This window comes from Roseofilum sp., assembly GCF_982964205.1.
The window spans coordinates 1-57,671 of the sequence record NZ_CEZBFX010000018.1 but is presented as its reverse complement, the minus strand read 5'-3'; the positions used below and the strand labels follow the sequence as shown (position 1 = coordinate 57,671).

Annotated in this window: 49 protein-coding genes, 1 pseudogene and 1 riboswitch (1 of these 51 running past the window's edge); of the genes and pseudogenes, 13 read left to right on the top strand and 37 right to left on the bottom strand. The window is 44.1% G+C overall.

What is annotated here, in order from left to right; translation table 11 throughout:
* Positions 1-678: the 3' portion of an RNA ligase (ATP) gene (locus AC3A14_RS07555; protein ID WP_318734659.1), read on the top strand. The gene continues 363 nt to the left of window position 1, outside the view; the window shows 678 of its 1,041 coding nt (coding positions 364-1,041); the start codon falls outside the window, past its left edge; its stop codon occupies positions 676-678.
* A gap of 194 nt (positions 679-872) precedes the next feature.
* Here the strand turns inward: AC3A14_RS07555 and AC3A14_RS07550 are convergent, their stop codons facing one another.
* The 16 genes and pseudogenes from AC3A14_RS07550 to AC3A14_RS07475 all read right to left on the bottom strand — a co-directional run bounded on the left by AC3A14_RS07550 (position 873) and on the right by AC3A14_RS07475 (position 13,406).
* Positions 873-1,970 (bottom strand): ankyrin repeat domain-containing protein, encoded by a 1,098-nt coding sequence (locus AC3A14_RS07550; RefSeq protein ID WP_318731235.1) that lies wholly within the window; start codon positions 1,968-1,970, stop codon positions 873-875.
* 90 nt (positions 1,971-2,060) lie between these two features.
* Positions 2,061-2,396, bottom strand: coding sequence for a XisI protein (locus AC3A14_RS07545; protein ID WP_318731234.1), 336 nt, complete (start codon positions 2,394-2,396; stop codon positions 2,061-2,063).
* The gene (locus AC3A14_RS07540) at positions 2,384-2,800 is read right to left on the bottom strand and encodes an element excision factor XisH family protein (RefSeq protein ID WP_413038559.1); all 417 of its coding nucleotides are present in this window, start codon (positions 2,798-2,800) and stop codon (positions 2,384-2,386) included. The genes AC3A14_RS07545 and AC3A14_RS07540 overlap by 13 nt, the downstream gene beginning before the upstream one ends.
* Before the next feature lie 546 nt (positions 2,801-3,346).
* Positions 3,347-4,714 (bottom strand): two-component system sensor histidine kinase RppB, encoded by a 1,368-nt coding sequence (rppB, locus tag AC3A14_RS07535; protein ID WP_318731233.1) that lies wholly within the window; start codon positions 4,712-4,714, stop codon positions 3,347-3,349.
* 136 nt (positions 4,715-4,850) lie between these two features.
* The gene (locus AC3A14_RS07530) at positions 4,851-5,951 is read right to left on the bottom strand and encodes a fatty acid desaturase (protein WP_318731232.1); all 1,101 of its coding nucleotides are present in this window, start codon (positions 5,949-5,951) and stop codon (positions 4,851-4,853) included.
* Positions 5,952-6,019: 68 nt separating this feature from the next.
* Complete coding sequence (locus tag AC3A14_RS07525; RefSeq protein WP_318731231.1) at positions 6,020-6,484, bottom strand: hypothetical protein; 465 nt, start codon at positions 6,482-6,484, stop codon at positions 6,020-6,022.
* Positions 6,468-6,638 (bottom strand): hypothetical protein, encoded by a 171-nt coding sequence (locus AC3A14_RS07520; protein WP_318731230.1) that lies wholly within the window; start codon positions 6,636-6,638, stop codon positions 6,468-6,470. The genes AC3A14_RS07525 and AC3A14_RS07520 overlap by 17 nt, the downstream gene beginning before the upstream one ends.
* A 254-nt stretch (positions 6,639-6,892) precedes the next feature.
* A riboswitch (cobalamin riboswitch) is annotated at positions 6,893-7,037 on the bottom strand.
* 100 nt (positions 7,038-7,137) lie between these two features.
* Positions 7,138-8,409, bottom strand: coding sequence for an FAD/NAD(P)-binding protein (locus AC3A14_RS07515; protein ID WP_318719809.1), 1,272 nt, complete (start codon positions 8,407-8,409; stop codon positions 7,138-7,140).
* A 264-nt stretch (positions 8,410-8,673) separates the two neighbouring features.
* Positions 8,674-9,540, bottom strand: coding sequence for a nucleotidyltransferase domain-containing protein (locus AC3A14_RS07510; RefSeq protein ID WP_318719808.1), 867 nt, complete (start codon positions 9,538-9,540; stop codon positions 8,674-8,676).
* A 22-nt stretch (positions 9,541-9,562) separates the two neighbouring features.
* Positions 9,563-10,219, bottom strand: a complete 657-nt coding sequence (locus AC3A14_RS07505) for a Cap15 family cyclic dinucleotide receptor domain-containing protein (RefSeq protein WP_318719807.1) — start codon at positions 10,217-10,219, stop codon at positions 9,563-9,565.
* Between the two features lie 374 nt (positions 10,220-10,593).
* Positions 10,594-10,974, bottom strand: a pseudogene (locus AC3A14_RS07500) (PIN domain-containing protein).
* Between the two features lie 7 nt (positions 10,975-10,981).
* Complete coding sequence (locus AC3A14_RS07495; RefSeq protein ID WP_413039045.1) at positions 10,982-11,242, bottom strand: hypothetical protein; 261 nt, start codon at positions 11,240-11,242, stop codon at positions 10,982-10,984.
* Positions 11,243-11,309: 67 nt separating this feature from the next.
* Positions 11,310-12,515: a serine hydrolase domain-containing protein gene (locus tag AC3A14_RS07490; protein ID WP_318731228.1), complete on the bottom strand. Its 1,206-nt coding sequence runs from the start codon at positions 12,513-12,515 to the stop codon at positions 11,310-11,312.
* The gene (locus AC3A14_RS07485) at positions 12,496-12,642 is read right to left on the bottom strand and encodes a hypothetical protein (RefSeq protein ID WP_318731227.1); all 147 of its coding nucleotides are present in this window, start codon (positions 12,640-12,642) and stop codon (positions 12,496-12,498) included. Before AC3A14_RS07485 ends, AC3A14_RS07490 begins: the two co-directional genes overlap by 20 nt.
* A gap of 120 nt (positions 12,643-12,762) precedes the next feature.
* Positions 12,763-13,134 (bottom strand): hypothetical protein, encoded by a 372-nt coding sequence (locus AC3A14_RS07480; protein ID WP_318731226.1) that lies wholly within the window; start codon positions 13,132-13,134, stop codon positions 12,763-12,765.
* Positions 13,131-13,406, bottom strand: a complete 276-nt coding sequence (locus AC3A14_RS07475) for a hypothetical protein (protein WP_318719802.1) — start codon at positions 13,404-13,406, stop codon at positions 13,131-13,133. The genes AC3A14_RS07480 and AC3A14_RS07475 overlap by 4 nt, the downstream gene beginning before the upstream one ends.
* Before the next feature lie 370 nt (positions 13,407-13,776).
* Between AC3A14_RS07475 and AC3A14_RS07470 the strand changes: the two genes are divergently transcribed.
* Complete coding sequence (locus AC3A14_RS07470) at positions 13,777-14,451, top strand: hypothetical protein (protein ID WP_318731224.1); 675 nt, start codon at positions 13,777-13,779, stop codon at positions 14,449-14,451.
* A 9-nt stretch (positions 14,452-14,460) separates the two neighbouring features.
* Here AC3A14_RS07470 and AC3A14_RS07465 read toward each other — a convergent pair whose 3' ends face one another.
* The 4 genes from AC3A14_RS07465 to AC3A14_RS07450 all read right to left on the bottom strand — a co-directional run bounded on the left by AC3A14_RS07465 (position 14,461) and on the right by AC3A14_RS07450 (position 16,353).
* Positions 14,461-14,643 (bottom strand): type II toxin-antitoxin system RelE/ParE family toxin, encoded by a 183-nt coding sequence (locus tag AC3A14_RS07465; protein ID WP_318719800.1) that lies wholly within the window; start codon positions 14,641-14,643, stop codon positions 14,461-14,463.
* On the bottom strand, positions 14,634-14,816 hold the full coding sequence (locus AC3A14_RS07460) for a hypothetical protein (RefSeq protein WP_318719798.1): 183 nt from the start codon (positions 14,814-14,816) through the stop codon (positions 14,634-14,636). Before AC3A14_RS07460 ends, AC3A14_RS07465 begins: the two co-directional genes overlap by 10 nt.
* Before the next feature lie 124 nt (positions 14,817-14,940).
* Positions 14,941-15,555, bottom strand: a complete 615-nt coding sequence (locus AC3A14_RS07455) for a Uma2 family endonuclease (RefSeq protein WP_318719797.1) — start codon at positions 15,553-15,555, stop codon at positions 14,941-14,943.
* Positions 15,556-15,720: 165 nt separating this feature from the next.
* Positions 15,721-16,353, bottom strand: a complete 633-nt coding sequence (locus AC3A14_RS07450) for a LysE family translocator (protein ID WP_318719795.1) — start codon at positions 16,351-16,353, stop codon at positions 15,721-15,723.
* A 151-nt stretch (positions 16,354-16,504) separates the two neighbouring features.
* Here AC3A14_RS07450 and AC3A14_RS07445 point away from each other — a divergent pair, with 151 nt between their 5' ends.
* A complete protein-coding gene (locus AC3A14_RS07445; protein WP_318719794.1) occupies positions 16,505-16,966 on the top strand; it encodes an Lrp/AsnC family transcriptional regulator in 462 nt (153 codons plus the stop codon).
* Position 16,967: 1 nt separating this feature from the next.
* Here the strand turns inward: AC3A14_RS07445 and AC3A14_RS07440 are convergent, their stop codons facing one another.
* A complete protein-coding gene (locus AC3A14_RS07440) occupies positions 16,968-18,866 on the bottom strand; it encodes a response regulator (protein WP_318731223.1) in 1,899 nt (632 codons plus the stop codon).
* Between the two features lie 25 nt (positions 18,867-18,891).
* Positions 18,892-20,865 carry a response regulator gene (locus AC3A14_RS07435; protein ID WP_318731222.1) on the bottom strand — a complete coding sequence of 658 codons (1,974 nt, stop codon included), beginning with the start codon at positions 20,863-20,865 and terminating at the stop codon, positions 18,892-18,894.
* Positions 20,866-21,101: 236 nt separating this feature from the next.
* Here AC3A14_RS07435 and AC3A14_RS07430 point away from each other — a divergent pair, with 236 nt between their 5' ends.
* A complete protein-coding gene (locus AC3A14_RS07430; protein ID WP_318731221.1) occupies positions 21,102-26,315 on the top strand; it encodes a response regulator in 5,214 nt (1,737 codons plus the stop codon).
* A gap of 20 nt (positions 26,316-26,335) precedes the next feature.
* On the opposite strand, the gene AC3A14_RS07425 is transcribed toward AC3A14_RS07430, so the two are convergent.
* The 5 genes from AC3A14_RS07425 to AC3A14_RS07405 all read right to left on the bottom strand — a co-directional run bounded on the left by AC3A14_RS07425 (position 26,336) and on the right by AC3A14_RS07405 (position 32,432).
* A complete protein-coding gene (locus AC3A14_RS07425) occupies positions 26,336-27,514 on the bottom strand; it encodes an FtsW/RodA/SpoVE family cell cycle protein (protein WP_318731220.1) in 1,179 nt (392 codons plus the stop codon).
* A gap of 256 nt (positions 27,515-27,770) precedes the next feature.
* The gene (locus tag AC3A14_RS07420) at positions 27,771-27,974 is read right to left on the bottom strand and encodes a rod-capping linker protein CpcD domain-containing protein (protein WP_271936083.1); all 204 of its coding nucleotides are present in this window, start codon (positions 27,972-27,974) and stop codon (positions 27,771-27,773) included.
* A gap of 243 nt (positions 27,975-28,217) precedes the next feature.
* Positions 28,218-28,703: an allophycocyanin subunit beta gene (gene apcB / locus AC3A14_RS07415; protein ID WP_271936085.1), complete on the bottom strand. Its 486-nt coding sequence runs from the start codon at positions 28,701-28,703 to the stop codon at positions 28,218-28,220.
* Positions 28,704-28,788: 85 nt separating this feature from the next.
* Entirely contained in the window at positions 28,789-29,274 is a 486-nt protein-coding gene (gene apcA, locus AC3A14_RS07410) for an allophycocyanin subunit alpha (RefSeq protein ID WP_271936087.1), read from the bottom strand.
* A gap of 485 nt (positions 29,275-29,759) precedes the next feature.
* Positions 29,760-32,432 (bottom strand): phycobilisome rod-core linker polypeptide, encoded by a 2,673-nt coding sequence (locus AC3A14_RS07405; protein ID WP_318731219.1) that lies wholly within the window; start codon positions 32,430-32,432, stop codon positions 29,760-29,762.
* A gap of 380 nt (positions 32,433-32,812) precedes the next feature.
* Between AC3A14_RS07405 and AC3A14_RS07400 the strand changes: the two genes are divergently transcribed.
* From AC3A14_RS07400 to AC3A14_RS07360, 9 genes are all read left to right on the top strand, one after another.
* Positions 32,813-34,021 (top strand): class I SAM-dependent methyltransferase, encoded by a 1,209-nt coding sequence (locus tag AC3A14_RS07400; RefSeq protein ID WP_318731218.1) that lies wholly within the window; start codon positions 32,813-32,815, stop codon positions 34,019-34,021.
* A gap of 250 nt (positions 34,022-34,271) precedes the next feature.
* Positions 34,272-34,706: an ATP synthase subunit I gene (locus tag AC3A14_RS07395; RefSeq protein ID WP_318719786.1), complete on the top strand. Its 435-nt coding sequence runs from the start codon at positions 34,272-34,274 to the stop codon at positions 34,704-34,706.
* Positions 34,707-34,804: 98 nt separating this feature from the next.
* A complete protein-coding gene (gene atpB, locus AC3A14_RS07390) occupies positions 34,805-35,560 on the top strand; it encodes a F0F1 ATP synthase subunit A (protein WP_318719785.1) in 756 nt (251 codons plus the stop codon).
* A 128-nt stretch (positions 35,561-35,688) separates the two neighbouring features.
* Positions 35,689-35,934, top strand: coding sequence for an ATP synthase F0 subunit C (gene atpE / locus AC3A14_RS07385; RefSeq protein ID WP_271936094.1), 246 nt, complete (start codon positions 35,689-35,691; stop codon positions 35,932-35,934).
* Between the two features lie 201 nt (positions 35,935-36,135).
* The gene (locus tag AC3A14_RS07380) at positions 36,136-36,615 is read left to right on the top strand and encodes a F0F1 ATP synthase subunit B' (protein WP_318719784.1); all 480 of its coding nucleotides are present in this window, start codon (positions 36,136-36,138) and stop codon (positions 36,613-36,615) included.
* Positions 36,616-36,735: 120 nt separating this feature from the next.
* Entirely contained in the window at positions 36,736-37,263 is a 528-nt protein-coding gene (locus AC3A14_RS07375) for a F0F1 ATP synthase subunit B (RefSeq protein WP_318719783.1), read from the top strand.
* Entirely contained in the window at positions 37,263-37,811 is a 549-nt protein-coding gene (gene atpH, locus AC3A14_RS07370; protein ID WP_318719782.1) for an ATP synthase F1 subunit delta, read from the top strand. The genes AC3A14_RS07375 and atpH overlap by 1 nt, the downstream gene beginning before the upstream one ends.
* 84 nt (positions 37,812-37,895) lie before the next feature.
* Positions 37,896-39,413, top strand: coding sequence for a F0F1 ATP synthase subunit alpha (atpA, locus tag AC3A14_RS07365; protein WP_271936098.1), 1,518 nt, complete (start codon positions 37,896-37,898; stop codon positions 39,411-39,413).
* Positions 39,414-39,477: 64 nt separating this feature from the next.
* Positions 39,478-40,428, top strand: coding sequence for a F0F1 ATP synthase subunit gamma (locus AC3A14_RS07360; RefSeq protein ID WP_318731216.1), 951 nt, complete (start codon positions 39,478-39,480; stop codon positions 40,426-40,428).
* 80 nt (positions 40,429-40,508) lie between these two features.
* On the opposite strand, the gene AC3A14_RS07355 is transcribed toward AC3A14_RS07360, so the two are convergent.
* The 10 genes from AC3A14_RS07355 to AC3A14_RS07310 all read right to left on the bottom strand — a co-directional run.
* A complete protein-coding gene (locus AC3A14_RS07355; RefSeq protein WP_318731215.1) occupies positions 40,509-40,682 on the bottom strand; it encodes a hypothetical protein in 174 nt (57 codons plus the stop codon).
* 35 nt (positions 40,683-40,717) lie between these two features.
* A complete protein-coding gene (locus AC3A14_RS07350) occupies positions 40,718-41,563 on the bottom strand; it encodes a methyltransferase domain-containing protein (protein ID WP_318731214.1) in 846 nt (281 codons plus the stop codon).
* Positions 41,564-41,580: 17 nt separating this feature from the next.
* On the bottom strand, positions 41,581-42,531 hold the full coding sequence (locus AC3A14_RS07345; RefSeq protein ID WP_318731213.1) for a lysylphosphatidylglycerol synthase transmembrane domain-containing protein: 951 nt from the start codon (positions 42,529-42,531) through the stop codon (positions 41,581-41,583).
* A 29-nt stretch (positions 42,532-42,560) separates the two neighbouring features.
* A complete protein-coding gene (locus tag AC3A14_RS07340; RefSeq protein ID WP_318731212.1) occupies positions 42,561-45,851 on the bottom strand; it encodes a glycosyltransferase family 39 protein in 3,291 nt (1,096 codons plus the stop codon).
* Positions 45,848-47,296 carry a tetratricopeptide repeat protein gene (locus AC3A14_RS07335; protein WP_318731211.1) on the bottom strand — a complete coding sequence of 483 codons (1,449 nt, stop codon included), beginning with the start codon at positions 47,294-47,296 and terminating at the stop codon, positions 45,848-45,850. Before AC3A14_RS07335 ends, AC3A14_RS07340 begins: the two co-directional genes overlap by 4 nt.
* Positions 47,297-47,354: 58 nt before the next feature.
* Positions 47,355-48,041, bottom strand: coding sequence for a class I SAM-dependent methyltransferase (locus tag AC3A14_RS07330; protein ID WP_318731210.1), 687 nt, complete (start codon positions 48,039-48,041; stop codon positions 47,355-47,357).
* A 35-nt stretch (positions 48,042-48,076) separates the two neighbouring features.
* A complete protein-coding gene (locus AC3A14_RS07325) occupies positions 48,077-49,600 on the bottom strand; it encodes an HlyD family secretion protein (protein WP_318731209.1) in 1,524 nt (507 codons plus the stop codon).
* Between the two features lie 2 nt (positions 49,601-49,602).
* Complete coding sequence (locus tag AC3A14_RS07320) at positions 49,603-50,847, bottom strand: glycosyltransferase family 4 protein (RefSeq protein WP_318731208.1); 1,245 nt, start codon at positions 50,845-50,847, stop codon at positions 49,603-49,605.
* Positions 50,847-51,602, bottom strand: coding sequence for a glycosyltransferase family 2 protein (locus AC3A14_RS07315; protein WP_318731207.1), 756 nt, complete (start codon positions 51,600-51,602; stop codon positions 50,847-50,849). Before AC3A14_RS07315 ends, AC3A14_RS07320 begins: the two co-directional genes overlap by 1 nt.
* A 268-nt stretch (positions 51,603-51,870) precedes the next feature.
* Positions 51,871-57,671, bottom strand: a 5,801-nt coding sequence (locus AC3A14_RS07310) for a S8 family serine peptidase (protein WP_487778911.1), incomplete at its 5' end; no start/stop codon positions are given.

Below are 57,671 nucleotides of genomic sequence, written 5' to 3'. Positions count from 1 at the left end.
TACGAGCCTCCAGTTCCAGCCTCTCTATCGGGGTTGGTGAAGGGAGCATTCCCTAGCGTTATTCCGAAAACTGACCAAGAACGGATTCAAAACTTGTGGGAATCTTATGCCGCTACTCTCCAGGATGTTGCCTTTGAGGAAACCGTTAAGCTGGATGGCTCTTCCATGACGGTGTACGTCCGAGAGGGTGAGGTTGGAGTTTGCTCGCGTAACCTAGACCTCAAGTGCGATCGCCCCGACAAGCCCCGCAATATTCTCTGGCAAGTCGCTCTGAAGCTAAATTTGCTCGAATTGCTGCCTCCACTACATCGCAACCTAGCCATTCAAGGCGAGTTGATCGGCCCTAACATTCAGAAAAATAACGAGAAGCTGACAGAACCAGCTTGGTTTGTCTTTGATGTTTGGGACATCGATCGCCAGCAATATTTCCCGGCATCAGAGCGGCTCTCTTTTATCCAACAGCTCGGCTTGCAGCATGTGCCCGTCGTCTCTGAATCGATTCAAGTCTTCCGCAACTTTTCTTCCCTTGAGGAGTTGCTCTCTCATGCCGATGGCCCATCTTTAAATGCCAGTAGACGAGAGGGCTTGGTATACAAATCCCTAGAGCCAGTTGATGGAGAGATGTTTTCTTTCAAGGCGATCTCCAATCGATGGTTACTCAAGAATGAATCAGGTTAAGAACAATGGTGAATAAACTCCCTTGACCGAGTTGACTGGTAACCGTAAGATAGCTTTGATGATGATGGACAATTGCCCAGGTAACGGCTAATACCATTTCTCTATGAAAGCGCAAAGCGCTGTATGGTGTTCCGCCAGGACTTCCAGAATAGCTTGGCGATACTTGTCTAATCTTTCCATTCCTCCTAACCAACTTAATAAGGAGGAGGTATACATGGAGTTGCTGTGATATCGCATAGAAATGCGGACAAGTAATGCATAGACAGATGGACTAGGAGTACTATTACGCCACCAACTAATAAGGCTAAGGAAGGGTTTGCTGATAAAATATCGTCGCCAAATTCCTTAGCTCCATTAGCAATAAGTAGTTCAATAATTTCTTCCCTATCCCCCAGTTCTCTGGCTAAAGTTAGCGGACGTTTGCTCGAATGCTCTGTATTATCGTTGCCATAAAAAGTATAATAACGAATGCTACCTAAGTATACACCGCGATCGATTAACACCTTCACTGCTTCTGGGTAATTTCCTTGAATAGCCTCATTGATGGGAGTCTTACGAGGCCAACCGAGTGCATTTATCTCAGCTCCATTATCTAATAGTAGTTCTATCATCTCTACATGACCGTATCTACAGGCTCGATGTAACGGCGTGTCTTCTTTTTCTGGCTCGGCATCAAGCTTGGCTCCTTTTTCTATCAACAATTGAGCGACAGCGAGCGCATTATACTTGGCAGCATGGTGGAGAGGAGTATCGCCTGATTTATTGCGAATATGAATGTCGGCTCCTTTTTCAAGCAAAAATTCGGCGACTGGCATCGAATCTCGGCAGATTGCCAGATGCAATAAGCTCGCTCCTCCGAAGAAAGGTTCATTTCGCTTGATGTTGAGAGAATTAATATCGTCCTCGTCAGCGAGCAAACGTTTTAAGTTTTCTAGATCTCCCAACGCTGCCGCTAAATAGATATCGAGTTCTACTCCATTCTTTAAAAGGAACTCTACAATGCGATCGCGCTTGTGGTAAATCGCTGCAAAAATTGGCGAATAGGCTGGATAACCATCCGATGCTTTTGGATTAACCTCGGCTCCATACTCTACCAGAAGACGAACAACCTCAAAATGACCCTCTCGTGCTGCTAAATATAAAGGGGTTATCCCGCCAACTGCAATGTTGGGACTTCCTATGTATTGCAGATAAATGTTCAGCGACGGAATATTGCCTTCTTCGGCTAAAAAGTGGATTGTCTGATAGCTTTGGGGTTCCAAGCAAGATTTCCGTAAGGAGTTCCAGTCCAAATTCAACTTCCTCCAATCTGTTAATAACTCGTTTGCTGATATTGCGATCGTTGATTCTTTTCTTGGTATTCCCTAATCTATTCCCCAATCCTAATCGATCGCAAACTCGGTAAACTTGCGAGCATTGGGGTCGTGAAAACCCAGGACGATCGCTTTTTTGGGTACGCCTAACTCAATCAGTTGATTCGCCACGCCAATTTCCGTACCATCATGCTGAATCCAAATTTTATCACCTTTGATATCGATATGAATTAAGGAACTAAATATTCTGCGATCGCCATTCCAGCCAATACTTGTCAGTTGATAATGGTCGTTTTGCGTATCGCTAATAATAAATTGTTCTAGGTCACCATAAGACGATTTATATTTATGATGTTCTGCTATGACTTTCAGAACAGCTTGGCGGTACTCATCTAATCTTCCCATCGTACAATAACCTCTTTTTCGGAATCAAACACGAGAATTTTCACCTGGTATTCAGTAACACTCAATTGCGCCAGTTCTCCAGAGAAAAAACTACAATATATTTTAGCGGGAACGGCTAAAAACAGAACTCGATTTGGCTCTTCCTGTTTTAAGGCAACTCGATAGTTGAGAAATTGACCTAGAGCGCGATGAAATTCTGAAGTTGGAGAAGAAGATAAGAAACTCTTGATTTCAACAGCAATTTTGACATTATCTTTTTCAGCAGCAACCAGTTGCTCTGCACCCAAATCGATTTCCAGCCTACCAGAAGATAACTCTAACACTAGTGGATCGTCGGTGATTGTCCAACCTTCTTTTTGCAAGGCTACTTTAACTGTATTATGATAAACATCTTTAGCAGACATGATGCGATCGAATTCAGTGTTGAGCTTCACTGAATTATATCAAAATTTTCTATTCCTTAACCTATACTGGACGGCATTGAGTATGAAGTAACCTCAACCCAATGGCTATAGCATTTTAACTCACATTTTGCACGACAAAATGTAGTACAAATCCTCGAGTAAGGGTAGTGAGTATTTAAGCTGACCCAAAAAAGCGGTAACAAAGGCTCCTCCAGTTTTTTTCCAGGGCAAATATTCCCTATAATTCAGAACTTGCTTGTACTGTTGAGCCATAAGGCTTTTAGAGAAATGATATTCTTCTGCTTGTAATGCATATTTGAGAATTAGTTTAGTTAAAAATATACGTGCAAAGGATTCAAATTTGTGGTAGATAAAGTCTCTATTTTCACCGTCGCGACAATTTTCTACACTATGGGGTTCTTCTTTTAGATTGAGAATAATATGATGCTGTTCATACTTATCAATTGGCTATGATCGTAGCATTTAAAAGCCTATTGGTAAAGTGAATTTTAAGAATGACTAACTCACCAGGACATTGATAGTTACTCAAGAATGAATCAGGGTAAGAGCAATAGTGAATAGACTCCCTTGACCGAGTTGACTGGTAACCGTAAGATCGCCTTGATGATAGTGGGCGATCGCCCGGGCAATGGCTAATCCTAAACCTGTGCCTCCTGTGGTTCGAGCGCGATCGCTGTCAACCCGGTAAAAGCGATCGAAAATACGCGGTTGTTCTTCTTTGGCAATCCCTATTCCCGTGTCTCGAACCTGAATCAAAGCCTGACGTTCTTTGACGGTTAAGCTCACCACGACTTGACCTTGACTAGGGGTATATTGAATGGCATTAGCGATTAAATTAGAGACTAAACGGTAAAGTTGAGAATCGTCTCCTAAAACCTGAATTGGGCGATCGGGGATGTGCTCAATGAGATCGATATCAGCCCTCATAGCCACCTCGGAAAATTCTTCTACCAGATCCCCAACTAAATCGTTTAAACAACAATACTGAAAAGAGGTAGAAGGGACTCGATCTTCCAGACGAGTTAATAAGAGTAAATCTGTAATTAGATGGCTTAAGCGTCTTCCTTGTCTTTCTAGAGTTTGCAACATTGGGGTTAAATCTTCGGGTTTTGAGGAGGGTATTCTTAACATGGCTTCTATGGTTGCTAACAAATTAGCTAGGGGCGATCGCAACTCATGGGCGGCATTAGCGGTAAACTGTTGTTGTTGTTGATACGATTGATAAATCGGTTGCATGGCTAACCCGGAAAGCCACCAACTCGACATCACCACTATCCCTAAAATTAGGGGAAACCCGATCGCTAAGATCGTTTGTATGCGTCTAACTTCAGCATCAAAGGGTTGTAAAGTTCGTCCCAGTTGCAAATAACCCCAAGATGATTTGTGCTTGTGGCGATCGCCAACGGAATGAGGATAAGCACTGTGTAAAATAATCGTAAATTGGTGATAACGAATCCCCTCACTGGTGAGAGTTTGCCAGGGAGTATCCTTTAAGATGCCAGAAAGATTCGCCGGTTGATTGGGAGAAAAAGCTAGCAGTTGCCCCTGATGATTAAACAGCCGTAGGAAATAGGTGCTGCGATCGCTAATACCAATGGTATGTCTTTCAATTAAAGTCGGATTAAAATTACACGGTTGTCCCACTAAACACAATTCAGGCAAAATCTGCCTTAACACAGTGGTGGGGTTTTCTGAGGCAGGCAACATCGGTTCTAAGCTATCGTGAAGTGTTCCCGCGATCGACTCCATTTCCCGTTCCATTGCTTGCCAATTCGATCGCACCAGGGAACGATACATACCCAACGCCGATACACTTAAAATTGCCCCCATCACTAAGGCATACCAAAACGCTAAACGAAGGCGACTGTGACGAAAAAGTGGAGAACTTTTCATAAATGGAACTTAAACAACAGACATAGCTCTATAGCACTTCACACTAGGCAATAGTTTAAACCCAAAAAATAATAAGAAATATATTTATCCTCTTCTGTCACTTTCCCTAAAAGGGGGTAATATCAAGTCCGGCGAATCAATTAAAGTTTGCCCTAGCCTCCGCAGCTTGACGAAAGGATGCAACCGAAACTAAACGATTTGAATCTGCGTCCCACAAAATGAATTGGGCACAGTCAAATAAATCTGTGATTCGGAGAATCTTGACATCCGAAAGCAGATGACTATTTTCACGATGACAAGCGGCGAGATAGTAATTGGGAATTCTTTCGGAAAGATGATGAATATTGTGATAGCCAATGTCTGCACTAAACCATCTGAGAATAGCTGGTAATTTTAAATAACTGCTGCCCTTAACTGCACCTGAAATATAGTCCCAGCCTTCCGTTTTATGAGCGTAAGCACCTTCAAAAATGTGCTGGACAAAAAAGATCCAGATAAAGATCGTGGCAGAACAAATGATGACCATAGAGTAAATACTCCAAAACAATTCAAATCCCCATAAAGAGCTTAAAATAATCCAGCTACTGACCACAAAGATGTTGTTGAGCAGGAGATCCCAAAATTCAGCAGATGACTGCCAGTATTTGGACTGGTGGGCAGAAATCATTTGCGCTAATTTAAACTCCGAACCCTGCTTTAAATCAGTAAATATATGATGGATTAAATCATAAACTCCTAGGCTCAAAATCAGCCTAGGCTTGATGACAAGATAGAAGAAGCCGCCGGGAATCGCCATAAGTGGATGTCGCAGGACTTCATATAGTTTTTGATGGAAAGGATCGAGCTGAGAAAACTCCTCGGTGGACAAGAAATCGGCAACGCCTCGATATCGCTCCCAGTCGCCATTGGTTTTGTGATGGTAGGCATGATCTCTTGACCAGCCATATTGGGGAATCGCATTGATCGCACCCAGCAGGAACCCAATAATACGGTTTGCTGATTTTGACCGAAAGAGAGAATTGTGTCCACAATCATGCATCAAGGAAAAACAGCGCAGTGAAAAGAGAACTAGGAGTACAAGGATTGGGGGCAATAGCCATAGAGAAATTGATTGAGCCTGTATGGCTAAAATCCATAAGAGAACATAAGGCACAACGGTATTAAGAATTTGGTAAGTTGCCCGCAGGTTGCTGCTGTTGATGTATGGAGTCAAGACAAAATTAGCTTTTCTGAGCATATTTCGGTGGTTTTAGTTGACGGGAAAATTGATATTTAAAAAAGGGATGAGCCGGTATTGGGATCTATTCAGTATTTTTGTTCATACAAATCTCCAGGGGATTGATCGAGTTGGAACTCTACCCAACGCCGTTGCACCTGTTGGTAACAATCAACTGGAGCAACTTTGAGGTTTCGCAGTAGGTTAATATCTGCCTGTCCGTCTTCATCAATTAACAACAGAATTTCTTGAACGGGATCATAGGTTTGAACCGTATCAAGCAGCCGTTCAATAACTGTTGTTTTTAGATGGAGCGTTTGCAAATAGGCTGAGACATGCAACAGGGGAACAAACCGGACAGTATGCTCAACTATGTCACTGTTATAATCTACAGATCCAGTATCGATCGCGGCCACATCGCAAGCTACCATGCCCCGTCCCTCAGTGATAAACCCCTGCCATGCTGCATGTCCTAAGGGTAACAGGTTTTCCCGAATAAATAGGTCTTGCCAGTAGCCGCAATCGCCCTGCCATATATCATTCCTGAGTCCCATGGCTCTCCTCCTGAATAAATTTTGCGGCAGCCACCCTGTTTTTCAGAGCCGGAATCACTTCTTCCCGGCAGCTCCAAAAGGCTCCTAATGCCTTTTTAACTTCACGATTTTTATCAATGCGGGTATACCCCAGCGTTGTAGCTTGAATGGTCATCAGTTATCGCTTCCTAAAATTCTGTAAGTCAACCTAAATACTAGCTGTCTTCTGATTGGTAAACAGCCCATAGTTAGATATAGTGAGGGTACTAGATGCGATCGCCAGCACAAAACTTGGCTACCTTTACTCAGATAGCTTGATTGAATATCAACCTGACGTTCAACTTAGAACGCTACAACCTTAAATGTTTGACAAAAAGCTGATCGCAAAAATTTGAAGTCTTCATCATCTGTACCTCGCAGATGTTTATGTGATGGGTTTACACCTCGGCGGGCATTCTGACTTAAAGAGTTGCGTCTCTCCTCACAGTTGCGGGACAGCGCCGGATTTACACCGGACTTTCCCCGTTACCTCTAGCGGGTATCAGGCGCTAGAACCGAGCCTGAGTAATATACCCTATTTATTTTACCTTGACAATAACCCCCAAGCAGCCTAAATAGTCCCAGTGCAGTAACGATAACCTTGAACTCCCAGCAATCACTCTGCACCAACACAGTTATACTGCGGAGTACGATCGCCCACTAAAGTCCTTGATCAATGCTGGGACAATGCGGTGACTCGCCAGCCTAGCCCCAAATAAGTTGCGAGCCACCGGCCCCAATTGCAATGCTGCGGCTCCCCCCATAATGAAAAGATTGCGTCCTGCCCAGCGAAGCCGAGCATCTAACACGGGTAAGCCATTAACCAGGGGTAAGGGGTGAGTCGCCCGTATATTGGCTAATAGGGGCCAGCGATCCACATCTAGCGTACTACCCGTTGCCAGCCAAATGCGGTCGATCGCTTGTTGGGCAATGCAGTGATGAATACCCGGATGGTTGCAGGTTACTCTCCAGGCATTCTCTTGCCACGTGGCGGACTGAACTTCGCACTGCTCGTAAAACGAGAGCTTGCCCTGTCGTTCTTTGCGTCGCAATTGGGTGAGAACGGCTGGGGTTAGGGAACCTCCATTACGGGCAGTTTGAATCATCCGCCAGCGCGTTTCCCAATCCGGTTCGGCGTGAAACCCTTTGAGGTATTTGGGGCCGAGCCATCCCGGTTCGGCATCGAAGAGTTTCTCGTAAAAGGTGCGCCGCGCCATCACGATCTCCTTTGCGCCCCGAGCGATCGCCCCCAATGCTAGGTGTCCGCTCGTCAGCCCACTGCCGACAATTAAAATCGTTTCTCCGGTTAACTGCGGCCAATCGCGCAGATCGACCTGATTGGAGTGCAGGAGGCGATTTTTTGGGGGGGTTGAGGGCAAGGCTTGTACCCATGCAGGAATATTGGCTTGACCGCCGGCGATCGCCAACACAACCCGCTTGGCTGTCAGCACTCCACCGTCGGCGAGTTCCAATCGAAACCGCTGCCATCCTTGCTGACGAAACAGTTCGATCCGCTGTACCCGAGCTGGAATGACTCGCTCGTGTAATTCCCAGCGCCGAATCACTTCTTGACAAAAGTCATGGAAGAGTTGGGTTCCCGGTAGGTCGTAGGGAGCAAAGAGTTCCGATGAACGGGATTCAGCAAAGGTTCGCAGGGCATGGGGATTGGGGTCGGGATGATGGACTACCGGCGATCGCAGGTGGGGAATATTGTAGGCAGCAAACTGGTGTTGCCATTGCTGTAGCCAATCCCCCGCTGGATCGAGTACCACAAAGCGGTTGCGCATGGACTCCTTCTTTTGCAGCAGATGCGTCACTAATGTTAACGCCTGGGGGCCCGCACCAATTATGGCAATATCTACCTGGTCTACCGTTCCATTTGAGGGGGCCGTCTTCCAATTACACATCACTTTCTAATCTCGTTCAATTCACTTGTGATGATGATTATCATTCTACTTTCTGTAATTCTATCTTAAGCCAAGACTGAATGGACTACTCAAGGGGTGACAAGGCAGCTCAAATGTGGAGATCACATAACGATAACATCAGGTTAGAGGGTTACTTGCCCGAAAAATCGTTGAGATTTTTTCGCCATGTTAAAATGCTCATAATCAAGCTTAGTCTTAGATTCAAGCCTGTTGTCATCCTCTGAACCAATCAACTTAAGTATTTCAAAGGTTTATCAACCTCTGTACATAATCACGAGCATCATCAGGATTCCATTGAACTGGTGAATTTCCAAATAGATAACTCATTTCGTTTTGGCATACAAAATCTTGGCAATCACCCTTCTTTAACTTGGTACTTAGCCAATTAAGTGAATTTTCAAATGTCGATTGAAAACTACCGCTAAACTTATGGTTTGGGACATTGTATAAAAGACACTCAATAAAATAAGAGGGAAATTGCTTTGGAACATGCAAACCTGCATTTATACAATTTCTAGCATTCTTGAAAACTCGAACTGTAGGCTTATACCACCCACCAGTCTGTTCCTTGGAGTTCTTATTTGCACCATTATCATAATGGCGTTTTGGGAAGTTGCAAATTTGTTGCTCTCCAGGTCTTGTCCAAAATGTCATACCTTCTGCGACTAATTGCATCTTCTCATAATGCTCATAAGTTGCCGACACAACAATATCTGCTTTGATCCGCCCACTATGAGGTAGCAACTTGATTGACTTACTACCTGATGTATCAATATATTGAGAACCATAATATCTGGATAATGCAGAAATTACATCCTTTTGAAAGTCAAACCAAGTATAGCCAACAGGGAACATTCCCAACTTCGATTTCTCTTCTGTGGTTAAATTTGAGTAAACACTAGAAGTGAGTTCTACTACAAGATCTACATCACTATCACCATAAATATTGGTTGAATTCCTATATGATCCTTGCAAGTAGGTGGTGTAATAGATATCTAAAGTCCACTGATAACTTTGTAGGGCATGTCTAATAGACTCATGAGTTTTTTTCGCCGATACAGTTGCTCCTTGATGAGACCAAGTTTGAAGTTGGGATTGAGATATAGCCATAAGATTAGAATCGTCATCAAAATTACTGAGTTACTCTTCTTAAAGCCTCTACTCGTGTCAAATACTCACGAGAGACACGCTTGAATTCCATTTTTCCGATATTCTGCCTCCCACGACCAGTGAAGTAATCTCCAGCCAATTCCTGACCGTCTGGAGATAGCTGTAAATTAGCCGTACCTCGATGAGCATTCATAGTATCGATGCTTAGAGCAGATGGTTCATTCATATACTCATACTTCAAACAAGGCTCTGAAGATTTATGTGTATTGACTGTTCCCATAATAGAATACGAACTGGAATTTTGAGTAGTCAAACGCACGTTTAACTGTGTCCAGGTTTGCCGAACATACAAAATCACATCTGGGATATCGGTTGTTGTATCTGGAACATTAGTTTCACCACTATAAGATGAGTGAATAACACCTACCCAAGTACCTTGAAGATTTGGGATCGATGAGAAGGATATGAATTTAAATTGTTGACACCACAGATATTTATCAAACCACTGATAAATTAGGCCGTAAAACCCCATGACTGATGGCGAGTCAAGCCACCAAGGAGCTTGCAATTTCGTCAACTGCAACCCAGAACTCAAAATTAAAGAAGCCACTATAGCAAAGAACGCCAGCCAAATTGGAGTCGATTTTCGCTCAGAAGCGTTTGTTGCATAGGCGTGCATGTAAAGCTTACTCCAGGTGTCTCATTCTATGTGTAGTTTTTTTCTGAGTTTAGTAACACTACACAACGATCTAGTTTATCTTTAGGTTAGTACCTAAGAACTACTATGAAGGTAGGGATAACCCTACCTAGCATGATTGAATTAAAACGCTGGTTGCGCCATCCAACAAATCGCTAAAGGCAAGACTCAATGGAATCCATGATGTTGATTACGATCTCCTCATCCGTGCTGATGCCAATACCCCTAATTTTGTGGGCGATCAGGGTTGACCTTTGAATGCTGAGTGACTCCCCATAAAGTGCGATCGACCCTTACAACCTTAACTCTAACCGATAATCTCTATTGCGTCCGCACCAACGTAATGTTAGGCGGCTTCAACGACTATATGGCTGATCAACGTTTAAGCCAGGAATGACTCGATAGTGCTTTACGTTGAAAGTACAGAGAGTAGCATTTCGGCCAACGGCACAAGCGGCAATCAATGCATCAATTAGGCCGACCTTATGAGACAGATAATAGGCTGTGAAATCAGACAAAGCACGAGCGCAATCGGTTTCAGTAGGCCAAATAATTTGCAACGGAGCCACCATCTGTAAAGCTTTACGAACCTGTTGCTTGTTCTGAGCATCGTGAATCAGTTCCATGACAACAAACCCAGGAATGCTTGGCAGTTCTGAGACAGAGGCGAATCACGCAAGCGCAGGCGCGTAACCTCGCTGGATGTCAATCATGACATCTGTATCAACTAAATACATTCGCTACCTAAGCCCGCTCTCGGTTTTCTGTCTGGTTACGCAACCTACGCGCGTGTTCCTGACTATCAATGACATCAGATCGGGAACCAACCACCCCGATGCTTTCCCAGTAAGCCACGAGTTCTACACCGGTTTTAGGAGGATTTTGAAGGAAAGGGCGAAATGAGAGGACGCGCAAAATATACTCTACTAAAGGCAACTTGAGTTGAGATGCCTCAGTGGATAGTTCATCTTCTAAATCTGGAGGTAGCTCTATACTTATATTGATACAGTTTGTTCAAAGCACTCCTACACTACTCCTATCTTACTGATTTCCTCACCTCATTAGCAAACCATTACTGAACAGACCAAGTTGCGATCGCCAGCGCCCCTAACCCAATTCCAACAAGCGCTGGCACTAAACGGCTGCCCAAAATTCGCCACTTTGCATTCATCGGTAGCTTCCCGGTTTCCCAGTAAACCCAGTCATCTCCTAACTGGCTTGCCAACTCTAAGTTTCCTGAAATGAGGAGAACGATACCATTGCCTGTAGCAGGATTGACCCGCACCGTATGCCCTAACGCCGGCAAATTCCCCCCATCATGACCTACAGTATATTCATCAGCACCATTAGCAACATACAAAGTATGTCCTAAACCCCAATCCTGATGTGCCCCTGGCTGAGGGTTGATCATTTGCTTTAGTGTTTCTTGTTTTAGAACTAAGTTCGTTCGGCTATAAGCTTGAACGAAGCGAGCCATATCTTGAGGCGTTGCGTAAAGAGATGCCGCTGCTGTAGCTGTGTATCGACGATGAGGACTCGGTTGAAGTTTTTCATCGAAGCTGGTTGCTAGCCGATCTGTACGACCAGAAGCAGCGATCGCCTCCCAGTCAAAACTTGATTCTCTCATACCCAAAGGTTCTAAAATAGCCTTTTTCATATAGTCCGAAAAAGACTCTTGCGTGACGTCCTCAATCAATAATTGCAAGACGGTGTAACCACCGCCAGAATATAGCCAGTTTCTTCCAGGCTCTCTAGCAACTGTCACTCCACGAGGTTTTCCTGACATAGAATCTTGGGTCAAAGTCAGCGACTCTTCAAGGGATTGAATCGATTCACCGGGCAGAAAACCAGCGTAGCCAAAAAGGTCGTCTAATCCTCCTGTATGACTGAGTAGATGTCGAATGGTTACCTTATCGCTATATTGACTCACGGGAAATTGCCAGCGTTTCAGGTACTGATTGGCAGGCTTATCTAAAGCGATCCGTCCTTCTTCTACGAGCTTCATGACCCCCCAAGCGGTGACCATCTTACTCACGGATGCCATTTGGTAGATTGTGCGATCGATCTGGACGGGAATTTTTTTGGCGGCATTTGCAATCCCAAAAGGATGGGCTGCAACAACTTCACCCTTTTGAATCAGAATGAGAGCTGCACTACCCAGTTTCGGCTTACCTGGCTGACTCAGTTTTTGGATCAAATAGTTTTCGAGGGTTGCCAAATCTCCGCGCGGTACTGCTGGACGGGCAATCCAAAATACTTCAACCATGACAATAGTCATGACGATCGCAACCCAACGTGCGATCGAGCCTATTGTCGTGAATATATTGATACTCATGCTTTTGAAGAAAATTCAGTGGGGAAGGGAGTGAGAGCGATCGCTTCAAGCGCAGTGTAAAGTTTAGCATTTTATCTCCATCAAGGAGTGAGCGGCAAAACGACCAAGATGAGCGGTGGCAGATTGCTTTTGCATGAATACCAGTTTCCTTTAGAATCCAGTATGGAAAAGAAGAAATGACCGATAGCGATTAGAGAGACAAAGCCTCGATCGTCACTAGACCACCCTCGATTGCTTGGATTCGCAAATCATAACCTCGCAATAGCTGCATTCCAATCAGAGGAACCGTCTCTGACTCATTGATATAAACCTCACGGTATTGCCCGTCCCAAATTACCAGCCCAAGGTAAACTTCAAAAGTACAAAAAGTTCCATCGCCTAATGTCGCCATATCTCGACCTTCCCAACTGAGTGCTAATGTCGAGATCATCTCTGATGGCAAGGTTAAAAAACCAGAGAAGCCTGTATCAATTACGGCATCTACCCTTTGCGTTGTCTGATTATTCCTAACGGCGATCGCCAACATTGCTTCACAACTCTGATTCACACGCCCTTGCATCATTGCTTTGGTCTCAAACTCCGTGCCCCAAAACGATCGACTGCTGGATGTCCAATGCGAACAAACCAGGTTTGAGCATCTGATACTCTTGCTGAGAGCTGTTTTGATGCTGTGAGTAGATCGTCAGCGATCTCAAAAGCTCCTGTTTCGATGTCGATCGCCACAATTTTGCCTTGGTTGCCTTCTTCGGCCTGTTGACGCACCTGAGACTCATAAATCTCATCGCCACGCCGAGCAAACTCTTCTTTGCTATAGCGGGGTTGACGAACTGCCATAGACTGAACCTCGGTTGCAAGATTGTCCCTAAATTTTACCCTAAGCAGAAAAGAAGGGTTAGGAGATAACCAAACTGCTCAAAAGTTTAATTCCCAACAGATCGCCCTTGGCAGCATCAAATCACCCGTATATCCCGTATCAATAACCGATCTCAGTGCTTTAATTGGTTTGCTATCGTTATCCTATTGCCTCATTTTAGTCGTGTCACGGCAGTACGGTGAGTTATGCCGACGAACTCATGCCAGAGACTCCGGCAATGCAATATGAGCGGCGGGATTTGGGTGCTTTTCCCAGAGTGATAGAATGAGGTATATTATGTGATGAGTTAGTTTTTTCTTGAATTTTTGTTTTATGAGAAACATTCTACTCATGGGCGCATCGACGTTGTTAGTTGCAAGCATGGCAACTCCAGCACAAGCGTTTATGGTTGATTTAGGTACCGGTACAAGTCTGGAAGGATGGCAGATTTCTAACGATGGTGGGGCATCGTATATTTCACCGACTGCAAGGTTGGATAGCAATGCCCTTTGGCCCGATCCATTTGGGACACCTGGGGTTTGGCAAGGAATGTTCGAGTTCTTTGTCCCTGATGACGTTGAGAATGTATCGCTCTCCATCTTTGATATTGGCGTTGACGATCGTGTTGTCCTGAGTCTGAATGGAACCGTTATTCCTGGAGCCAACGCTGTCATCTTCGGCAGCGTCGGCTCAGGTGTCCATGATTTTGGTGATGGTCGTGGTCCGGTTGATTTTGAATTCACAGGCAGTAGCAATTGGCTAAAGGGCGACCCTTTAGTGACGAGCGAAAACTTTATTTATGGAGGTGTTAATCAGCTTATCGCTTACGTGAACAACACCAACACGGGTGACCCGGCTGCACTTCCTGTGGATGAGGTTGAACTCACAGCATTTTTCATGCAAGCAGAGGTCAATGGTGACCCCAAGGCACCAACGTCGGTTCCTGAACCTAGCAGTTTCATCTCTCTATTAGGGCTGAGCGTTATGGCTGGATTATGCAAGCTTGGTAAAAGCGTGCTGAGTTAAGTCTATGAATTAGGGCGTGTCATCAATCTGGGCAATCCGACAGGATTTCAGAGGAAATTGCTGCAAATTTCGGGTAACGTCAATAATTTCTTGGACGACAGCAGAAGCATACGCAGTAGAGTCACGAGCAATATATGCAGCGATCGCATCCACATCATCCAATGCTTTTGAAGACCAGTTTACTACAGCCATTGACTCAAACGTTTTTCTGCATCTGCTTGAGAGATTGTTCCTTCAGTATCTGCTGCTTCCAAACCTTGCCGAACTTTGGCAAGAACGTAAAGATGGTATTGGATTTCTTCAAAAGAGCAATCATCTGGGAGTCTCTCAAGGAGAGAGCGGACAGTTTCTTTCGTTGTTGTCATAACCCACTGACCAAAGCAGAGTATCTCCCTATTTTATCACTCAATCGCCCGTCCCAGTTCTATTTCGTATCCGCACTCTTCCTCTGACGAAATGTTGGGTTTGCCCGGTAAAAGAATACTTTCTTCATGCCCAAACCCGCTTCAGCGTCAGTGTAAACCCCGGCAAAACCTGCTCTCCTGATAGCTGGTTCGGATTCTCTAACACCTCAACAGCTTGACCTAGACGATAAATTTCCACCCGCTTATTTTTCGGGTCAATTAACCAGCCCAACTGCGCCCCATTCTGCAAATATTCCTGCATCTTTGCCCGCAGTTCCTTGAGAGTGTCAGTTTCCGATCGCAATTCAACCACAAAGTCCGGACATAGGGGCGCAAAACCCTTGCGTTGCTTTGGGGTGAGAGCATCCCAACGCTCTTGACGTACCCATGAAGCATCAGGAGAACGGTTCGCCCCATTCGGCAGTTCAAACCCACTTGAAGAATCAAAAGCCAAACCATGACCCCCTTCTTCTTCAATCCACCGGGCGAGGAAGTAACTGAGTTTCAAGTTGCGATTGCCCGTTTCACTACCCGTTGGTGGGGTCACGATCAATTCTCCTGTTGTAGTTCTCTCCAGTCGAAGTTCGCGATTGGCCGCAGCCAGCATGGCAAACTGCTCCGGTGTCACATGCAGCGTCAATTCTTGGGGAAGTTGGACCCATAGGGGTTTAGATTGAGGGGAAGCTTGGACAACCATCATTGTGCCTCACAGGGCTATCTCGCCACCATTTTATATTACCCTGGAAGAGTTACAGGAAAGATGCCAGCCGCGATCGCCTTTCAACCTCAGTCCCTATTCCTTCTTCCTGTATCAGAAAAAATTCCTGTTCTAGTCCCAGGCGACGGTTAAGGACATTCATATTTTCTACTTCATGTATAACTCGACTATACTAACCTGAAGAGCAATTAAGCCAAATCCGGATAAAATGACTCCAGAAATACGGTTAATCCAGCGCAAGCGATGAGGGGTAATTTTATTTTTCATGAAGCCAACGGCGGTAACCAGGACGAACCACCACAGAGCTGACCCAGAAAATACACTCAGAACGAGGATAAGAGCTAACCCATAGTGTCCGTTAGTATTTCCAGCTCCGAATCCGGCAAAGATAGCGGCAAAAGAGAGAATAGTTAAGGGATTGGTTAAGGTTAGAAAGAGGGTAGAAATATAAGCTCGCCATAGGTTTTTACCGTCAATTTTAGCTTCTTCTTTACTGGGAGACGAGCGAAAAGTTTGGATACCTAAATAACAGAGGAAAAGTCCACCAATGAGGCGTAATGCGATTTGATGTTCGATGAAAAGATTGGAGATGAAGGTTAATCCAAATCCGGCAATACAGCCATAGAAACCATCGGCAGTGGCTGCCCCTAAACCGGAGACTAATCCGGCGATTCTGCCTTGGCTTAAGGTGCGACGAATGCATAAAATGCCAATAGGGCCAACGGGTGCGGCAATGGATAAACCGATGATTAATCCTTTGAGAATGACTGAAAGTTCCATGGGGAATTATTGTGCTATGCGCTGGGGAATAGGGAATGGGAAATGGGTTGCTCCTACTGTGTTTTAGAATAACTAAGTCTAAAGCGGAATTGAATAGAGATTTGAAGGAAAATGAAGCGATTTTTGGAGAATTATAAGGTAAAATTGAGTAATGACTTTTGATTCTGAAAAACTGCTCGATCGAACCGGATGGCGGATTCTGGAGATCTTGCAAGAGGAGGCAAGAATATCGTTGGCGGAGTTAGGGAGAAAGGTGGGGTTGTCTGCTCCAGCGATCGCCGAACGGGTAAAACGAATGGAAGAAGCGGGTATCATTATAGGATATCAAGCCCAGGTCAACCCGGAAAAAGTGGGCTATGCTATTGCTGCTATTATTGCCCTCACCACGACTCCTCAGAAGTATCCGCAGATCTTAGCCCTGATTGAAATGTTGCCAGAAGTGCGATCGTGTCACCATGTAACGGGTAACTTCTCTTTCTTTATGGAAGTGACGGTATCTTCAATGGGGCACTTAGAGGAGATAATCAATCAACTGAGTGAGTTTGGACAAACTTCGACTTCTATTATTCTTTCGTCACCACTTCCGAGACGAGGCATTATGGATCGTCAATAGGTTAGGGCGATCGCTGCAAATAATCCTGGGTTACTTGCATAATAATATCTAAGCGAAAGTTATCAAATAAAGCAGTCAGTGCTTCAGATAGGGCTGGGTGAGTCGGGGCAATTGATTGGATCAAGAATTCAACTTGTTCTTCATTCACTTCTCTAGCAGTAGAATAGAGAGCCTGTACCCAGGTTGGTGACATTTGAGTAAACTGTTCTCCCCAGAAGCGATCGCTGCGTACCCGATGTTTTTTAAGCTTCCTTTTAGATTTTGGCATCGTTTCATAAATGTAAGAAGCCTCTAAATAACGAGATAAACTATTAAAAATCACCTGACTCTTAAAGGGTTTACAAATAAAATTATCGGAACCAGCCTGTATAATTTCTGTACGCCTTTCTTCAAAAGCACTAGCAGTTAAGGCAATAATCACTGTTGACTTTAGACCCTGCTGCTGTTCTTGCTCCCGAATAATGCGAGTCGCTTCTAAGCCATCAACCACAGGCATCCGAGTATCCATGAAAATCAAGTCAGGTTTACAGCTCTGCCAAAGAGCGATCGCTTCTTGACCATTCGTCCCTTCAATTACTTCAAAACCGACAGGGGAAAGTAACTTGACCAGCAGCTTGCGATTTTCTGGGGTATCATCAACGACTAAAACACGGTACATCTTTTGATTAGGACTTAACTCTACGACTTGGCGAGTATCCGTTTCCCTAAAATTAAGTAAAGATTGATGGCCTAATTTTAGGGGAATATCAAACACAAATACTGTTCCTTTTCCTACTTCACTGCTAACAGAAATTTCTCCTCCCATTAAACGCACAAACTTATCGGTAATCGATAAACCCAAACCCGTTCCTTGAGCAGAACTTATCCCGGTTGACGTTTGCACAAAAGCCTTAAATAAATCCTGTTGTTCTTCCTGTATAATCCCTGGGCCTGTATCACTCACTTTAAATTCAATAAATTCAATATTCCCATTATGACCCCTGTTTTGTTGGAGCGTTACACTCAGTTTCACCTGACCGAGTGCTGTGAACTTAATTGCATTGCCGATCAAATTAATCAAGCAACTCCGTAGCTTTTGCTCATCTGATTTGATGTATTGTGGAACTTGAGGATCAACATTAAATTCTAGATGGATATTTTTAGATTCTGCTTTGATTTCAAATAAATCCTCTAAGCCATCTAATAAATAGTAGATGTCCAAGTCTTTTTCATTTAAATGAATAATTCCTGCTTCAATTTTTGATAAATCAAGAATATCATCAATCAAATCTAATAAATGTTCGCCACTTCGATTAATGATTTCTAAATATTCTCGCTGTTCATCATTAGTTTGGTAATCCCGAAGCATCACTTGAGTAAACCCTAAAATAGAGTTTAAAGGGGTTCTGAGTTCATGGCTCATATTCGCTAAAAATTGACTTTTAGCCTTAGACGCTGCTGCGGCCTCTTCTTCAGCTTTCTTACGTTCTTGAATTTCCTGTTGCAGAGTTTTATTTTGCGCTTCTAGCTGGTTTTGCAATCGTCGAATCGTTAATTGATGTTCAATGCGAGCTAAAACTTCTTCCACCTGAAACGGTTTAGTAATATAATCTACGCCTCCAACTTGAAACGCCCTGACTTTATCTAAAACTTCATCTAATGCGCTGAGAAAGACAATAGGAATATTCTGAGTCTGTTCGTCTTTTTTTAGCTCCTGACAAATTTCATAGCCATTCATATCCGGTAATTTAATATCTAAAAGGATTAAATCCAGATTTCCCGATCGCGAAGCTCTGAGAGCCATTTCTCCTTTCACCGCTCCTTTAACTTTATATCCAGCCTCAGACAACGTTTTAGATAAGACCTGGAGATTTTCCAGTTGATCGTCAACAATTAAAATATTCCCTTTGTAAGTATCCACAGTTTTTACAAACTAGCTCCTCATCTTAATCAAGAATATCAATATCGCTCTCCTCAATCAAACTTAAGATTTGATCGCAGCGAAAGGTTTTTACTAAATCAGTTAGGGCGTTAGCTAAAGCAAAATGCGGCTCAGGAATTTGGTCAATCAACTGTAAAAGCCGATCGTCATCAATGGCATCTGCTGCCTGATATAATGCCTTTAGCCACTGATTGGGCATAACATTTAGGCTATGGGCTGTGAGAATAAATGGGGATAGAGAAGTAGTGATTAATTTTTCCCTTGGCTGTTCTAAATGATAATCATAAATATAACGTACATCTAGATATTGGGCAATCTTTTCAAAGATCAGAGCTTCTGTGAAGGGTTTCCGCACACAATCATTACACCCTACCCTGACTATACGCTCGAGTTCGTCCTCTAAAATACTTGCAGTTAAGGCAATAATGATGGGGGATCGATCGGTTGCTGGTGTATTCGCTCTAATATGCTCAGTCACTTGATCTCCATTCATAACTGGCATCCGGATATCCATCCAAATTAAGTGAGGTTTCCAACTTTCCCAAATGGCGATCGCCTCTTGTCCATTTTCTGCCATTTTCACTTCAAAACCGATCGGTTCTAAAATTTGTAACAAAAGTTGCTGATTTTCCCACTGATCGTCCACAATCAAAATTCGGTACACAGACTGTTCTGGTGCTAAACCCACTACTCGACGACTTCCACTGCTCGGGACGACTTCATTTGCATCAACCGTACAGACTTCAATCGTAAACTGAAATTTACTCCCATAACCCACTTGACTTTTAAGAGTGATTGTGGAGTTCATCAGCCGAACAAATTTTTGGGCAATAGTCAAGCCTAAACCCGTTCCTTCTTGAGACACTTTTCCCGTTTCACTTTGCACAAATGCCTCAAATAACTTTTGCCGATCTTCTGGAGCTATTCCAGGACCAGTATCTTCTACTTCCACTTGCAGAGCCACTTTTTTTGAGAGGTTTAATTCTTCATTCTCGATCGCTAAAACACGGAGAAAGACTTGCCCTTTTTGGGTGAATTTAATTCCATTATTGAGCAAATTAATCAAGACCTGGCGCAATTTGACTTGGTCTGCACAAATGTAGTCTGGAACCTCTCGATCGATGGCAAAAATTAATTCTATATTTTTTTGTTCTGCTTTGAGCTTAAACATATCCTCCAGATCGTCAATCATCCTCCTAAAATCAAAACAGCCCTCATCTAAAGTAACTCTCCCTGATTCGATTTTAGATAAGTCTAAAACATTATTAATTAAAGTCAACAAATGTTGGCCACTCCGATTCATAATCCGAACATTCTCTTGATGTTCTGTTGGTAAAACAGGAGAACGGCCCATTAATTGACAAAAGCCTAAAATCACATTTAAAGGCGATCTCAGCTCATGACTCATATTAGCCAAAAACTCACTTTTAGCCCGATTCGCTAATTCTGCGGCTTGTTTTGCCAGTTCCAACTCTTGGGTTCTTTGATAAACTTTTTTCTCCAAATCCTGATTCAGTTCCCTGAGTTCTGTATTGATCAGTTGTAAGGTTTGATTTTGCTGGGCTAATTTTTGATCTTGGTCATAACTTCGTAATGCCTCAAGGACCGTCAACTTCAGATCTTCCTCATCCCAAGGTTTGGCAATATATCGATATAATTTAGCATAATTAACCACTCGTCCCACAACATCGGCACTAGCTTGACCCGTTAATAATATTTTCAATGTTTTTGGAGATAAATCATGGATTCTAATTAATAGCTCATCACCCGACATTTCCGGCATCATATGATCGGAAATGATTAAAGCAATATCCATTTGATCCAACAAACAATCTTCAGCAATTTCTAGAGCTTCCATTCCGCTTTCAGCTTGCTCGATAAAATAACCGTAAGTCAACCATGCTTTCAGTTGTCGCTTTAAGCTATCTAAAATAATGGGGTTATCATCGACACAGAGGATAACTCGATTAGAGGTCATAAATTTAGCACTCGATTAATTTTTAAAAACAACGAAACTTCTGAACGTCTATAGGGGGATTCTTATTTTGTCTTCTAGGATCAACTGAATTTATGGCAAAAATATCCATAGAGACTTACAATAGAGGGCAATCACAGATATGTTATGAATCAAAAATAACTTTAGATTCACAATCGCTCTGTTTCTGTCTCTCAAACCAAGTTCCCCTTTGGCATTCATTGTCTGACCGATCGCTGATGATTAAGCAGGAACCTATCTCAGTTAAACCCAATATCCTTGTGGTTGATGATATCCCAGCCAACTTGCATTTGTTTGCTAAGATGCTCTCTCAAGAGGGCTATAAGGTGCGATCGGCAGTCACAGGTGCATTGGCAATATCGGGTGCTAAAGCAATACCCCCTGACTTAATTTTACTTGACATTCTAATGCCAGAACTTAATGGTTATCAAGTTTGCTCCTTGCTGAAAGCCGATCCCGTAACCCAGGATATCCCGATTATTTTTATTAGTGCCCTAGGAGAAGAAATCGATAAGGTGAGAGCCTTTGAAGTCGGAGCGGTTGATTATGTGACTAAGCCTTTTCTAAAGTCTGAGGTGCTTGCCCGGATTGACTATCATGTCAGAGCCTCTCAAACCCGACAAAAACTGCTCACTCAGAATTTACGTCTACAAGAAGAAATTGAATATCGTCATTTGATGGAAGCAAAACTGGAGCGCTTTAGCTTTCATCTGAAACAGATCCACCGTTTAGATACATCCCATTATCGCACGATTGAAGCTTTGTTTCGGGATTATCTGCAAACGGGATGTTCTATTTTAGGATGTTCGGTTGGCGCGATCGGTCACATAGAAGAGGATCTGTATGTGATTGATGCTGTGGAATCCACCCTGGACGGTATCAGTCGATGCTCGAAACTCGACTTTCAAGATACTTATTTAGATTGGGTGATTCGCAGGGAAAAAACCATAACCCATGAACAACCCAATCAAGGGTCTAGACAACACAAACCCCTCCATTTGGGGAACTACACTTTGGAATCGTTTATTGGTACACCCATTTGGGTACAGGATGAACTTTATGGTGTTTTGGTATTTGGGTCAACTCATGATGCCCTAAATACATTAGATACTCAAGCTCAAGAAATTCTAGAGCTAATGGCTCAAGGGTTAGGCAAGTGGATTGGGATTCGACAAACGGCTCTGAAACGGCAACAGGCAGAAGAGGAGACTCAATTATTACTCAAGGTGACTCAAGCGATTAGCCGATCGCCGGATTTTGAGAGTGCCCTTCAATCTGCCCTGGAACATCTCTGTGAAGCCAGCGGTTGGAGCTACGGTGAAGCTTGGCTACCGAGTGATGAGGGTCGCAGTTTAACCCTTAGTCCAGCTTGGTACTCCCACAAACAGGAACCGCCAGAGGTCTTGAGTCATTTAGAACGGTTTCGCTTAGTTCGTCAAGGCCAGATTTGGAGGAGTGGAACGGGTTTGCTCGGGAAAGTTTGGGTAACGGGAAAGGCACAATATGTGCCGGATGTGCCAGAGAAATCGCCGGACATTTGTCAACACAAGGATTTAGCCGCTCTGTGCCATATCCAGCAAGGGTTGTGGATTCCCATTCTCTCCGTCTCAGCAGAGCAACAGCAAGAAAAAGTTGTCGCAGTGTTGGTGCTATTTCTGTCGGGAATCTCAACCTTAGATTTTCACCATCAATCCCATCAATTACTGGCCTTTGCTTCGGCAATCGCCTCCCAACTCGGAACTGTAATCCGCCAAAAACAGATTGAAGCCGAGCAAAGAGCGATGCTCATGGCTATGGATGATGCAGTCATGGTGTATAACCAGGAAGGGATTTGTCTGAAATTCATGACCAATAATCCCTTATTTCTCCAGAAACCGCCGGAAAGTAAATTAGATAAAAGCTTGTATGACTGTTTACCCGAAGCCCAAGCAGATGCCCACTTAACGGCTATCCGACAGGCGATCGCCACCCGAGAAACCCAAACCCTTCAATATCACCTCATGATTGGCGATCGACGGATTTGGTTATCCGCTAAAATTTCCCCCTTATCTCACCAAACCGTCCTGTTAGTCGTTCGAGATATTACCCCTCTAGAAACCATAACCACCGCCCTTCAACACAGTGAAGCCCGGTTTCAAGCCATTTTTGAACAAGCGGGTATTGGCATATATATTACTACTTTAGAGGGCCAGATTTCACAAACCAATGCTGCCTTTGAATCCTTCCTCAACTATACTTCACAAGACCTTCAAAACCTTCAAATTAAAGATATTATTCATCCCGATGACTATCAAAACGATCCCAACTTTCAAAATTTATTACTCGGTAGAATTCAATCCTATCAAGTCGAAAAACGCTATATTCACCAAAATGGGGAGATCAGATGGGGAAGACTGACGGTTTCATCGATTCAAGATAAAGATGAAATCCAGTTTGTTTTTGGCATGGTAGAAGATATCACAGAAACTCATAAAATAGAATGGGCACTCAAAGAGAGTGAAAGGCGATATCGGGAACTAATTGAAGTACAAAAAGATGTTTTAATTTGCCGCTGGAAACCCGATACAGAACTCACTTTTGTCAATCAATACTTTTGTCATTTTTTCAATCATAATGCTGAAGACTTAATCGGCAAAAAACTTAACTCATGGTTGGTTAATGCCCAGTCAGTCGAAGAAGTTGAAGATAATATTCTCGAACTCTTAACTACTCTAAATCCCAAAAGTTGGGAATATAAGTATTGCTCAGGGACCGGAGAACATCGATGGTTAAGGTGGACAAATCAACCCATTGTCGATCGTTGGGGAACTTTAGTTGATATTCAAGCCTTTGGTGTTGATATCACAGCACAAAAGCAACGGGAGTTAGGCTTAAAGTTGATTGCTGAAGGTATTGCTTCTGCTACTGGCAATGAATTTTTTAATAGTTGTACTCAATATTTAGCTAATGTTTTACAAGTCAAATACGCGTTACTGGCCAAAGTCTCCGATCCCAAGCTTCGCAAGGTAAATATTTTAGCTTTTTGGAATTCCATAGAATTAGAGAAAATTGATGAGTTTGAGACTCTAGATGCCCCTTGCGATCAAATCTTATCTGGAGAATCAGTTTACTATCGAGATGAATTACAAGAAAAATTTGGAAATCATCCACTAATTTCTAGACTAAAAGCCAAAAGCTATTGGGGTTTACCCTTAAGAAATACCCACCAAGAAATTATTGGTTATCTGGCCATATTAGATACAAGACCATTGGAAATAGACTCCCAAAAGCAAGTCATTCTCGATATATTCTCAGCCCGAGCAGAAGCAGAATTAGAACGAAAGATTTCTGAAGAGAAATTAGAGAAAATAGCTCAGAAAGAACGGTCTATCGCTAAAATATTGGCACAGATGCAACCCCTATTAGATCTCGATAAAATATTAAAATCTACCACCCATGAAATCCGAAACCTATTTAATAGCGATCGGGTGGCTGTTTATCAATTAAACCCAGATTGGAGCGGTCAATTTATTGCTGATTCAGTGGCTTCAGAATGGGATTCTATCGTTGATATAAGAGATCGGTTTTCTGCTTCTTCCGAATTAATTAATGATGAAAGTTGTGCCATTAAATTCTGGATCGATACTCCAAGTCAATCCCCTCATCCTTTAAGATTGATTGGTTCAGATATCCCTCCTTATCCTCACTATCAATACCTATGTATAACAGATATTTATCAAGCAGGATTTCAAGTTGAGTATCTAAAATTTATCGAAAAAATACAAGCTAGATCTTATCTGATTATTCCCTTATTTTCCTCTCAAAAGCTATGGGGATTATTAGGGATTTATCAAAATAAAAATCCTCGTCAATGGCAAGAAGATGAAATTCAAGTAGCCATGTATATTGCCCACCAGATTAGTCTGGGAATTCAACAGTTGCAATTAGTGGATCAAATTCAGACCAAATCGGAAGAACTAAAAATTGCTAAAGATCGTGCCGATGCTTCTAATCGAGCGAAAAGCTCTTTCTTAGCAAAAATGAGTCATGAATTCCGGACTCCTCTCAATGCAATTTTAGGATTTGCACAAGTTATGGGACGTGATGGATCGTTATCTTCTATTCAGCAAGAACAACTCAAAATAATTAATCAAAGTGGCGAACATCTACTTAACTTAATCAATGATGTCTTACAAATGTCTAAAATAGAGTCTGGAAAAATCTCCTTGAATTATACTCATTTTGATTTACTCAAAAGTGTAGAGAAGCTTAAAAATATATTACAGCTTAAAGCTCGTCTTAAAGGGTTAGAACTGAAAATAAAAGTTGAAGATAAAGTCTCTCAATATATGTATGGAGACGAAAATAAATTAGGACAAGTCCTCCTAAATTTGGTGGATAATAGTATTAAATTTACCCCTCAAGGTTCAGTTACCCTAGAAGTCATGCTATCGGATACATTAGCAAGCGATCCCAATCAACATACTCTCCGGTTTAGTGTGGCTGATACGGGGATCGGTATTGCTCCTGAAAATATTGAAGTTTTGTTTAAACCGTTTGTCCAAAGTAAGGGATTAACTCTAATTTCTGATTCTGGGCATAACGATCAAGAAGGAACAGGATTAGGATTAGCGATCAGTCAACACTTTGTTGAATTAATGGGAGGTCAATTAAAGGTAAACTCGACTCTGGGGATAGGGAGTACCTTCTTTTTTGAGATTCCCTTGCAGCTAGGACAAGCTGAATCTATTATTTCTATTCATCCTCTACAAGCGATCATTGGATTAGCTCCAGATCAACCGGTTTATCGCATCTTAGTTGTTGATGATGAACGGGATCAGTGCTTATTGATGTTGCATTTATTAAGTCATGTGGGCTTTGAAGTTCAGACTGCCCAAAATGGTAAAGAAGCGATCGCCATTTGGCAAAGTTGGCAACCCCATCTGATCCTCATGGATATGCGGATGCCTGTCCTTAATGGCTTAGATGCAACTCATCAGATTAAGGCGACTATCCAAGGTCAAGCCACCGTGGTGATGGCACTTACCGCTCATGCCTTTCAGGACGATCGAGAACAGGTTTTAGCGGCTGGATGTGATGATTTTATCAGCAAACCCTTTCAAGGAGATATGCTATTAGAGAAAATTGCTCATCATTTAGGCGTTCGGTATCTGTATGAAACCGGTTCCCTAGAGTCAACGGTTGAACCCATGGACACCAAACCGACTCCACCGACGATCGCCTCAATCGGAGATTTAGCGTGGCCAACCTTATCATCGGAGAGCTTATGGGCCCTTCATCAACATGCTATTGAAGCCGATCATGAATCTATTCTCGATCTCACCAGTGAAATTGAAGATGTACAAATTTCCCAGTGGTTAATGACACGAGTCAATAACTTTGAGTTTGAACGGATTTGTGAGGCGATCGCTCCCTTTCTCACCTCTACATAATACCTTCGCCAAAATTAATCTTATTTGAGCTGTGTCTGTCTCCTACGGCGATCGTCCAGAGACACCACCTGCGCTTGACGACTCTCTCTAGCCACTCGCACCAATAACCCCGCAGATAACAGACTGGCAATCATCGAATTCCCCCCATAACTAAACATCGGTAAGGGTAAACCAGTCGTTGGTAATGCTCCAGTCGCCACCCCAATATTAATCAATGATTGTCCCACCAGCAGAAAAGTCGCACCGATCGCAATTAAACGATGAAACTTATCCGTACATTTGAGCGCCACCACCAACCCTAGAGTGGCATACACCCCCAGCATAAGTAACAACAGTAGACTGCCGACAAAGCCAAATTCCTCAGCATAAACCGCAAAAATAAAATCCGTGTACTGAATGGGTAAATAGAACCATTTTTGTTGAGAGAGTCCTAACCCACTTCCCCAAAACCCTCCTGAGCCGATCGCCATCAAACTTTGAGTTAATTGATAACCATTCTCCATCGGATCGGCCCAAGGATCTAAAAACGTCATAATCCGCTGCCGTTGATACTCATTAATGCTCAAGCTCAACATCCCCAAACCCAATCCTACTCCCCCAGTTGTGAGCAAGGAGCGATAGGGTAAACCAGAAGCCACGGCGATCGCAAACAACGTCATCCCACAAAACGTCGCCGTACTCAGGTTCGGTTGCAGCAAAATCCCCACCAACACAGCCCCAAAAATTCCCAACCATCGCCAGCGAATTGCCGGTTTCAACGACGGCCATAAACCAAACACTTGCGCCCCTTGCAGAACCAAAAATGGCTTAATTAACTCCGAAGGTTGTATCGGAAACGCCCCCAAAGATAACCAACGAGTGGCCCCATTAATCGTTATTCCCAATCCAGGAATCACCGTCACCCCAATCAATCCCAGAAACAGCAGTAGAAACCATTGGGCAACTCTCATCAACGATTTCAACGGCGTATGAACCATGAAATTAAACCCCACACAGCCCAAAACAGCCCAAGCCATCTGCCGCTTTACATAATAAAACCCATCCTCATAGTAGCTATTCGCCAGGGGATAGGATGCAGAAAACAGAATCATCAACCCAACCGACAACCAAAGGAATGTTAACCACCGCAATAGTCTGGCTTCTATTGCCCATTCCTTCACCGAGGGGTCAATCAAAAGAATTAACTGTTGGAACTTCAAGGACTGTTGTTATAGAGCTTCGTGCTGGGGAACAAAGAACTGGGAATAGGGAATAGCTTGGGGTACAGGCACAAATGAAAATTAGACCCTACTCCACAGGTAGAGGAAGCTACTGTATCCACCCAATTCTCTCTGGACTCTAACAAACAACAAAGCAAAAGTAAAGCTTTAACCCTTACTTTTGCTTTGTTAGAAAACTCTTGTGCAGGTTTTGTCAACAGGGAAAACCCTCATCCGGAGCGCAACTGATACAGAATTAGATCAAACCAGCGTTGGTTCCCACTTTACCCGTAGCCAACTCCACTTTGAGGATTTTGCCACCCATTTTCATAATTCGCTGTTGTTCGCGAAACCAATTATCATAAGGAACCAACTTTGTGAAGTAGGTATTTTGAAGTTCTCGTTGCGTCCGAATTCTGCTTAAACTGGGCACACAAGCCGTTACCTTAAACATCCGCATGGGCTAATCTCTCCTAATTGTGATTCAAAAATGCAGAAAAAATGGTATTAAAACCTTTTTACTTTACCCTCCAAAGTCTGGGAGTCAAGAGCCAATTCTAGACCATTGCGATCGGCTATTAATCACCGAGACAAACCCTTTCCATAGATTAGGCTTGTAACGGTCTAGGACTTACCCTAGACTTCCCAGACTCCACTTCTGAAGGGAGTTGATAAAGTACCACCTTCAGTTGAAGCACTTAGCCTAGCTTAAGCCAGAGCAGATGTAATCGAAGTAAACGCCCATTTCTTTACCAGCGTCAACACCAACTAAGCTAGCCGTAACATCTTTCATAGATTGGATGGCTTGAACCGTGGAACCGATGGGAACACCCAAAGAGTTGTAGGTTTCTTTCAAACCATTGAGAACCCGCTCATCTAAGATAGAAGGATCTCCAGCCAACATTGCATAGGTGGCATAACGCAGGTAGTAATCCAAATCACGGATACAAGCAGCGTAGCGACGGGTGGTGTACATATTACCACCAGGACGAGTGGTATCAGAGTACAGCAGAGACTTAGCGACTGCTTCTTTCACAATGGTAGAAGCATTAGCACTAATTGCCGTAGCTGCACGAACCCGCAGCTCACCTGTTTGGAAGTAGCCTTTGAGCTTGTCTAGAGCGGAAGTATCAAGGTACTTACCTTGAACGTCAGAAGAATTGATAACAGCAGTAATTGCGTCTTGCATGGTTGTGTTCTTGATGAAGTTACTTAAAATGGTCAGTTGTAGTTAATGCTCAAAACCTGAGCCTTGGCTAAAACTTGGGTGAAGTCTAGGTCAGACCACCTTTGACATAATCGAAGTAAGAACCGGCTTCATTTGCATCTTCACCTGACATCAGGGAAGTTGCGACAGCTTTCATGCAACTAACACTTTCAGCCACTGCATCTATGGAAGTGCCCAGAGATTTGTACATCTCTTTTGCACCAACCAAACCGATTTCTTCGATGGGGGTGACATCACCAGCCACGATTCCATAGGTAATTAGACGCAGGTAGTAGTCCATGTCCCGCAGGCAGGTTGCGGTCATTTCATCGCCATAAGCATTTCCACCAGGAGAAACCACATCCGGGCGTTTTTGGAAGAGTTGGTCACCAGCTTCCTTAACAATGCGCTCGCGGGAGTCAGTGAGGATTTGGGCAATCCGTAAACGTTGCTCACCAGATGTTACAAAAGCTTTGATCCGATCCAGTTCGCCTGGGCTGAGATAACGAGCTTCAGCATCAGCATTCACGATGGACTTCGTGACGATACTCATGTTGTGGAGTCCTCCAAAATAGAAATTGTCACCAATTGGGTCTTATATAGATGGCTTGCGCCAAAGGGTCTGAGTCTAATTGTGTTGCAACTTCGGTTATGAACTTGCTTTTTTTAAGAGACCTTGGCATAGCTCAAGGAAATTAGCTTAAAAACACAGAGTTTGACTCAGCGATCGCCGGACATTAACCTCCGATATAACTCATTGGTTTTATATCCGTCCGAACTCATTGTCAGGCATGGAGTTCACATCCTAAATCACTTCTTAATATTTTTTAACATTTACCCTCATTTTGACCCCTTCTCTCATCCGGTTAGCATAGGTATTTAAGACCATTGACCTGTGCTTCGATCGGTTGTTACAAAACTTCACGTTTTTTCCCATAAACCATAAAGTCCATCAGGGATTGAGCCTTAACTCTTCCCCAATGGACATCCCTCTCACCCTCTAGGGGGATTGAGTTCAAATTTCAACCTCGATTGTCGTTAGACCGGTTCAAAGCTAGGAATCACAATCTCCTTACTTTGCTTCGTCAACTGGTTATAAAGTTTCTCCGTATTCGGGAAGTTAGCCGCAGGAAGCGTATTGTACCGACAATAGGGAACCACATCTTCACCAAAGGCTTGTAGATATTCCATACTATTAACCATTGCCCCAATAAAGGCACGAATACCCTCACTAGACAAAATCTGGTTATACTTACGAATCTCCGCTTGATCTAAAGGCGCACGACCCAAGAAATGTTTGGTTCCCAGCTCAATCACCTTCGTATTCGGGAAAGGCGTATAGAACTCCTTGATATACAGATCGGAACAACCTAACCCTTCAATAAACTCCTTGACCGTGGTCTCACCATTACCCAAACGACTCTCTAAACTAGAGAACTCATTACTGACCACAAACGGTGCTACATCGCGCTCAAAGACTTGACGATAAGCGGCACCAATCAAGATCTTCACGGCTGGAACATCTGTCAAATTGGTTAACTTAAAGACCTTACGTTGTTCCCGTTGTTTGCGAACCCCTTGAGTAATCCGCTCTTGTACCTCGATTTCACCCCGTGGTGAAGTGACCGCGCCTAGCTCAATAAAGCGTGGAGTCTCTTCTGGTTTAACCAGTTGACCCATATCTTCACGCAGAGTACCTACCCGCATCGAGCGTAAGGACAACCCTGCTGGAGTCAAATACCGCTCATAAGGAACGGTATCTTCTCCGAAGGACTCAGCATACTCAACGGAATCAATAATTGCATCTACCAGAGCATAAAAACCCTTCTTAGAACACAAATCAAAATACTGATTCATTTCCGGACGGCCATAGGTCGGACGACCCAACAACCGACGGTGGATATACTCAATCGCCTTCACCACATACAGAGAACTCCAGTACAGATTGCGGAAAACATCTGACTTAGCCAGCGCTTTGATAAATTCCCGAACTGTAATCTCTCCATTTTCCAGGCGAGTCTCCATCGCCTTCAGCCGTTGACCGTCATAAACATCCCGGCCAAAGACCTGTAAATAACAGGCGCGAATTACCGCTTGGGTGGAAGTTTCCGAGAACTTGATATTAGTTCCCGCTTTTTTACTCACCGTTGCCGGGACTTGATCCAACTTAAAGACCTTCGCCCCTAAACTACCGGGTGCTTTACCCCGTGCTCCTGGAGCTGAAATCTGGCTATCAATCCCTGCGCCTCGATGAATCAACAAACGGCGCGTATCCTTACCAAAGGGTGCAGGACTGTTACTGGGATTGCGGGTTTCTTTCGGGAAAATTGCTCCAAACTGAATTTCTAGAGGATCGTTACCCGAACCATACACATGCCGATCCGGTAAGGGACCGTTGTAGGCCGCAAAGGTGGTAATAAATTGGGGTACTTTGCGGAAGGGGGCACTGTACTTAAACAGATCCTGTTGGGGCCCCCAGTTGCGGCACTCTTGGGCTTCTTGTCCTAAACCGCGCAAGTAAGGAACCGTCTCTTCTGCGAAGTAATCGGCGTATTCTTGGGAATCGACTAAAGCACCCACTAAAGCGGGGAGTCCCCCATCAGAAACAATGGAGAAATACTTTTGGAACTCTTCCCGACTCGACAGACCTCGACCGAGAATATGACGGAAGGCTAGTTCTACGACCCGACTATTGACAAACGGTTCATAGAACTGCTGGCGATAGAGGGGACTCAGACATAAACGACGTACAAACTCCTTCATGGAGATGTCGCCATTTTTCACCTGAGATTCTAGATAAGAAATGGATTGGGAATAGGCACGAGTAATATCTCGTTCAAAGATTTGCCGATAGGCTGCCTTGACCACTTCCTGTTTTTCGGAAGAGGACAATCCGGGCTTCATGACAAATTTTTGCCGACTCTCAGACGCATTGAAATAGATTTGAGGGAGTGTGAGTCCTTGTTGATCTAAGGTCTGGCGTTGACGGATTTTGTTTGACGGTGTGGAAGCTTTGAATTCTGAGATCACTACGTCAAAGTATTGTCCAACGATATCACTGGCTTCTGCGTCATTTTTAACATATGCTAAAGCGCCAGCTCGCATTTCCTGTAGGGCTACGAGGGTTGCAGCCGTAGAACAAGCGCCTTCAATAATTTCTCTGAGTCCTCGGACATTGACGGAGAGAATATTGGGGTCTCCAGCAACGATCGCATAAGTGATATAACGCAGGAACCAACTTAAATCCCGTAGGGATTTGGTCATATTTGCCGGCCCATAACGGGAAACGTTAATGGGACGGAATCCTGGAGGAACGGGGCCGGCACTGGCACCGCTAAATAAAGACCCGAATCCAGAAAAGAGTCCACCACCGGACTTGCTTTCTATAAAGGTTTCTGTGCCTTGCGTGCGTTGGCTTGCTCCAACGAGCATGGGTTCGGGATCGGCAGGCTTTTCCAAGAAAGCCATGGGAGATCCACCGGTAAAGATCCGATTGGCTGCTCGTGAAACAATCAGTTCAGAATTTTTGGTGAGGACTTCGGCGATCGCCAACCGTTTGAGACCCGACTCGAAATAGGTTGAAAGTTCACCGAGTTCAGTCCGTCCTAAGAAACGGTCTTGCTGTTCAGCAACAGAAATTGTTGAAACAGCTACCGTTTGATACAGTTGCGGACGAGCAACGGAGCTTCCACCACTTGCCTTGATAGTCATGCGCTCTTCTTCGCTCCCTTTGGATGTTTACAGCAATTGCATTAATGCGTTAAACAGCTTTTGGCTATCCATGGCCAGTCCATTGGACCGATCCTTGAATAGCTATTGGTGTTTGATCTTAAGAGTAGTCTGGGTTGACTCCCCTTGTTTATTAAAAAGCGTAACGATTCTACATCATAGGCGATCCCAGTCCCCTGACTGAGAAAAAAGATAAGTTTTGTTACGTTATCAACAACTTCTAACAGCTCTAGGAGTCATCGAATCCTCTCTTCCCCCGCTCTAGCCGCTCTTATCCTACTCCTGATGGGCAAAATTTCTCATGATCCCTGTGGCCCAAATATTGGATAATCAGATCTGGCAGAAATCATACGCTCCTCACTATGTCTGAAGCTCAAGCTATTAGTAACGCCGTCGCGAAACTGTACGATACCTATCCCTTTCCTCCAGAACCCTTCCTTGATGAACCTCCTCCGGGATACAACTGGCGCTGGAATTGGCTGACGGCTTACCAGTTTTGTACGGGACGTAAACCTCCTCGTCAAGATATCCGTATCCTGGATGCTGGATGTGGCACGGGTGTCGGTACAGAATATTTGGTTCATCTTAATCCCCAAGCCTCTGTAGTGGGCATTGACTTGAGTGCTGGAGCGATCGCTGTGGCTCAGGAGCGTTGCCAGCGATCGGGGGCTGACCGAGTGGAGTTTCATCACCTCAGTTTGTACGATGTGGCCCAATTACCGGGACAGTTTCAGCTCATCAACTGTGTGGGAGTCTTACACCACCTCCCCGATCCCATTCGTGGCATTCAATCCCTAGCTTGTAAGTTAGCGCCTGGGGGAATTCTCCATATTTTTGTTTACGCCCACTTGGGACGATTTGAAATTCAACTGATGCAACAGGCGATCGCTCTGCTGCAAGGAGAACATCGTGGAGATTACCAGGATGGCGTAAAAATTGGACGCGATCTGTTTTCCGTATTACCGGAAGATAACCGCATCGTGCGGGAAGACAAACGGCGCTGGGCCTTGGAAAATCATCAAGATGAATGTTTTGCCGATATGTACGTTCATCCCCAAGAAATTGATTACACCATTGAGACTCTGTTTGAATTGATCGATGCTTCCGGATTAGCCTTTGTGGGCTTTTCCAATCCCCAGTATTGGACCATTGAACGCCTGCTTGGGCAAGCCCCAGACCTGATGAAACGAGTAGAGAGCCTAAGCGAACGCCAACGCTATCACTTGATTGAACTGCTTGACCCAGAACTGACCCACTACGAATTCTTCCTTGCTCGTCCTCCCCTGGATCGCACCGACTGGTCGGACGATCGAAGTCTGGCCGCAGCGATTGCTGAACCCAATCCCTGTCTCCATGGATGGCCCTCCCGAAGCCTTCTCAATCAGGACTATAAACCCGTTACCCTATCCGAGGAACAATTCCAACTGCTTCAAGCCTGTAATGGTCAACAAACCATTGCACAGATTCTGAGCGAAACCCAACACAACCTAGAACAGATGCGATTTCTCCTAGAGCAAAACTTGATTCTTTTAACGCCCCCAATCTCGGAAGATAACCCCACAAATCTTTGAGGATAATTCCCTATTTCCTGATGCCCTCAAAGGATTAACACTTTCTTCAGAAACTGATCCCTCTCCGTGATATGATTTCCAGGGAGTCTACGAACAGACCTCTCAGGGTCACCTGAAAGAACGTTTGGCTAGATCCTCTGTGGCTCTCCTGACGGAGAAAACTCCACAGAATCCTTTTCCCGCAAAGGAATATCCCTTTTTACGCGGTGATGGAAAAACGCAGACCAACAACTCAGGTTAACCAGTCGAAGTGAACACCTCCGACGAATCTCCGAAAACGGAAACGCTAACAGCAGAAGACCTGCCCCAAACCCCTCTCCCCAGTGCCTCACCGGGCGCAATGGAAGAGTATTATCAACTACAAACTCAATTGTATGGTTGGACATTGGGAATGACAGGAGTTGCCTTCGTGTCTGTCTGGTTCTTTTATTCCCTGGGAACCGCCCTCAGTTATCTGATCGGCTCCTGTGCGGGGATAGTTTACCTCAGACTGTTGGCTAAAAACGTAGAAGGACTCGGACGAGCAAAGCAACGTCTTGGCAATACCGGTTTAGCCATTTTCATTGGCGTGATGATTGTCGCCTTCCAATGGAAACAGCTAGAAATCGTGCCCATTTTTTTGGGATTTTTAACCTACAAAGCTGCGATCATCGCTTATGTTCTCAGGACCACCTTAACTCCATAATCAGCGAGCGATCGCCCCATGGATGATCGGTAAAATCCTGTAAAAAGGCAAGCCACTTCGATCAGTACCCTAACTCTGAACCCTCTTTAATAATGGATATGCTTAACTTCCTGGACGCTTATCATAGCCTCCCGTTCGCCGAGCTTGAAGTCGGTAAGCATCTCTATTGGGAAATCGGTAATCTCAAAATTCATGGGCAAGTCATGATCACCTCCTGGTTTGTGATTGGATTGCTTGTGATTGCCTCAGTCGCCGCCACTCGAAACATCCAAAGAGTACCCAGCGGAATGCAAAACTTCATGGAGTACGCTTTGGAATTTATTCGAGACCTGGCCAAAAATGCCATGGGTGAAAAAGAATATCGACCCTGGGTTCCCTTCGTCGGTACTTTATTTTTGTTCATCTTTGTGTCAAATTGGTCAGGGGCCTTAGTTCCCTGGAAAATCATCCATTTGCCAGAAGGTGAACTAGCTGCGCCAACCAGCGATATCAATACCACGGTCGCCCTAGCTCTTTTGACCTCCCTAGCGTATTTTTACGCCGGTCTCAAAAAGCTGGGCTTAGGATACTTTGCTCACTACGTTGAGCCAGTGCCCTTCATGCTCCCCTTCAAGGTAATTGAAGACTTCACTAAGCCTCTATCCCTGAGCTTCCGTCTATTTGGTAACATTCTGGCTGATGAACTGGTGGTTGGGGTGTTAGTCTTACTGGTTCCCTTGTTTATTCCCTTACCTGTGATGGCATTGGGAATATTCTTAAGTGCCATTCAAGCCCTCATCTTTGCTACCTTGGCAGCCACCTACATTGGGGAAGCTCTAGAAGATCCCCATCATGGCGAAGAAGAACATAGCTAGCCGTCAAGGGACAAGGCTCATCCCCATCCCAACAGAGAGAGAAGCTCACTCTGCCGATCTTCGGTCTCAAGCCGAAAGAAAAAATCCTATCAAGTGTACTCAATTTAAAAAAGGAGATTGAACCCATCATGGATTCACTAATTGCTGCTGCTTCCGTTATTGCTGCTGCCCTTGCTGTTGGTTTAGCTGCTATCGGTCCTGGAATTGGACAAGGAAACGCTGCTGGTCAAGCCGTAGAAGGTATTGCCCGTCAACCCGAAGCTGAAGGAAAAATCCGAGGCACTCTCCTGCTGAGTTTGGCATTCATGGAAGCGCTAACCATCTACGGTCTGGTTGTTGCCCTCGTACTCTTGTTTGCTAACCCCTTCTCGTAAGCGATCGCGCTGACGAACAGTAGAGATAGGAACGCTTTCTATCTCTACCCTAATCTAACGAAAGCCAATCGCCGAGATTGTCAGTTCCGTTACAGATTAGGCCAAACTCCCTAGAAACGCTAGGGAAACCCTGCTCTGTTAACCAAGAACAGGATAAGTGTAAAACCAGAGCAAATCGTTAAAAACTGGGGACGATCGCCAATGATCGATGGGACAATACTTCTTGCAGTAGAAGCAGCGGCTGAGGAAGCAGGAGGTCTTTTTGACCTAGATGCCACTTTACCTGTAATGGCTATCCAATTCCTTATCTTAGCAGCTCTACTGAATCAGATTTTTTATAAGCCTCTCGGCAGTGCTATAGATGAACGGAGCGACTATATCCGTTCTAATTTAACCGAAGCTCGCGAACGTTTAGCCAAAGCTGAACAGCTCGCGAATCAGTACGAAGAAGAACTCGCAGGCGCTCGTAAACAATCACAAGCTGTGATTGCTCAAGCTCAAGCTGAAGCCGATAAAATTGCAGCTCAGAACATGGCTCAGGCCCAGCAAGAAGCTCAAGCCAAACGCGAACAAGCCCAGCAAGAAATCGATCGACAAAAACAGGAAACCCTAGGCGTTTTAGAAGGACAGGTAGACCAACTCAGTCGCCAAATCCTCGATAAGCTGCTCAAAACCTGTTAAGGATCTTGCTGCTTAACCTTCGATACCCACATAACATTTCGGACTTCGTTTGTGTCCCAATCCTGGGTCGAAAACGAGGAAAACCTGTAGAAAAACTGCGCTCAAATGGACTTTCCTAGCATGGGTAATTTGTGGTTGCTGGCAACAGAAGCAACAAAAGGTGGATTCGGACTCAATTTTGATGTACTTGAGACGAACCTCATTAACCTCGGTATTATTATCGGAGTGCTGGTGTACTTCGGTCGCTCGGCAGTGGGTAAAACCTTAGCCGACCGGCGCGAAGCCATTGAAAACGCCATTAAAGATGCCGAAGAGCGACAACAAAAAGCGGCATCTGCGCTCAAAGAACAAGAACAAAATCTCGCTCAGGCTCAAGCTCAAGCGGAAAAAATCCGTCAACAGGCGGGTGAACGAGCCGCATCGGTAAAAGCCACCATCTTGGCTAAATCGGATGAAGACATCCAAAGATTACAAGAAACAGCCGCCCAAGATCTAGACGCTGAACAAAGTCGAGTGATTGCTGAACTTAGGAAACGGGTGGTAGCTTTAGCGATGCAACGGGTGGAATCCCAAATTAGAGATGAATTAAATGACGATCTTCAGCATCAACTGATCGATCGCAGCATTGCTAGGGTAGGAGGAAACTAATGGCAAATAGTTCCATGATAGGTTCAATTGTAGAACCTTATGCCCAAGCGCTAATGTCCATCGCCCAAAATCATGACCTGACCGATAAGTTTGGTGATGATGTGCGTCTGATCTTAGAAATGTGGGAGAGCAGCGAACAGCTCCGCTCGTTTTTAGGTAATCCCTTAGTGAACCCCGATGCAAAAAAAGGGGTTCTCAGACAAATTACAGAAGAGGGAACGGATGCTTATGTTCAACGGTTCCTCTTCCTGCTGGTCGATCGCGGACGCATCCAATTTTTAGATGGCGTTTGCCAAACCTACCTGGCCCTATTGCGGAAACTGAATCAAACCGTGTTGGCCCAGGTGACCTCAGCCGTAGAACTGAGGGAAGAAGAACGCACAGCGATCGCCGAGCGCACTCAAGCGATGACCAACGCTAGGCATGTAGAAATCGAAACTCGCATCGATCCAGACCTGATTGGTGGCGTAATCATCCAAGTGGGATCTCAAGTGATTGATGCCAGTCTGCGAGGCCAACTGCGGCGCATTGGTTTAGCTCTGGCCTAGGGTCTCCTCCCTGGAGACTTGAGCGTCCTAAAGCTCAAAATCTGAAGTACACACAGCACCTCTTATATCCCAAAATAGACGCATATGGTAGCTATCAGACCAGACGAAATTAGCAGTATTATCCAACAACAAATTGAACAGTACGACCAAGATGTAAAAGTCTCTGAAGTCGGTACAGTTCTTCAAGTTGGTGATGGTATTGCGCGGATTTATGGCTTAGACAACGCCATGGCCGCAGAACTTGTAGAATTTGAAGACGGAACCGTTGGTATTGTCCTCAACCTGGAAGAGGACAATGTGGGGGCGGTATTGATGGGTGATGGAACCAATATCCAAGAAGGTAGCTCCGTTCGCGCTACCGGCCGGATTGCCCAAGTCCCCGTTGGTGATGCCATGATTGGCCGGGTGGTCAATCCCCTGGGTGAAGCGATCGATGGGAAAGGCGACATCAATACTAGCGAAAGTCGGTTGATTGAATCTCCTGCTCCTGGAATTATTGCCCGTCAATCGGTTTGCGAACCCCTGCAAACGGGAATTACGGCAATTGATGCCATGATTCCCGTCGGTCGCGGCCAACGGGAGCTGATTATTGGCGATCGCCAAACCGGAAAAACCACCGTTGCTATTGATACGATTATCAATCAGAAGTCCGAGGATGTAGTTTGCGTTTATGTGGCGATCGGTCAAAAAGCTTCTACGGTAGCTCAAGTCGTTGCTACCCTGGAAGAAAAGGGAGCCATGGACTACACCATCGTGGTTGCCGCTAACGCCAGTGACCCCGCCACCCTACAATATATTGCTCCCTATACTGGAGCAAGTATGGCGGAATACTTCATGTACAAAGGCAAACATACTCTCGTAATCTACGATGACTTGAGTAAGCAAGCCCAAGCCTACCGTCAAATGTCCCTGCTCTTGCGTCGTCCTCCCGGTCGTGAAGCCTATCCTGGAGATGTATTCTATCTCCACTCCCGTCTGCTCGAGCGGGCAGCTAAACTCAATAGCGAGCTGGGTAGCGGTAGTATGACGGCTCTACCGATTATCGAAACCCAAGCTGGGGATGTTTCGGCTTACATTCCCACCAATGTAATTTCGATTACCGATGGTCAAATCTTCTTATCGGCTGACCTATTCAATTCTGGCTTACGCCCAGCGATTAACGCCGGTATCTCCGTATCCCGTGTGGGATCGGCAGCTCAAACCAAAGCCATGAAAAAAGTGGCTGGGAAACTGAAACTGGAATTAGCTCAGTATGATGACCTGCGAGCTTTTGCCCAGTTTGCGTCTGACTTAGATAAGGCAACCCAAGACCAATTGGCACGGGGACAGCGCCTGCAAGAGTTACTCAAACAGCCCCAAAATTCACCATTGAGTGTACCCGAACAGGTGGCTAGTGTATATGCAGGATTAAATGGATATCTTGATGATATTGCGGTAGAAAAAGTCGCAACGTTTGCCCAAGGATTGCGGGATTATTTGAAATCGAGCAAACCCAAGTTTGGCGAAGTGATTCAGAGTGAGAAGAAACTCACCGATGAAGCAGAAGGCTTGTTAAAAGAAGCGATCGCTGAATATAAGCAAACCTTCTTGGTGTCTGCCTAGTCTTCAGATAGTGGATAGTCGATCCCTATCCACTATTCCCTGTCCCTATCTCCTTGTCTTTCCTATGCCAAATCTTAAAGCGATCCGCGATCGCATCAAATCCGTTAAAAATACTCGCAAAATTACGGAAGCTATGCGTTTGGTGGCCGCAGCAAAAGTGCGTCGCGCCCAAGAACAAGTGTTAGCCACCCGTCCCTTTGCTGACCGTTTGGCTCAAGTCCTGTATCGCCTGCAAAGTCGCCTTCAGTTTGAAGATGTTGACCTCGAACTGCTCAAAAATCGGGATGTAAAAACTGTTGGCTTAATTGTCTTTTCCGGCGATCGCGGCCTCTGTGGCGCATACAATGGTAACGTCATCCGTCGCGCCGAAATGCGAGCCAAAGAACTCGAACAAGAAGGCCTCAACTACGAATATGCCCTCTTAGGCCGTAAATCTGTTCAATACTTCCAGCGTCGGGATGTCCCCATTGCTACTACCCGCACAGACCTAGGACAAATACCCAGTGCTGAAGAAGCAGACGAAATTGTAGATAACATTCTCGGATGGTTTATCTCTGGTAAGGTAGACCGGGTAGAACTCATCTATACCAAATTCGTCTCCTTAATTAGCTCCAGACCCGTTATTCAAACCCTACTTCCCTTAACTCCCCAAGGGTTAGAAGTCGTTGATGATGAAGTCTTTCGCTTAACCACAGCCAATGGTAGCTTCAATGTTGCCAGAGAAAAAGTTACGTCTTCCTCTGAAGAGAGTTTCCCCAGAGATATGATCTTTGAGCAAGATCCTGTACAAATCCTGGAAGCCCTCTTACCCCTATTCGTTAAAAATCAATTCCTACGCGCCCTGCAAGAATCAGCCGCTAGTGAATTAGCTGCTCGGATGACAGCGATGAGTAGTGCTTCGGATAATGCAAGTCAAATGATCAACACGCTCACCCTATCCTATAACAAGGCTCGGCAAGCTGCCATTACCCAAGAACTCCTAGAAGTTGTCGGTGGAGCCGAAGCCCTCAACTAGATTTAGCGCTACGCGCTGGTAATGGATAATTCCATTAGTTATCGGTACAGCCTGATAGTCTCTAGGCTGTACCGATTTTTTTATGTATAGCGCTTTGATAAATTAGTATAATTAAATACTTTCTCAATTTTGCTCTGGTCGTCTTTAGGATTCAATCCTGCTGATGCTGCTCCCCAGGATGGATATTTACCCATGACTGCTAAATAACCCGAAGGAATACCCCAAACCATAAATCCGACAATGGCACGACCCAAATTATCGGTCTGGAAACTGTCAATAACATAGGCAATTAAACAAATGGTCGAGCGTCTTTTATAAAGGAAATACTCGTTGCCCTAAATCCACAATTTCTTGCTTTTCTTCTACTAAGTGTACACAGATAAATATCTTCACTAGGCATTAATCCATAGTATTCAATCTGATTGATACCTAACTCCTCCGGATAGCGATCGACAAAAACAGAGAAACCCGCTTGTTCCAATTTAGTTTGATAATCCTGACCATACATTCTGACATGATCGTGATGACCAAAGCGTTGTCTCCGCTCCTTGAGAGTTAAGTCACGGGTTCCTTCAACCGTTTCTTCTCGATCGCGATCGAGAGGGACTTGTAAAATTGCCCATCCCCCAGGTTTCAACACTCTGCATAGTTCACGCATTGCTTGAGTATCATCTGGAATATGCTCTAAGACATGACTACATAAAATAACATCAAAGGAGCTATCTGGATAATCAATCTTAGTGATATCCATTTGCAGCATCGCTTCTCCAGGTTGGATATCCGCAGTCCAATAGGTTAAGTTAGGCACAGTTTTTAATCGTCTTTGCAACCAATATTCTGGAGCAATGTGCAGAACCTTTAACTGCTCTGAAAGCAAAGAGGTTTTATTCTGCAAATACAGCCACATCAATCGATGTCTTTCTAGAGATAGACATCCAGGACACAAGGCATTCGGGCGTTTATTTGCTCCAAAAGGTAGAAACGTCCGAAACTGCTGTTCGCAGCACGGACACAATACGCGATCGCCTGCATACCAGAGTGCTGATACTTTCAGGATAGGGGAAACGATCTTAAAGAACAAAGACCGCTTTCTGAGTAACTGTTCATAAATGGATAATACGGAATTTTTATTCATGGGTTTTCCTCTTGAGCTTAATCTAACAAGGGTAATTTTTTTGAAAATATCAGCAGCAGACCACCGGGTAATGAAATAATCCAAGCTAAAACCGTAATTGTTAAAGAAAGGATTACGGCAGATTCTGCGGTTAAGTCAATGCGTAGAAATAGATAGACCCAGAATCCTTCTTTTATTCCTAATCCGCCTAATGAAAAAGGTAAGAGACTAACGATGGTAATCATTGGAATGAAAACTAGAAGCTCAAAATAAGAAATCTCAATGTTGAGTTGTTGAGCGACTAGATAATGATAATAAATTACACCTAAAATGAATAATGTCGCATAAAATAGGGATAAATTAAACACTCGTGAGTTGCGCTGAAAAGAAATACCAGCTTGTTGAATTTTGCTTAAACGATTGCCTAGATTTTCAAGAGGAAATAATGTAAATACTCTTTTAGTTATGTTAAACAACCTAGGGCTGGTAAGTGTTAACCATACCATACATAAAAAACCTGTAGTAATCATAAACACTAAAAGGATATCCCATTGATCGATCAGCCTCCAAGCAAAAGGCAACCCCAGCATGGCTAAAAAACAAAGAGCGATGAGACCTGTAAATCTCTCCAGCAGTACCGAAGCTGCTGCGACTTCGGCATTTTGTGTTTCTCTAGAGACTTGAAAAGTTCTATAGACATCTCCCCCGAAAGATCCGGGAAGAAACAAGTTGAGAAACATGCCACAAAAATAACTCTTGAGTAAATAAATAATCGGGAGTTTATAGCCACTCGACTTCAAAATAACTTGCCAACGCAAGCAACTAATCCATTGTAATAGGGTATAATAGAATAAACAAAATATAATAAACCCAATCGATAAATCACTGATTTTTGCCCAGATCTGTTCCAGATTAACTAGACTAAAGATCGCAACAATTATGGATAGGCTAATCAGAGCCTTAATCGCAGTCTGTTTGATTTTATTCATAATTATTCATTTTGGAGTATAGGAAAGTTTTAATTCTCTGGTTTCCATAATTTCACCTGAGCGCCGAAGGTTTCAAACTGAGAGTCACCCAAAGTCTTATAAAGATTATGCTCTTTTGCATGAAGAAAACTTTTAGGCGGTTGCAAGCGATCGAATTGATGAATCCATACTCTATTGTGATTGGATAATATACTGTTGAGTTGATCGAGATCGGTTAAGAGTTTACCCCCTCCCCAACGGTCAATGACTTCTCCATTGCGAGCATATACTGCATCAAAAATAGAAAGACGATGGGGAATATAATAATCTAATCCACCAATGGAGGTATATACAGCAGAAGTGTTGGATATAATGATATCTCCAGGTTGTTTGTGGGATTGAATATAATCAAGTATTTCTGTGTTGCGGATGGCGATCGCATCTGAATAAGCACCCACAACTTTTTCGACCTCTAGATTTCCTAGGAGTAGAATGGCTAGAAAAATCCAGGTCATTTTCTGAATTACACGCTGACTGCTTAATTGTTGATTCCAGGGTTGACTGATAGTCCCAATCAAACAAGTTGCGCCATAGAGAGAGAGGATGATACATAGAGGATAGATGGGATAAAAATATCGGGCAGCCACTACATAGACGAGAAGGGTTTGACAGAGAAGATTAACGCCAATTACAGTATACAAACACAGGATTACTTTCTGGGGATATTGGAGAAAATACACTAGCCCAGCTATGAATAAAACAGTATAAATCAAATTCATCCAATTCGGGCCAATGAAGAAATTGGTAAAAAATCCCGTTACGTCTGATAATCTCGGTTTCAAGTAAGAATCTGTGGTTGTGGAAATAGCAACGACTGGTGTTAAGCATTTAACTATAAAAAAGCCAATGTTGTAAGCATACACTCCCATGACTGCAAAACAGCCGATCGCAATGGACTTATCTTCACGCCATTCCAAGGGAAAGTAACTACACAGAAAGCAGAGAAACAATCCAGGAAGTAGGGTTAAACTACCTTCCTGAATGAGTAACATGATGATTACTCCAACATAAAATAGATATTGGTAGCGTTTCTGTTTTCCTTCAATAAAACCTTTAATTAAGAACCAAATGTTGATGAGGGTTACAAATTGCAACACTTGATAAAATCGGATAAAGCGCGAGTACCATAATTCCCAAGGATCGATCGCCAAAATGGCCGTCACCACTAAGGCTAACCCGGTTTTTCCGGTAATGGCACGAGTCAGAAAAAAGACAACGACTAAAGTGGCAGTACCAAATAGTACGGACAAAAACCGGGCATTCATCGCAGAGTCCCCCACCCACCGTAACCAGAGAGCCAAAAGATAGTGAAAGATGGGGCCTCTGGTATACCAAATGCCAGAAGTGGTTACGGGTGCGCCAGTGGCTAAAATGCCTCTGGTAGCATCTAAGGAGGTATATTCATCGGCTTCTAAATCCATGGCATCAAGACGGTAAGCTCTGAGGATGAACCCTCCTAGGGTAATGGCCACTACTATTATGTAATATCCCCATTGAGGCCAGTGTTGTTGCCAGAAGGTAATGCCATCAGTCCAGATGCGCTGAGTCTGTTGCCAAAACAGTAGAGCTAGACCCCATAAAATGAATCCACTAGCGACTATCCACACCATGGGCCATTGAGCTGTATTGTCTGCTAAAGCTAAACCCAAGGCGATCGCCCCAATCCAGGTTAAGATAAACCACAGACTCCATAGGATGACCCCACTGATGGGTGTAGGAGATAACCCTAGATGGCGATTAACAATACAACTCCAGAGTAAGGTTAAGCAAACCACTCCCACAAATCCCAGTAAAATCAGCACATCACTATGGGGTTGGGCAAATATTAGCCATCGTTCGGAAATGCCATAGCGATGTTTAAGCAATTCCATTACGCTTAAAAACATTGTTCCGGGAAAGAGCAAACCTGTACCAATGTCTAACGTTGCTCCTTTTATTCCTGCTGTATCTCGCCAAAACACTCCCAGAACGAAGCTATAAATAGAGATGAATAGACATCCTAAGCCCCACCATATACTTTGATGCCATAACCAATGGGGATAGTTGAGAGCATAGCTATCTCCCTCAAGCGATCGCGAAAATTGGTCAGGATTTGGTAAATTGAGTTGAATGGCCGCTTCAGCAGCGCCTATTCCTTGTTCCCAACCCCTAATGGGGGACTCCAGACTCTGCCAACTCGAATCCGTCTGAATAATCGATTCAGGGGTTCCTTGAGCATTTTCCACCCATCCATCGAGCCAAAATTGAGAGACAATTTTCCGTTGGGGGGGTTCATTAAAAGCTACATGCCAATCTTCCGTTAATGGTGGCGTTAAATGAACTGCTAGGGTATTGATTCCCGGATGTAAAAAACGACTCACCTCTGATAAATGCAGGGTTTGGCTATCTTCAGTCGGATAATGCTGAACCAGCAACCCATTAATCAGGAGTGAACATTCATTCTGAGCGACCCATCGCATCCAAGCCTGTTGGGGTTTAACGGAAACTGACCAAGAGGTTCTCAGCCAGGTTTCGCCAGAGGGACTCAGAGAACTGGTAATCCAATGTCCTGTTAAGGGACGGTCAAATACCAGGGGGCTTAAGCGGCTATAGGTGGCTTCATTGGGGGGATCGAGAGTGGTGGCTAGAGGCCAGGTTTGATCGGGAAAGTCAGCATCAAACCAGTGTAGCCGTTGCCGACTCTGGAACCGTTCAGACACTTTCCAGGCACTGGTTCCCGTGCTGATATCGATCGCCTTTTCCAGATCCCCCACTGGATAAATTTTCCCTTCTAAGAGTAAACGGGGATGCTGTTGGGAACTTTGCACTTCAACGGCGATCGCATTTTTTCCCGGTTGCAGATAGTGGGTCAGATCGACATAATACGTGACTTTCCAATCTTTGGGGGCCCGTAAATAAACCCATTCCGGACGTAGGGAGGGAAATGGACGGAAATCATTCAGTTTTTGCGGCCAGTCTTGCACCAATCCCCCTAATCCTAGCGTATTGCGTAGGATACTCACTTCTTGAGTCAATACCTTTCCATTCACATATAGCCGAAAATCATTATCCGCGCTCAGGCGCAACCACCCTCTTTTGACGCGATCGGGTAAATTAAGGGTTTGACGAGTGTAGAGACGATAGCTAGGGTTGGGTAAGCCTATCCAGGTCACTTGAGGAGACCAATTGACCGGAGTGGGTAGCATTGGAGGCTGATCCCAAATAGAGAACCCCAACATTCCCACCAGATAACCGGTAATGGCAATTGAAATGATAGAGAGCCAAGAAAAGGAATGTTTCATGAGGTAGGATCGATGAATTTTTCCCAAATTTTGCGATCGACCGATTGACGATAGCGTTGCCAAGCTTGATCCAGGTCTTGGTCGTGATAATTTTCCCAAGATAAATGTAAATAGGCCTGGCCAACGACTGCTAACATGGGTTGCTGAAAATAAGGTTGTAAATTGATTAGCTTTTTGGCAATTTGGGCCGATCCAGGAAAGTCCCAATTAACTACTCGAATGACCATCAAAGTATATAAAGCCTCTAAATGATTAGGAAAAGATTTTAAACTTTCTTCGCAGTATTGAGCTGTTAACATTGGCTTGGCATTATTGGGTTGTCTAGCTCGGTTTTGATAATTGGGGCTATCTAAGAGGTCGTAGGTATAGGGAAAGGGCTTATCCCGTTGTCTTTTAGGCACAACAGGTTGCTTGAATTGATCGATCCCTTGATTGAGTTGAGTAGTAGCTAAATACCCTTGGGCTAAATAAAAATGGGGATTGAGGCGCAAGGCTTGTTGAAAGTAAGAAATGGCTTGGGTATAATTATCTAAACGATACCGTTCTAATCCTTGGGTAAAGGCAATCAGAGCAGGATTGGGTTGCTTACTGTACCATCCAGCTTTTGCCCATCGCTCTAGAAAGGATCGATCTCCTTCCACGAGGGGATACCAACGGGCTAAACGTTGGGATTGCACCATGACTTGCTTGTAGTGTCCCTTAGCAAACTCGGTCTCTAGGTGATGGTTGAGCAAGTTAACAGTTAATGTGGAGCCAAGAATGAGCAGGAATATCGAGATTATCCAGGGGGATAAGCTGCGAATATCATCAATCCAAGCAGATAATCTTCGATCGCCTAACTGGAGATAATAGGCTAAAAGGCTAAAGCTTAATCCCAGAATGGCCAAGCTCCAACCGCGCCCAATGGAGTTAAAAAAGGCATCGCTATAACCAAAGATTGATTTGACCATCCATTCCCAAGAGGAGGGTTGAAACACATAACGGTCTCTAACTCGACTTTCAAAGATAGAGGGAACTGGTTGATAAATTCCCAATTCGATGTTCTGTTTCCATTGAGATTTAATTTCAGGAAAGTTTTGCTCTACGTGCAGAGTAATGGGTTGCCGTTGTTGGTAGAGAGATTTAGCTAAAAAGAAGATACGCGGCGACCAAGTGATCGTATAGTAAGGATACAATAATACTAAGATCAGTAACATCCAAGTCAGCCGTTGATGCAATTGGGTATTGTGCCATCCCAATAGGACAGAAAGCATCAATCCTAGGGGAATCAACCCTAAATAACGCCATTGATTGAGATTGGCTAGATCAACATCAAAGGCGCTTAAGGTTTCTGGGGGCAGGGTATACCACAGGTTGAGAATACTTTTGAGCAGGAATAAAGTGGCGATCGCCATCAACAAGTGACTTCGCTGTATCTGAGCTAATATTAGCCTGATCTGCTCCATTTCTATACCTCTCAAAAGTTTGACTTCTTCTCCATAGGATTACACTATTAATTAAACACTAGAGTTTTTCCAGAATCATTAATTGTCCATTCCTGAAATTTAAGGCATAGGTTGTTTTACAAGTCTCCATGATTTCTTGAAGGGTTTTGACTGACCAGAAATTGACATGAAACAAAGACCTCTTTTCTTGAAGCACAAGAGGCGCAATGATTATCTTGCCCTGTGGATTAAGATAGTTTTGGAGATTCCACAGAGTATCTTTTATTTTCTTTTCAATAACGATATGCTCAATCACATCTATCATAACGATTAAGTCAAATCGACCTATTTCTTGATATTGAGTGATATCTTGTCTCTGAAATGAGAACTGAGGAAATTTATCTCTCAAGTCTGTAAATAAGACATCAGTAATATCAATGCCTAGATAGTTTCTTGCTCCTAAATCTGCCAAGATTTGGGTGTAAAATCCTGTGCCACAGCCAACTTCTAGAATACGAGCTTGGGAAATGTTTATGTTGGCTTGAGTACAAGCTTGAATAAAAAGTTGACCCGCTTGAGTGTATTCTTCCTGGTTTTCAAGTTCCGATCGCCCCTCATGGCCGACTCCCTGTAACGATAAACCATAGCGCGTCAGGCGATCGCCCCAATAGCGCTGGGCATCATAATCCCCATTTTGACCATAAATCCAGGGCGCGATCGCCCATTTATACAGTCCCTTGGTCAGACGTTCTAAATTTTGCAACATAGGTTTTATCCTCCGTAAGAATTACAAATGGGTAATTAAAGCATGGGTTGGCTGGTGGGGATGGGTTCGAGAAGATCGCCCGGTTGTAAACCTTGGGGATAGACCACAATGATTTCCCCAGCAGTCAGACCATCCAGGACTTCGCGCTGATTGCCATAGGTGCGTCCCAACTCGATAGAACGCAGAATAGCTTGTCCTGACTCCACCACCATCACCATCCCTCTAGCTCCAGAAAGTTCGCTAACTGCGCTCTCTGGAATCACCAAACTGGAGTCACTGGACTGAAAACTGGCGACTCCTTGTAACCCTGGTGGCATTTGCGCCTCATCCACGGCAATCCAAACGGAATAGGTATACTGGCGATCGATGCCAATTTTTACTGGGGTAATGGCCTGGGTTTCAATGGTGGGATTGACGCGAATGACTTCTCCTGTATAGGTTTTTCCTGGATAGGCAGTAAAATTCATTTGGGCGCGATCGCCGATTTCAATGGCATTGAGTTGGGCTTGGTCAATAAATGCCTTAAAGACCATATCTTCTGCTAGGGTCATTAAAGGGTCAGGAGCTTGAGGTTCAGCAATTTCTCCGGGATGGATATACATCCGACTGACTAAGCCATCGGTCTCGGCATAAATAACAGAGCGATCTAAGGTTCTCAACGCCTCTTGCAGTTCCAGTTGCAAGGTTTCAATTTCCAGTTGATTGACGGCAAATTGCTCGTCAAAGTCGCGCCTGGCTTGATTGAGGGCTTTTTGGGCTGCGATTAGTTGGTTTTCCCGATCCAGATAGAAATCCTGATTACTAAACTGGCGGTCTTGGGCGATCACTTGTCCCCGTTGGGCTTCTAACCATTCCTGTTGACGTAGAGCATAGAGGTCTTGCATTTCCAGGACTTGAAATTCATAAATTGCCCCTTCTAGAAACAACTCTTCCATTTGTTTGAGCTTTTGTTCGGCCACCTTCATGCGCTCGCGAGCCTTTTCTACGTTTTCCTCAATTTCTTGCTGGGCAAGGGTTTGGATTTGTTCGACTCTCTCTTGGGCTTCTTGCAGCCGCGATCGCGCAATGGCCACATCTGCTTCTAACTCTTGTATGCGCTCTGGAGCCGAGAGTTCTAGGGTTTGTTGTCTTTTTGCGGCGATCGCCAATTGGTTACGAATTTGATTGACTCGTTCTTCAAAGGGAATAGAATACAGCTCAACGAGGCGATCGCCTTTTTTCACCCTTTGCCCTTCCACCACATAGACTTTTTCCACCGGCCCAGAAACTAACGGACGCACATCCACTTGTTGCAAAGGCACAAATTCCCCTGGCCCAGCTAAACGAGTTTCTAAAGGAATACTTTGAACAGAAACGGTTTCCACTGGAATCGGTTTTCCTTGACTTCGGTAGCGACTGGGAACCCCAAATTGAGAGAAGTAAATACGAGATTGGGGATTATTCAGAGCTGGTAATAGGACAGTAAACCCTAAACTAATCATGATGACTAAAGGAATGGTAATCACAAGTCCCCAGATAATTGTGCGATACATTTGGGAAGGCAAATTCGGAGAAGTCATAGCTAGAAAATAAGAGAGTCATCTGCTATGATCTCTGAGGAGTTACTGTTGCTTAGGGCTTGAGCGAAAACCTGAGACCACTGATGGGTAATTCGGCTCCAGTTAAACTGGGTTTGGATATGCTTTAATCCTTGGCAACCTAGTCGTTGTCTTTCTTCGGGGCAATTTAGTAAATCTGTAATTACCTCTGCTAATTGATGGGGATCTTTTTCCGGGACTAACCGGCCGGTAACGCCATCAATAATTACATCTTTAATCCCTCCCACATCACTCGCGACTACCGGTTTACCATGGGCTAAGGCTTCAATCATCACAATTCCTAATCCTTCCGTATCTCCTTTGCGATCGACAATGGCAGGCAAGACAAAAATATCGCAAGTGGCATATTCCTGGGCTAAGGCTTCTTTAGAGAGTACCCCTAAAAACTTAACTTGCGCTTCTAACCCTAGCGCTTTGCACTCTTCCTTAAGTTCACTTTCTAAGATTCCTTGACCGACAATGTGTAATTGCACTCGACGATCTCGTAAAATTAGGGGCAAGGCTTGCAATAGATAAGTAACCCCTTTGCGTTCATCCAAACGTCCCACAAACAGCAGTTGCGGAATCGGGTTAGCTGGGATTTCTGACTCTAGTTGAGGCGTGATAGTAATCCCATAAGGAATTACCGTCACCGGTTCAGAACTGAGGTTACCAATCAAGGCTTGAGTAAAGGAAGAATTAGCTGTTACCCCTTGACTTTCGGGAATTAACTGACGCAAAATACGGGCAACAAACCCAAATTTTTTTGCTAACAGCAATTCTCCTCCATGAAAACTAAACACCATGGGAATTCCCAAGAGTTTAGCTACTGGGAAAGCCATTAAACCATGGGGAAATGGCCAGTTAATGTGCAATAAATCGGGTTTCAGTTTCCAGCACAACCCAAAGAGTTGCACGGTTCCCAAGAGGATATAAAGAGCGGCTGGAATCAGATACCAGGGTTGGCGCTGAATCTTGGTGGGCGCACCATCTCGGACTAAGTTTTCTAAGGGTTTAGGGCAATAGCGGAATCGATAGACGAGTACATTATCCAGGGTATAGTGAGGGCAACCTTCATAGGCAGGGGCAAACACATAAAAGTTAGCTCCTGTGGGTTGAAGTTTGAGAATCACTTCACGAATAAAGGCTCCATGATTGCCATCAGCAGTCAGGGGATAAACCGAGGAAACGACGAGAATTCTTTTTTTCTCTAGATCGTGTATCATCATTAGTGGATATCATCAACTTTAATGGGAATCAATTGATCTACTGATAACTTGATTTTTTCTTGTATCTTAAACTGAATAAACCAACTCAGTAGCTTGATGAAATCTAGAGCAGAAGTCAATAATCGACCTTTACCAAACTTAGTAGTTCCAGAATATCGGGTATGCCAGGGAGTAGGCACTTCAATGATGGTATGTCCAAATCCAGCTAAGGCAGCCAGCAGATAACGATGGGTGGTTAGGTCTAAGAGTTCAGGAGAAATTAAATCTCGTCGCACTAATTTAATCCAGTTCATGTCGTGAATTTTTAAGCCTAAGAAAGAGCGACAGACTTTGTTAGCAATTTTGGAAGTGAAGAGCTTTCCGTCTTGGCGGTTTTGTCGCCAACCCGCTACTCCATCTACTCCTGGAGACCAAGCAGAGAGAAGCAAAGGAATATCGCTGCGTGGGTCACTTTCTAGGTCAGCCTGTCCCCAAAAAATCCAATCCGTTTTGACGCGGGTTAAGGCGGTTTTCCAGACTTCGGCAACACCTCGTCGATGGGGGTGGCGCACAACGGTGAGAAAATCATAGCGCTGTTTGAGATCTTCAACAATTAAGGGGGTGTTATCCTCACTGCCATCATCGACCAATAAGACAGGGAACTGATAGCCGAGTTGGTGAAAAGTTTCCTCTAGAAATTGAAACAGTCGTTTCAGGTTTCCCTCTTCGTTAAAGGCAGGAATAACTACAGTGACAGACTTCGGAAAAGAATTCATGATGACACCATTAATCTATGAGTAAAGGTCAAGTCAATTGTTCTCTTGTAGCAAAACATCGCTTTAATTAGCGAAATAAAATGAAGTTTAGCTCAAGTTAGATACCGTAATTTATCAAATAAAAAGCGAGTCATATAGCCCACATTTAATTGTTCTTTTTGTAAAAACAGCCTAGTTATTATGGGTCAGAGTTTAGGCTCTAATAATTTAAGTCAACAACAAAAATCAACAGGCAGCAGAGGAACTCCCTTTGCTGCCTGAAATCGGTTTATACCAACATCGCGCCACCGGAATGGGTCGTACCATCCATTAACCAGAGAGCGTTATCCCCCGTGGCACTGTCGCGCCAGAAGATATCTGGGGAACCGTTGTTATCGAAATCTCCTAGCCCCTGCACATCCCATCGGGCGATCGCCCCACTGAGGTTCTGTCCAGAGGCGATCGTGGTATCATCAATGAACCACACCGCATTGCTTCCAGAGCCATTACGCCACAGAAGATCGGCTTTATTGTCCCCATTGAAGTCCTCTGTACCTTGCAATTCCCATCCGGCATTGGTACGCCTGATACGCCTACCAGAGACCAGAGACAGTCCATCCATCAGCCAGATAGCATTAGCTCCATTGCTGGAGTCATTCCAGAGAATGTCAGTTTTGCCATCAGCGTTGAAGTCATCGAGAGCTGCAACTTCCCAGTTGGTTCCGACAGAGCGGAAGTTACCGCTATTGACGCGAGAGCTACCATCCATGAACCAGATAGCGTTTTGTCCCGTGATGGGGTCGCGCCAGAAGATATCGGCATTGCCATCCCCATTAAAGTCTTCCGTACCTTGCACTTCCCAATTCGTGGCAGCAGAGCGGATGGCATCAGTGCTAGTGACACTACCACCATCCATCGTCCACAGTTCATTGGCTCCGGTAGAGGTATTGCGCCACATTAAGTCCGCATCATTATCGCCATCGAAGTCATTGGCTCCGACCAGTTCTAGAGTTGAGTTACTGAGGTTAACGGTGGAGGAGACACTACTGCCATCCATGAGCCAGAGTTCGTTATCTCCAGAACTATTGCGCCACAGCACATCGTCTTTGTTGTCAGCGTTGAAGTCAGCCGTAGTAGCAACCGTCCAGGATTGGTCTTGAGTTTCAATGGCTGCGGGGTTGACGGGTTCTTCTGGCTCTTCATTATGGTTGCCAAAATCGATACCAGTAACAATTTCACCAGAATTTAGCGTTACTGTATGTGTACCTTCAATGTGTACATTATTGGAAGTTCCATAGATATTTAACTGCCAAGAGTTCCAAGTACCAATGTCTACAGACTGTTCATCTGAGACCTTCAAAGTCCATTCTCCTAGAGAGGACTCTCCCCAATGGCGAGCAGAAGTTAATACCCAATTTGAGTAGTTATCTTGTGAGTCTTTGTGAGATTCCGCTAGAACTGATTCAGTACCGTCTGGAGAAATAAGAACAATTTCTAAGTCTCCTCGTGCCGAGTGAGTCGCATCGAATACAATTTCAACCCACTCAATATCAATGTCATCATTGATGGTAAAAGTTGAAGAAATTCCAGTGGGGTTATTATCCGGAATGTCTTGATTAACATCGAGTCGTCCAGAAGTTGTTGAGATTTCTTGTCCTACAGTCACCCAATCAGTAGCAGCCTTTACTGCTGCTGTGGCATCAATTGCGCCAAAACCATATTTATGATTAACCAGATGTCCAGCTCCATTGGTCGTCCAATCTAAATCAGATGGATCGTTGTGTTCGGCTGTTTCTACCAATATATGTTGTACGTCTCGCCAACTCAAATTTGGATTGATGTCTAATAGTTGAGCAATAACACCAGCAACTAAAGGAGTGGCTGATGATGTCCCACCAAATCCATTGGCACTGTTATCTGTATAGTCGCCAGAAAAATATCCATAAGAGCCTAACAAATCAGTCGTTGCAATCCCTGGAGTATCTGGCAAACCTGCACTAGAATAACCAGAGATTAGAAGTGGTGCTCCTGATTCACTATAAATAGCTTGTTTCCCATTATGATCGATTGCTGCAACAGCAATAGTGTAACGAGAATTAGCCAAGCCATTGTAGTTGACGTTTAAGCCATCTTGTCGATCGTTTCCTCCGGCAAATAAATAAATACTTCCCAATCCATCTCGACCATTAATCACTCCATCTTCCATTGCTGCTAGAGTTAATGGGCCGGGACTCAAAAAAGAGGCTCCTGGTTTCCAACTGTTGTTATATATATCAATGTCTTGATTCATGTAGGACAAAGCATTTGCATTCATCCAATCATTGGAAGGGCCAGCATTTAACCGCAGTCCAGCGAGGGACGCTTCTGGTGCTGAACCACTCACTCCAATACCATTATTGCCACTAGCTGCTGCTACTCCTGCCACGGCTGTTCCATGAACTTCAGAGCTAAAAACTGGTGATGGATCGGCATCGTTATCATTGAAATCGTAGCTTAAGTCTTGTCGATAACGGGAGTTAAGATCGGGGTGTGCATATTGCAGTCCGTCATCAACAATTCCGATAACTACACCCGTTCCTTGAGCCAAATCCCAAGCTGTTTCTATGTTCGTATCAGCTCCAACAGTTCCACCCATTTGACCTGTATTCACTAAGTGCCACTGATCGCTAAAAAGAGGGTCATTTGGAATGAATTGTTTTTTGAGTTGTTGCTCTACCAGTGGGAAGAAGAAGGTTATATTTGATAAGGAATTCAACTCATCCTGTATTTGAAGTCCATGAGAGTGTTCGGGGAATTCAAAACGGTAAGTATTGGGGATAAATCCTGTTGCCCCTAGATTAGTTGCTCCTAAACTTCTAGCTAAGTCATCTGGAGATTGATTAGGCTCCAAACTTACCACCCATTCAGTTACAGAACTTAGTTTATTCGATTCATAAGTTTCTAGATTAGAGGCTCTAGCAATTGCTAATTCTGTTGAGCTGAAACCCTTGTTCTGCAATCTAGGTGTAGGAAGTCCGATATTACCTGGAGATGTTTGCTTCCAACCCCTCTGCATCTCTTCTGCCACATAGTACGTGCCTGGTGCCAGATCGGTGAATGCATAATTACCACTAGCATCCGTGATGGTTGATAATTCACCAGCATCCCGTTGACCATTTTGATTCTCATCTAGATAGATTGTCCAATCTGCTAGCCCGGGTTCTCCTGTGTCTCGAACTCCATCTCCATCAAGGTCGTTCCATTTCAAGCCTCGAATTTCACCCAGAGTTACGGGAGTAGTGATTTCAATGGCTTCAGCATCAGTGTTGTCATTTTCATTGGTCTCGCTAATGACATCACCTGAATCAATGACCGCACCAATATGATAAGTGCCATCTCCAGTCCAGAAAGAATGATTAGCATCGGGTAGGGTTAAGTTTTGCGTCAGTAGTTCTGTTGTGGTATTGCCAGTGAGACCGTCAATAGAGCGAGTATCCAGAAGAATATCATCATTGTTACCAATCGTAGAATCTTTGGAGAGGTAAAACTCTACATCAAAAGCACTGGCTTCTCCTGCTTCAGTATTTTGAATACTAAACTCAACTTGGAAGTTCTCATTTGGATGAAGTGAGTTTTCTACTATATTGAAGGAATTACTTACTAAGTTAACCTCATCAGGAGTCTCCTCAATTAGGCGGTTGCCAAAATTAATATCAGTAATAACTTCGCCGGGGTTGAGGATGACCTCGTGGCTTCTGGCAACTGGTGGTTCTTCTCCCTCTACTCTCAGAGTCCAAGAACGCTCTTCGGTCATCCACTGAGCACGCATTTCTTCATCGCGTACCAGGTCTGTATTATCTACAACTTCTGCCTTGAGCGTATAAGTTCCTGGTGTTAAATTCAAAGTTGATGCTCGATCGAATGTAGTGCTTGTTGCTCCTGATATAGGCACTTCATCTAAGAACCACTGAACGTCTAGATCGTGCGAAACTGGATCGACGGGATCGACAAAAAACGTATCATCTACACCATAAAATCCTGATGGAGTAGCATTATCAATGGGCTGAACAACTTGATAAGCAGTTAGGATAAATTGCTCTATATTGACCTGTTCAAAAGGCTGACCCAGACTCCGCATTTTAGAGTTTTCTGTGGGTCTATAAATGCCTTGTTCGCTGTAATTAGCTCCTTCAAATGTGCCAACATTGGGTTCATCTAACCAACGATACCATTTGGTCTGTGATGCTTCCATCTCATTAGCATTATAAATGCTGACATTAGCTACTTCGGGTTCTGGTCCTGTATAGTTGACAGGACCACCATAGTCATATTCGTCAGCCAGATTGGCAAATGAATGGCCAAATTCATGCAAAAGTATTTCGCTGGCAAAAGTAGTTCTCGCAGAAGCCGTACCAACGTCTTCACTTGGCCAAGCAACACCGCCATGCTTTGTTGAATTACCGATCGCTAATATCTGATCGACATCGGGAGCATTGTTTGCAGCTAATTTCGCTTTATCGAGATCGAGAATTAATCCTCGATCGACACCTCCTCCCCCAAAACCCATATCCAATGCTGTATCTTTCAATACTCCATTTGGATCGTTATCTACCCCTGATTCATTGGAAATAACATCTACTCGATGTACATTGAAGAATTTTGAGTAATCATCCAGGGGCAATTCTGCAAAGAATGGAGAGAGAAGATTATTGACATCATCTTGGTATGTTCCTAGCTCAGAATTTGTATATCCGTCTCCAAGAAAGACAATATCAATTCGATTATCTGTGGGGCCATTATCGAGTAATGTAGAAACATTCCATGGAGTTGGTTGTAAGGGAGAATGAATACCGTTATTCTGGGTTGAGTTATCCGTCTCTAACTCAGTAATTCCTCCAGTTAAAGTACCATTGTCCAGAAAATCGTAAAATACGACTTCAGGGCCAGGATCGACATTTTCTCTGAGTTGTCGCGCATCTATAGTTGTATTAGAGTTCTCAATAGGAGCTGGAAAAATGCTAGGTGGTTCTGGGTATGTTTGTTCCCAACCACTCTGCATCTCCTCTGCCACATAATACGTGCCTGGTGCGAGATCGGTGAATGTATAATTACCACTAGCATCCGTGAGGGTTGATAATTCACCAGCATCCCGTTGACCATTTTGATTTTCATCGAGATAAATTGTCCAATCTGCTAGTCCGGGTTCTCCCGAGTCTCGCACTCCATCTCCATCAAGGTCGTTCCACTTCAAACCTTGAATTTCACCCACAGTTATGGGAGTAGTAATTTCAATGGCTTCAGAATCAGTATTATCATTTTCATTGGTCTCGCTAATGACATCACCCGAATCAATGACCATACCAATATGATAAGTGCCATCTCCAGTCCAGAAGGAATGATTAGCATCGGGTAGGGTTAAGTTTTGCGTCAGTAGTTCTGTTGTGGTATTGCCAGTGAGACCGTCAATAGAGCGAGTATCCAGAAGAATATCATCATTGTTACCAATCGTAGAATCTTTGGAGAGGTAAAACTCTACATCAAAAGCACTGGCTTCTCCTGCTTCAGTATTTTGAAGGCTCAACTCAACATTCAAATTATCGCCAGGATTGAGTGAGCTTTCTACTACATTGAAGGAATTAGTTGATAAATTTTTATTGGTATTTTGTACGAGATCAACCGTTCTATCCAGAAATTGCAGCGTTTCAATATCTTCTAGGGTATCTGTTCCTAATGAACCAGTTACAGTGACCCTTGTTCCATCAATAGTAATGGAGTAGTCATTGTAATTTCCATTGTATATACTTACATCATTACCAATACCACCAGAGATATAATTGTTTCCCCCACCACTAACAGTGATGGTATCATTACCACTGCCACCAGAAATAGAATTGTTTCCCCCACCACTAACAGCGATGGTATCACTACCACTGCCACCAGAAATAGAATTGAAGCCACCGCCACTAACAGTTATTGTGTCACTACCACTGCCACCAGAAATAGAATTGAATCCACCACCGCTAACAGTTATTGTGTCACTACCACTGCCACCAGAGATAGAATTGAATCCACCACCGCTAACAGTTATTGTGTCACTACCACTGCCACCAG

Coding starts and splice junctions, on each gene's coding strand:
- AC3A14_RS07545 (WP_318731234.1), bottom strand. CDS start 2,396: ATGGGAAGATTAGATGAGTACCGCCAAGCTGTTCTGAAAGTCATAGCA.
- AC3A14_RS07540 (WP_413038559.1), bottom strand. CDS start 2,800: ATGTCTGCTAAAGATGTTTATCATAATACAGTTAAAGTAGCCTTGCAA.
- rppB (WP_318731233.1), bottom strand. CDS start 4,714: ATGAAAAGTTCTCCACTTTTTCGTCACAGTCGCCTTCGTTTAGCGTTT.
- AC3A14_RS07530 (WP_318731232.1), bottom strand. CDS start 5,951: ATGCTCAGAAAAGCTAATTTTGTCTTGACTCCATACATCAACAGCAGC.
- AC3A14_RS07525 (WP_318731231.1), bottom strand. CDS start 6,484: ATGGGACTCAGGAATGATATATGGCAGGGCGATTGCGGCTACTGGCAA.
- AC3A14_RS07520 (WP_318731230.1), bottom strand. CDS start 6,638: ATGACCATTCAAGCTACAACGCTGGGGTATACCCGCATTGATAAAAAT.
- AC3A14_RS07515 (WP_318719809.1), bottom strand. CDS start 8,409: ATGTGTAATTGGAAGACGGCCCCCTCAAATGGAACGGTAGACCAGGTA.
- AC3A14_RS07510 (WP_318719808.1), bottom strand. CDS start 9,540: ATGGCTATATCTCAATCCCAACTTCAAACTTGGTCTCATCAAGGAGCA.
- AC3A14_RS07505 (WP_318719807.1), bottom strand. CDS start 10,219: ATGCACGCCTATGCAACAAACGCTTCTGAGCGAAAATCGACTCCAATT.
- AC3A14_RS07490 (WP_318731228.1), bottom strand. CDS start 12,515: ATGACTATTGTCATGGTTGAAGTATTTTGGATTGCCCGTCCAGCAGTA.
- AC3A14_RS07485 (WP_318731227.1), bottom strand. CDS start 12,642: ATGCTAAACTTTACACTGCGCTTGAAGCGATCGCTCTCACTCCCTTCC.
- AC3A14_RS07480 (WP_318731226.1), bottom strand. CDS start 13,134: ATGATGCAAGGGCGTGTGAATCAGAGTTGTGAAGCAATGTTGGCGATC.
- AC3A14_RS07475 (WP_318719802.1), bottom strand. CDS start 13,406: ATGGCAGTTCGTCAACCCCGCTATAGCAAAGAAGAGTTTGCTCGGCGT.
- AC3A14_RS07470 (WP_318731224.1), top strand. CDS start 13,777: ATGGGCGCATCGACGTTGTTAGTTGCAAGCATGGCAACTCCAGCACAA.
- AC3A14_RS07465 (WP_318719800.1), bottom strand. CDS start 14,643: ATGGCTGTAGTAAACTGGTCTTCAAAAGCATTGGATGATGTGGATGCG.
- AC3A14_RS07460 (WP_318719798.1), bottom strand. CDS start 14,816: ATGACAACAACGAAAGAAACTGTCCGCTCTCTCCTTGAGAGACTCCCA.
- AC3A14_RS07455 (WP_318719797.1), bottom strand. CDS start 15,555: ATGATGGTTGTCCAAGCTTCCCCTCAATCTAAACCCCTATGGGTCCAA.
- AC3A14_RS07450 (WP_318719795.1), bottom strand. CDS start 16,353: ATGGAACTTTCAGTCATTCTCAAAGGATTAATCATCGGTTTATCCATT.
- AC3A14_RS07445 (WP_318719794.1), top strand. CDS start 16,505: ATGACTTTTGATTCTGAAAAACTGCTCGATCGAACCGGATGGCGGATT.
- AC3A14_RS07435 (WP_318731222.1), bottom strand. CDS start 20,865: ATGACCTCTAATCGAGTTATCCTCTGTGTCGATGATAACCCCATTATT.
- AC3A14_RS07430 (WP_318731221.1), top strand. CDS start 21,102: ATGATTAAGCAGGAACCTATCTCAGTTAAACCCAATATCCTTGTGGTT.
- AC3A14_RS07420 (WP_271936083.1), bottom strand. CDS start 27,974: ATGCGGATGTTTAAGGTAACGGCTTGTGTGCCCAGTTTAAGCAGAATT.
- apcB (WP_271936085.1), bottom strand. CDS start 28,703: ATGCAAGACGCAATTACTGCTGTTATCAATTCTTCTGACGTTCAAGGT.
- apcA (WP_271936087.1), bottom strand. CDS start 29,274: ATGAGTATCGTCACGAAGTCCATCGTGAATGCTGATGCTGAAGCTCGT.
- AC3A14_RS07405 (WP_318731219.1), bottom strand. CDS start 32,432: ATGACTATCAAGGCAAGTGGTGGAAGCTCCGTTGCTCGTCCGCAACTG.
- AC3A14_RS07400 (WP_318731218.1), top strand. CDS start 32,813: ATGTCTGAAGCTCAAGCTATTAGTAACGCCGTCGCGAAACTGTACGAT.
- atpB (WP_318719785.1), top strand. CDS start 34,805: ATGCTTAACTTCCTGGACGCTTATCATAGCCTCCCGTTCGCCGAGCTT.
- atpE (WP_271936094.1), top strand. CDS start 35,689: ATGGATTCACTAATTGCTGCTGCTTCCGTTATTGCTGCTGCCCTTGCT.
- AC3A14_RS07380 (WP_318719784.1), top strand. CDS start 36,136: ATGATCGATGGGACAATACTTCTTGCAGTAGAAGCAGCGGCTGAGGAA.
- AC3A14_RS07375 (WP_318719783.1), top strand. CDS start 36,736: ATGGGTAATTTGTGGTTGCTGGCAACAGAAGCAACAAAAGGTGGATTC.
- atpH (WP_318719782.1), top strand. CDS start 37,263: ATGGCAAATAGTTCCATGATAGGTTCAATTGTAGAACCTTATGCCCAA.
- atpA (WP_271936098.1), top strand. CDS start 37,896: ATGGTAGCTATCAGACCAGACGAAATTAGCAGTATTATCCAACAACAA.
- AC3A14_RS07360 (WP_318731216.1), top strand. CDS start 39,478: ATGCCAAATCTTAAAGCGATCCGCGATCGCATCAAATCCGTTAAAAAT.
- AC3A14_RS07350 (WP_318731214.1), bottom strand. CDS start 41,563: ATGAATAAAAATTCCGTATTATCCATTTATGAACAGTTACTCAGAAAG.
- AC3A14_RS07345 (WP_318731213.1), bottom strand. CDS start 42,531: ATGAATAAAATCAAACAGACTGCGATTAAGGCTCTGATTAGCCTATCC.
- AC3A14_RS07340 (WP_318731212.1), bottom strand. CDS start 45,851: ATGAAACATTCCTTTTCTTGGCTCTCTATCATTTCAATTGCCATTACC.
- AC3A14_RS07335 (WP_318731211.1), bottom strand. CDS start 47,296: ATGGAGCAGATCAGGCTAATATTAGCTCAGATACAGCGAAGTCACTTG.
- AC3A14_RS07330 (WP_318731210.1), bottom strand. CDS start 48,041: ATGTTGCAAAATTTAGAACGTCTGACCAAGGGACTGTATAAATGGGCG.
- AC3A14_RS07325 (WP_318731209.1), bottom strand. CDS start 49,600: ATGACTTCTCCGAATTTGCCTTCCCAAATGTATCGCACAATTATCTGG.
- AC3A14_RS07320 (WP_318731208.1), bottom strand. CDS start 50,847: ATGATGATACACGATCTAGAGAAAAAAAGAATTCTCGTCGTTTCCTCG.
- AC3A14_RS07315 (WP_318731207.1), bottom strand. CDS start 51,602: ATGAATTCTTTTCCGAAGTCTGTCACTGTAGTTATTCCTGCCTTTAAC.